At 60.2% G+C, this 48150-nt stretch carries 45 protein-coding genes and 1 riboswitch (1 of these 46 cut by a window edge); of the genes, 16 read left to right on the top strand and 29 right to left on the bottom strand.

Annotated features, from left to right (window positions below; all coding sequences use genetic code 11):
• Positions 1–505, top strand: partial view of a methyltransferase domain-containing protein gene (locus HEP89_RS02855; RefSeq protein WP_168691298.1) — the 3' portion only. It extends 311 nt beyond the left edge of the window; 505 of the gene's 816 nt are visible here — the last part of the coding sequence; its start codon lies beyond the left edge, outside the window; the stop codon is at positions 503–505.
• Positions 506–569: 64 nt separating this feature from the next.
• On the opposite strand, the gene gcvPB is transcribed toward HEP89_RS02855, so the two are convergent.
• The 6 genes from gcvPB to HEP89_RS02885 form a co-directional block, all read right to left on the bottom strand.
• Positions 570–2162 carry an aminomethyl-transferring glycine dehydrogenase subunit GcvPB gene (gene gcvPB, locus HEP89_RS02860; protein WP_152504577.1) on the bottom strand — a complete coding sequence of 531 codons (1593 nt, stop codon included), beginning with the start codon at positions 2160–2162 and terminating at the stop codon, positions 570–572.
• Complete coding sequence (gene gcvPA / locus HEP89_RS02865; RefSeq protein ID WP_055657839.1) at positions 2159–3505, bottom strand: aminomethyl-transferring glycine dehydrogenase subunit GcvPA; 1347 nt, start codon at positions 3503–3505, stop codon at positions 2159–2161. Before gcvPA ends, gcvPB begins: the two co-directional genes overlap by 4 nt.
• Before the next feature lie 213 nt (positions 3506–3718).
• Positions 3719–4204, bottom strand: coding sequence for an OsmC family protein (locus HEP89_RS02870; RefSeq protein WP_023002002.1), 486 nt, complete (start codon positions 4202–4204; stop codon positions 3719–3721).
• Positions 4205–4207: 3 nt separating this feature from the next.
• The gene (gene gcvH, locus HEP89_RS02875; RefSeq protein ID WP_023002003.1) at positions 4208–4579 is read right to left on the bottom strand and encodes a glycine cleavage system protein GcvH; all 372 of its coding nucleotides are present in this window, start codon (positions 4577–4579) and stop codon (positions 4208–4210) included.
• 26 nt (positions 4580–4605) lie between these two features.
• Positions 4606–5757: a glycine cleavage system aminomethyltransferase GcvT gene (gene gcvT, locus HEP89_RS02880; protein WP_023002004.1), complete on the bottom strand. Its 1152-nt coding sequence runs from the start codon at positions 5755–5757 to the stop codon at positions 4606–4608.
• 182 nt (positions 5758–5939) lie between these two features.
• Positions 5940–6032: riboswitch (glycine riboswitch) on the bottom strand.
• A 224-nt stretch (positions 6033–6256) separates the two neighbouring features.
• Positions 6257–6841 carry a hypothetical protein gene (locus tag HEP89_RS02885; protein WP_031269728.1) on the bottom strand — a complete coding sequence of 195 codons (585 nt, stop codon included), beginning with the start codon at positions 6839–6841 and terminating at the stop codon, positions 6257–6259.
• Between the two features lie 189 nt (positions 6842–7030).
• Between HEP89_RS02885 and ispH the strand changes: the two genes are divergently transcribed.
• From ispH to HEP89_RS02905, 4 genes are read left to right on the top strand one after another with little or no spacing between them, the layout of a single operon-like run.
• Positions 7031–8032, top strand: coding sequence for a 4-hydroxy-3-methylbut-2-enyl diphosphate reductase (gene ispH, locus HEP89_RS02890; RefSeq protein ID WP_168691299.1), 1002 nt, complete (start codon positions 7031–7033; stop codon positions 8030–8032).
• Between the two features lie 4 nt (positions 8033–8036).
• Positions 8037–9002, top strand: a complete 966-nt coding sequence (gene thrB, locus HEP89_RS02895) for a homoserine kinase (RefSeq protein ID WP_168691300.1) — start codon at positions 8037–8039, stop codon at positions 9000–9002.
• Entirely contained in the window at positions 8999–9469 is a 471-nt protein-coding gene (gene rnhA / locus HEP89_RS02900) for a ribonuclease HI (RefSeq protein ID WP_023002008.1), read from the top strand. The genes thrB and rnhA overlap by 4 nt, the downstream gene beginning before the upstream one ends.
• 17 nt (positions 9470–9486) lie before the next feature.
• Positions 9487–10410 (top strand): diacylglycerol kinase family protein, encoded by a 924-nt coding sequence (locus tag HEP89_RS02905; protein ID WP_208984429.1) that lies wholly within the window; start codon positions 9487–9489, stop codon positions 10408–10410.
• A gap of 239 nt (positions 10411–10649) precedes the next feature.
• On the opposite strand, the gene HEP89_RS02910 is transcribed toward HEP89_RS02905, so the two are convergent.
• From HEP89_RS02910 to HEP89_RS02930, 5 genes are all read right to left on the bottom strand, one after another.
• Positions 10650–13559: an EAL domain-containing protein gene (locus HEP89_RS02910; RefSeq protein WP_023002010.1), complete on the bottom strand. Its 2910-nt coding sequence runs from the start codon at positions 13557–13559 to the stop codon at positions 10650–10652.
• A gap of 31 nt (positions 13560–13590) precedes the next feature.
• Positions 13591–14229, bottom strand: a complete 639-nt coding sequence (locus HEP89_RS02915) for a GNAT family protein (protein ID WP_023002011.1) — start codon at positions 14227–14229, stop codon at positions 13591–13593.
• A gap of 29 nt (positions 14230–14258) precedes the next feature.
• Positions 14259–15548, bottom strand: coding sequence for a pitrilysin family protein (locus HEP89_RS02920; RefSeq protein ID WP_031269731.1), 1290 nt, complete (start codon positions 15546–15548; stop codon positions 14259–14261).
• Between the two features lie 4 nt (positions 15549–15552).
• Entirely contained in the window at positions 15553–16959 is a 1407-nt protein-coding gene (gene thrC / locus HEP89_RS02925) for a threonine synthase (protein WP_077290726.1), read from the bottom strand.
• Between the two features lie 229 nt (positions 16960–17188).
• Positions 17189–17785 (bottom strand): YqgE/AlgH family protein, encoded by a 597-nt coding sequence (locus HEP89_RS02930; RefSeq protein ID WP_023002014.1) that lies wholly within the window; start codon positions 17783–17785, stop codon positions 17189–17191.
• A 184-nt stretch (positions 17786–17969) separates the two neighbouring features.
• Here HEP89_RS02930 and HEP89_RS02935 point away from each other — a divergent pair, with 184 nt between their 5' ends.
• On the top strand, positions 17970–18791 hold the full coding sequence (locus HEP89_RS02935) for a protein-disulfide reductase DsbD domain-containing protein (protein ID WP_062490253.1): 822 nt from the start codon (positions 17970–17972) through the stop codon (positions 18789–18791).
• A gap of 131 nt (positions 18792–18922) precedes the next feature.
• Positions 18923–19411 (top strand): peroxiredoxin, encoded by a 489-nt coding sequence (locus HEP89_RS02940; RefSeq protein WP_055657820.1) that lies wholly within the window; start codon positions 18923–18925, stop codon positions 19409–19411.
• A 261-nt stretch (positions 19412–19672) separates the two neighbouring features.
• On the opposite strand, the gene HEP89_RS02945 is transcribed toward HEP89_RS02940, so the two are convergent.
• The 8 genes from HEP89_RS02945 to coxB form a co-directional block, all read right to left on the bottom strand.
• Positions 19673–20434: an SURF1 family protein gene (locus HEP89_RS02945; RefSeq protein WP_077290727.1), complete on the bottom strand. Its 762-nt coding sequence runs from the start codon at positions 20432–20434 to the stop codon at positions 19673–19675.
• Positions 20435–20461: 27 nt separating this feature from the next.
• Positions 20462–20857: a DUF983 domain-containing protein gene (locus tag HEP89_RS02950; RefSeq protein ID WP_031269732.1), complete on the bottom strand. Its 396-nt coding sequence runs from the start codon at positions 20855–20857 to the stop codon at positions 20462–20464.
• Between the two features lie 80 nt (positions 20858–20937).
• Positions 20938–21810 (bottom strand): cytochrome c oxidase subunit 3, encoded by an 873-nt coding sequence (locus tag HEP89_RS02955; protein ID WP_062490256.1) that lies wholly within the window; start codon positions 21808–21810, stop codon positions 20938–20940.
• A 45-nt stretch (positions 21811–21855) separates the two neighbouring features.
• The gene (locus tag HEP89_RS02960; RefSeq protein WP_023002020.1) at positions 21856–22464 is read right to left on the bottom strand and encodes a cytochrome c oxidase assembly protein; all 609 of its coding nucleotides are present in this window, start codon (positions 22462–22464) and stop codon (positions 21856–21858) included.
• 10 nt (positions 22465–22474) lie between these two features.
• Positions 22475–22636 (bottom strand): hypothetical protein, encoded by a 162-nt coding sequence (locus HEP89_RS02965; protein ID WP_023002021.1) that lies wholly within the window; start codon positions 22634–22636, stop codon positions 22475–22477.
• Positions 22637–22640: 4 nt separating this feature from the next.
• Complete coding sequence (locus tag HEP89_RS02970) at positions 22641–23576, bottom strand: heme o synthase (protein ID WP_031269734.1); 936 nt, start codon at positions 23574–23576, stop codon at positions 22641–22643.
• 150 nt (positions 23577–23726) lie between these two features.
• Positions 23727–25322: a cytochrome c oxidase subunit I gene (gene ctaD, locus HEP89_RS02975; protein ID WP_062490261.1), complete on the bottom strand. Its 1596-nt coding sequence runs from the start codon at positions 25320–25322 to the stop codon at positions 23727–23729.
• 77 nt (positions 25323–25399) lie between these two features.
• Positions 25400–26302, bottom strand: coding sequence for a cytochrome c oxidase subunit II (gene coxB / locus HEP89_RS02980; protein WP_167579626.1), 903 nt, complete (start codon positions 26300–26302; stop codon positions 25400–25402).
• A 632-nt stretch (positions 26303–26934) separates the two neighbouring features.
• On the opposite strand from coxB, the gene HEP89_RS02985 reads away from it, so the two are divergent.
• Positions 26935–27408, top strand: coding sequence for an invasion associated locus B family protein (locus HEP89_RS02985; RefSeq protein ID WP_051990219.1), 474 nt, complete (start codon positions 26935–26937; stop codon positions 27406–27408).
• An 82-nt stretch (positions 27409–27490) separates the two neighbouring features.
• On the opposite strand, the gene HEP89_RS02990 is transcribed toward HEP89_RS02985, so the two are convergent.
• A complete protein-coding gene (locus HEP89_RS02990; protein ID WP_077290729.1) occupies positions 27491–29284 on the bottom strand; it encodes a monovalent cation:proton antiporter-2 (CPA2) family protein in 1794 nt (597 codons plus the stop codon).
• Positions 29285–29584: 300 nt separating this feature from the next.
• Between HEP89_RS02990 and HEP89_RS02995 the strand changes: the two genes are divergently transcribed.
• Positions 29585–30199, top strand: a complete 615-nt coding sequence (locus HEP89_RS02995; RefSeq protein ID WP_168691301.1) for an AraC family transcriptional regulator — start codon at positions 29585–29587, stop codon at positions 30197–30199.
• Between the two features lie 36 nt (positions 30200–30235).
• Here the strand turns inward: HEP89_RS02995 and HEP89_RS03000 are convergent, their stop codons facing one another.
• Together HEP89_RS03000 and tldD are read right to left on the bottom strand one after the other, a co-directional pair.
• Complete coding sequence (locus HEP89_RS03000; protein WP_077290730.1) at positions 30236–30850, bottom strand: HAD-IA family hydrolase; 615 nt, start codon at positions 30848–30850, stop codon at positions 30236–30238.
• A 21-nt stretch (positions 30851–30871) separates the two neighbouring features.
• Positions 30872–32296, bottom strand: a complete 1425-nt coding sequence (tldD, locus tag HEP89_RS03005; RefSeq protein WP_077290731.1) for a metalloprotease TldD — start codon at positions 32294–32296, stop codon at positions 30872–30874.
• Between the two features lie 312 nt (positions 32297–32608).
• On the opposite strand from tldD, the gene HEP89_RS03010 reads away from it, so the two are divergent.
• Positions 32609–32821 carry a DUF2093 domain-containing protein gene (locus HEP89_RS03010; RefSeq protein WP_023002031.1) on the top strand — a complete coding sequence of 71 codons (213 nt, stop codon included), beginning with the start codon at positions 32609–32611 and terminating at the stop codon, positions 32819–32821.
• A gap of 26 nt (positions 32822–32847) precedes the next feature.
• Here the strand turns inward: HEP89_RS03010 and lpxK are convergent, their stop codons facing one another.
• From lpxK to HEP89_RS03040, 6 genes are read right to left on the bottom strand one after another with little or no spacing between them, the layout of a single operon-like run.
• A complete protein-coding gene (gene lpxK, locus HEP89_RS03015) occupies positions 32848–33870 on the bottom strand; it encodes a tetraacyldisaccharide 4'-kinase (RefSeq protein ID WP_077290732.1) in 1023 nt (340 codons plus the stop codon).
• Positions 33867–35183: a 3-deoxy-D-manno-octulosonic acid transferase gene (locus HEP89_RS03020; protein ID WP_077290733.1), complete on the bottom strand. Its 1317-nt coding sequence runs from the start codon at positions 35181–35183 to the stop codon at positions 33867–33869. The genes lpxK and HEP89_RS03020 overlap by 4 nt, the downstream gene beginning before the upstream one ends.
• On the bottom strand, positions 35176–35874 hold the full coding sequence (locus HEP89_RS03025) for a lysophospholipid acyltransferase family protein (protein WP_055657809.1): 699 nt from the start codon (positions 35872–35874) through the stop codon (positions 35176–35178). The genes HEP89_RS03020 and HEP89_RS03025 overlap by 8 nt, the downstream gene beginning before the upstream one ends.
• A 32-nt stretch (positions 35875–35906) precedes the next feature.
• The gene (locus HEP89_RS03030; RefSeq protein WP_023002035.1) at positions 35907–36146 is read right to left on the bottom strand and encodes a DUF4170 domain-containing protein; all 240 of its coding nucleotides are present in this window, start codon (positions 36144–36146) and stop codon (positions 35907–35909) included.
• A gap of 34 nt (positions 36147–36180) precedes the next feature.
• The gene (locus tag HEP89_RS03035) at positions 36181–37029 is read right to left on the bottom strand and encodes a 3'(2'),5'-bisphosphate nucleotidase CysQ (protein ID WP_197923128.1); all 849 of its coding nucleotides are present in this window, start codon (positions 37027–37029) and stop codon (positions 36181–36183) included.
• Complete coding sequence (locus HEP89_RS03040) at positions 37016–38359, bottom strand: TldD/PmbA family protein (protein WP_077290734.1); 1344 nt, start codon at positions 38357–38359, stop codon at positions 37016–37018. The genes HEP89_RS03035 and HEP89_RS03040 overlap by 14 nt, the downstream gene beginning before the upstream one ends.
• 443 nt (positions 38360–38802) lie before the next feature.
• On the opposite strand from HEP89_RS03040, the gene HEP89_RS03045 reads away from it, so the two are divergent.
• Positions 38803–39393, top strand: coding sequence for a DUF6101 family protein (locus tag HEP89_RS03045; protein ID WP_208984425.1), 591 nt, complete (start codon positions 38803–38805; stop codon positions 39391–39393).
• A gap of 52 nt (positions 39394–39445) precedes the next feature.
• Here HEP89_RS03045 and ubiA read toward each other — a convergent pair whose 3' ends face one another.
• Entirely contained in the window at positions 39446–40402 is a 957-nt protein-coding gene (gene ubiA / locus HEP89_RS03050) for a 4-hydroxybenzoate octaprenyltransferase (RefSeq protein WP_055657806.1), read from the bottom strand.
• Between the two features lie 368 nt (positions 40403–40770).
• Between ubiA and purD the strand changes: the two genes are divergently transcribed.
• The 5 genes from purD (at position 40771) to HEP89_RS03075 (ending at position 48079) form a co-directional block, all read left to right on the top strand.
• Entirely contained in the window at positions 40771–42042 is a 1272-nt protein-coding gene (gene purD / locus HEP89_RS03055; protein ID WP_168691302.1) for a phosphoribosylamine--glycine ligase, read from the top strand.
• Between the two features lie 110 nt (positions 42043–42152).
• Positions 42153–43070, top strand: a complete 918-nt coding sequence (locus tag HEP89_RS03060; RefSeq protein WP_168691303.1) for an alpha/beta hydrolase — start codon at positions 42153–42155, stop codon at positions 43068–43070.
• Positions 43071–43497: 427 nt separating this feature from the next.
• Positions 43498–46647, top strand: a complete 3150-nt coding sequence (locus HEP89_RS03065; RefSeq protein WP_168691304.1) for an EAL domain-containing protein — start codon at positions 43498–43500, stop codon at positions 46645–46647.
• A gap of 123 nt (positions 46648–46770) precedes the next feature.
• The gene (locus HEP89_RS03070) at positions 46771–47619 is read left to right on the top strand and encodes a patatin-like phospholipase family protein (RefSeq protein ID WP_168691305.1); all 849 of its coding nucleotides are present in this window, start codon (positions 46771–46773) and stop codon (positions 47617–47619) included.
• A gap of 115 nt (positions 47620–47734) precedes the next feature.
• The gene (locus HEP89_RS03075) at positions 47735–48079 is read left to right on the top strand and encodes a hypothetical protein (RefSeq protein WP_023002044.1); all 345 of its coding nucleotides are present in this window, start codon (positions 47735–47737) and stop codon (positions 48077–48079) included.
• Positions 48080–48150: the final 71 nt, after the last annotated feature.

Raw genomic sequence — 48150 nt, forward strand, 5'->3', positions numbered from 1 at the left:
GTTCCCTGATGGCGGCTTTGACCTTGCTTACTGTCAGCAGGCTTTGCAGTTCTTCCCCGATAGTGTCGGAGCCCTGCGCGAACTTCACCGCGTTCTGGCACCCGGGGGCCGCGTCGCCTTCTGCGTTTCCCGCGGTCTGTCCGAAAATCCTCTGCTGATGGCGCAGGCAACCGCATTGGAAAAACACGTCGGCGCAGAGGCGGGGGCAGCCGTTCGTGCGATCTGCCAACTCTCCGACCCTGAAGAAATACGATCGAACTTTGAAGAAGCCGGGCTTCTGGATATCCAACTGGAGACAGTTTCACTGACGCTTCATCACCCGGATGGCCGTGTGTATGCCGCCGGAGCCATGGGCGGCATGCACACCGGAGACAAGCTCTCCCGGCTATCCGAAGAGGACAGGAACGCCTGCTTCAATGATTTCCTGAAAGAACTGGGCCCCTGTTTTGACGGCAAGGCAATCCGGTTTCCTCACGTCTCCAACGTGGTGACAGCGCACACCTGAGCGACAGGAAACTAAAAACCCCGGCCGAAGCCGGGGTTTTCATCCTTGAAAATTCGTCCACGTGCTACTCGGCAGCAGCCGGGGTCACTTCGGCCGGAGCCGGCTCGGTCCATTTCAGGACCGGCTTGCGAGCTGCACCCGTTTCGTCCAGACGGCGTCGCGGGGCAAGATACGGTGCACCGGAGAAGCGTTCCGTTTCGCCGCGCTTTGCGCTCATCACGAGATCGCGCATGGTGGCGACAAAAAGATCGAGCGCAGCCCGGCTTTCCGATTCCGTCGGCTCGATCAGCATCGCGCCATGGACAACCAGTGGGAAGTACATGGTCATCGGATGGTAGCCCTCGTCGATCATCGCCTTGGCGAAGTCGAGCGTGGTCACGCCGGTGTCCTTCAGGAAGCTGTCGTCGAACAGTACTTCGTGCATGCACGGGCGCTCGCCAAAGGGCAGGCTCATCAGGTCCTGCAGGCCGACGCGAATATAGTTCGCATTCAGCACCGCATCTTCAGACGCCTGCCGCAGACCGTCGGAGCCGTGGCTCATCATGTAGGACAGAGCCCGCACGTACATGCCCATCTGGCCGTGGAACGCGGTCATGCGGCCGAACGGCTGCTCGCCGTCCTTGGTGGCAGCTTCGGTTTCGACCAGTTCTACACCTTTTTCCGTCTTGCGGATGAACGGCAGCGGCGCGAATGGAGCCAGTCTCTGGGACAGGACGACCGGACCGGAACCCGGGCCACCGCCGCCGTGAGGCGTCGAGAAGGTCTTGTGCAGGTTGATATGCATGGCGTCGACACCAAGATCCCCCGGGCGGGCCTTGCCGACGATGGCGTTGAAGTTGGCGCCATCGCAGTAGAAATAGGCATCCGCCTTGTGAATCAGATCGGCGATCTGCTTCACTTCCCGTTCGAACAGCCCGCAGGTGTTCGGGTTGGTCAGCATGATGCCGGCGATGTTGCCTTCGTGTTCGGCAATGGTCTTCTTCAGTGCCTCCAGATCGACGGTCCCGTCGTCCTTGGCATCGATGTTGACGACCTTGTAACCCAAGAGCGCTGCCGTTGCCGGGTTGGTGCCATGAGCGCTTTCCGGCACCAGAACGATCTTCGGATCACGGCCGGCAGCGGTGTGGGCTGCCTTGATCGCCATCATGCCGCACAATTCGCCATGGGCACCGGCTTTCGGGCTCATTGCGACGGCGGAGGTGTTGGTGGACACCATCAGCCAGTGGGCAAGCGCATCGATCAGTTCCAGTGCGCCGGGCACCGAGGAGACCGGCTGAAGCGGATGGATGTCCGCGAAGCCCGGCAGACGGGCCATCTTCTCGTTGAGGCGCGGATTGTGCTTCATGGTGCACGAGCCGAGCGGATAGAGACCGCTGTCGATGGCATAGTTGTTCCGCGACAGGCGCACATAGTGGCGCATGGCTTCCGGTTCGGCGAGGCCAGGCAGACCGATCTCGGCCTTGCGCTTGAAGCTGCCAAGCTCGAACTCGGCGCTTTCGTTCTCGTCGAGATCGACTCCGGTTGTTTCCAGCGAGCCGAATTCGAAAATCAGCGGCTCTTCCATATCGAGACCACGGTTGCCGGTGAAAGTCTTCGGGCGGAAAGCATCCCCGGCATCACCTGCTGCGGTCGGGCGGCCTTGCGTGTTCATGCTCATGCCAGCACCTCCTTCAGCGCGTCCGCAAAGGCCGCGCGGTCTTCATCCGTATTGACTTCGGTCGACGCGACGACCAACAGGTTCGCGAGATCCTTGTTGCCCGGCTCCAGTCGAGAAACCGGCAGGCCTGCGAGAACGCCCCGTTCGGCCAGTTGCTCGACCACATCCTCGGCCACCTTCGGCAGCGCAATCGTGAACTCGTTGAAATAGGCCGAGTTCAGAACCTCGACACCGGGCACGCCGGCAAGAAGCTTCTTCAGCTTCACCGCGTTGCCGTGGTTGATGCGGGCGAGTTTGGTCAACCCGGCCTGCCCCAGAAGCGACATGTGAATGGTGAAGGCAAGGCAGCAGAGACCTGAGTTGGTGCAGATATTCGACGTTGCCTTGTCGCGGCGGATATGCTGTTCGCGGGTCGACAGCGTCAGCACGAAACCGCGCTTGCCTTCCGCGTCCACCGTCTCACCGCAGAGCCGGCCCGGCATCTGGCGGACATATTGCTGGCGGGTGGCGAAGAGACCGACATAAGGACCACCGAAATTGAGGCCGTTGCCGATGGACTGGCCTTCACCGACCACGATATCCGCACCTTGTGTTCCCGGCGGTTCGATCAGGCCGAGCGACACCACTTCGGTGAAGACCGCGATCAGCAGCGCCTTGTGCTGGTGCGCCTTTTCGGCAATCGGCTTCAGGTCGATCAGCTGGCCATAGAACGACGGCGACTGGACGACAACGCAAGACGTCTCGTCATCGATCTGTGACAGGATGTCTTCGGTGCCCGTCGGGTCTGCCGGGAGGCTGACGACCCGATCGCCGGCCATGTTGGACAGGCCTTCGACGACTTCCCGGTACTGCGGATGCAGCCCGCCGGAAAGCACGGCCTTGTTGCGCTTGGTCACCCGGTGCGCCATCAGCACGGCTTCACCGGTGCCGGTGGAGCCGTCATACATGGACGCGTTGGCGACATCCATTGCGGTAAGACGCGCTACCTGGGTCTGGAACTCGAACAGGTACTGAAGCGTACCTTGCGTGATTTCCGGCTGATAGGGCGTATAGGAGGTCAGGAACTCCGACCGCTGGATCAGGTGGTCGACCGTTGCCGGCACATGGTGCTTGTAGGCACCTGCGCCGACGAAGAACGGAACGGAGCCGGCCGCAGTATTCTTCGATGCCATGGCCGAGAGCTTGCGCTCCACTTCCATTTCGCTGGCTCGTTTGGGAAGGTCGAGCAGCCCCTTCATGCGAACGTCTTCAGGGATATCCGCAAAGAGTTCATCGACGGATTTGACGCCGACCCGCGCGAGCATGTCGCTGCGGTCGGTATCGTTCAAAGGCAGGTAGCGCATCAGGCAGCTCCCAAGGGTTTGATCAAAAATCGGACCGGTGAAAACCTTGCTCTCGCTTCATCAGCCCGGAACCGGAGAACTGACAAGCTTCCGGATACGGGCTCCCCGTTTCCTGCTCGGCGCGGTGGCGCCGTGCAGACGCACAGAGAAGAGAACTGGTCACCATCCAGAACAGGGAACCGGCTGCGACTTCGTGCGGCCGGCTCCGGAAAGTCACGGTGCGACGAGGCGGAGCGGTTCGGGCTCCACAACGATCTCGCACTTCACGGAGTTTGCGATGAAACAGACGTCATGCGCCTTTTCATGCAGATCGGTCAGCCAGGTCGGATCCGGGTCCTCGGCCGCAACCAGCGTGATAACCGGCCGCAGCACCACTTTCGTGATTGCCATCTTGCCCCGCGCCACCCGGCTCATTTCACCCTGGGCACGGTCGCTGTAACTGGCGACAACGAAATTCGCCCGCCGGGCAAGATCCAGGAAGGACATCATGTGGCAGGACGAGATAGCGGCGACGAAAGCCTCTTCCGGATCGACGGCGGCCTCAATGGAATATGGCAGGGGTACCACCGTGGGCGAAGCGCTTGCCGGGATCTCGAGACCACCGTCAAAACGCCAGATGTGCCCTCTGGAATAGGCGTTTGCGGCATAGTCGCCGTCGCATGCCCATTCCACCTGTGCCGTGTAGTAGTGCCCTGCCATGAATTACAACGTCTCCACGTACGCCTTGTAGGCTGCCGCGTCCATCAGGTCGGACAGCTGATCCGCATTGCCGACGGTCATCTTGATGAACCATGCAGCGCCTTCGGGATCTTCGTTCACCTTGGCCGGCTCGTCCACCAGCGCATCGTTGGCTTCAACGACTTCACCGTCGATCGGAGCGTAGACTTCACTGGCGGCCTTGACGGATTCAACGACAGCGGCTTCATCGCCCTGTGACAGCGCCTTGCCGGCTTCCGGCAGTTCGACGTAAACGACGTCGCCGAGCTGCTCCTGCGCGTAAGTCGTGATGCCGATAGTGGCTTTGTCGCCATCTACGGCGATCCACTCGTGGTCCTTGGAGTAATAGGTGGTCATATTGTGCGTCCGTTATCTGGAAAGATTTATGCTTTGGGTTTGCGGTAATACCGGTTCGGAACAAACGGCATGTCCGCGACGGTAGCGGGCAAGCGCTTGCCTCTGACGATCAATTCAAGTGGCGTGCCAGTTTCGGAGTGCTCCACCGGGACATAGCCCATTGCGATCGGGGCACCCACGGTCGGTGCGAAACCGCCGGATGTCACGGTGCCGATCACCGGCCCGTCGGGCAGTGCGATCTCGGCTCCTTCCCGCGCAGGTGCCTTGCCATCGAGGCGCAGGCCGACGCGGACACGGCCCGGTCCCTTTTCGAGTTCACCCTGAATGCGTTCGGCGCCCGGAAAGCCGCCTTCTTCTCGGCGGCGCTTCTGCATGCAGAAGGTGATGGCGCCTTCGACGGGAGACGTCATCTCGTCAATGTCGTGTCCGTAGAGGCACAGCCCTGCCTCAAGACGCAGGCTGTCGCGGGCCCCGAGCCCAATCGGTTCGACCCTGTCGTCGGCGAGCAGTGCACGGGCAATCGCTTCAGCAGCACCGGCAGGCACGGACATCTCCACGCCGTCCTCGCCGGTATAGCCGGCACGGGCAACGTGGCAGTCGATCCCGTCAAACTCCATCGGTGCGGCGGCCATGAAGCCAAGTTCGGCTGCCTTTGGCGCATGTGCTGCGACCGCAGCCACGGCTTCCGGCCCCTGAACCGCGATCAGCGCACGATCGTCGATCACTTCAAGGGTCACGTTTTCAGGCAGTCTGTCGCGGAAATGGGCGTAGTCGACATCCTTGCGGGAGGCATTGACCACCAGCATCAGCTTGCCGTCTTCTGCTTCTGACAGCGGCCGGGTGACCATCAGATCGTCGATGATGCCGCCTTCGTCGTTGAGCAGCACCGTGTAGCGCTGACGGCCGTGGCCAAGTTCGACGAAATTGGATGGGGTCAGCGCTTCCAGAGCCCGGGCCGTCGTTTCGTGATCGGGACCGATCAACAGGGCCTGGCCCATGTGGGAGACGTCGAATAGGCCGGCCTTCGTGCGGGTCTGCTGGTGCTCGGCCATGATGCCGGCCTTGTACTGCACGGGCATGGAATAGCCGGCAAACGGCACCATGCGTGCACCCAGTTCCACATGAAGGTCGTGAAGAGGCGTTTGTTTCAGATCTTCGTCTGCAACGGTTTCCGCCATGAACGGTCCTCGTATTCGGGGTTGCGCAGTCCCGAACCGGCCCGCATGGGTCCTGATCCGTCTGCACCCCCTCTGTCCGAGTACCTGAGAGATTTCCCGACCGGCGCCGATGACGCCTTTCGGTTACTCCTTCGGTGAGCAGTCCGCAAACCCACTTGCGGAGCACTGCTTTCCAGAGCGTTGCAGTTCATGCGGTCCTTCTGCCTGAGAGTTTCCGGGGCGGTTGCTCCTTCGGCGCCAGGATCCTTTCACCCGGCCTCTCCCGCATAAACATTGACGTGTTTCCACGCCAACCGGGGGACGACCCCGATTGGGGCCGGATTGTGCGAGGCAGACATAGTCTTGTCAATATGCGACATGCAGCCCCCGCAATTTTGCCGGTGCACAATTTTAGGCATCGTCTTGCAGAGTGTGCACGATCAACGGCCGGCCGGCTTCCATCTTCCCGGCCAGGCCTCAAATTCAGTCAACACTGATGTGCTGCGTGCGTGGCCGGGCCTTAGCGGCGACGGCCTTCGTCAAAGCCGAAGACAACCTTGGCGTCCGCACCTGCCGGGATCGTGAATTTCTCTTCGATCAGCGTCCAGGTTTCGCTTGGCGAGTTCGCTCCGAGCGTGACCGGAATTTTCACGATCTCGGAGCTGAGCGGCTTGGCACCGCTGCCGCCGGGCACAATGGCGACGCGCATCGGCAGAACCACTTCGCCGCCCTTCCAGGCAGGACCGGAGGTGACATCGCCGGACAGGCCCAGCTTCATGCGGCGGCTGCCGTCCGGCTGCTGCGTGCAGGTGTTGGCCCAATCCTTGACGGTGGCCTGGTAAAGCAGACCCTGCGGGTCATCGTCCTTGCCGCGCACATACTTGCGGATCAGGAATGTGTTGGACTGAAGCTGCAGCGCAGGACAGGGAACCGGCGGGGCGAAGGTTTCGGGAGAAATCTCGATCGGCTGCTGGCCACCGGAAATAACCTTGCCCGCAACACCGTCAGCGGCACTCATACACCCCGCAAGAGCCGCGGCGGAAAGGCCCACGGCCATAATTGTCTTCAGGGTCTTGCCGGAGACGGCGGGAATCGCACTGATCATCTTCATTCCATAAAAATGCAACAATTGTCGGCGGAGCTTCATAGCAGGTGAAGAATTGCTTGGCGAGGCTTGTCAAACGCAAACCTTCAAGCAGCTCATTGTGGCTGAATTGGTTCAGCTTGCCGCACATCCCTTGACACGGCGTGGCTGCGAGCCCTTATTGCGCGCAGAAACGTTCCTCGAAAGAGCATGATGACCGAGAGCAATCAGGAAAAAACACCGCTTGCCATTCACCTTTGCGCACCCCGAGGGTTCTGCGCCGGTGTCGATCGCGCGATCCAGATCGTGGAACTCGCCCTGGAAAAATACGGCAGTCCGGTCTACGTCCGTCACGAGATCGTGCACAACAAGTTCGTGGTGGACGGGCTGAAGGCCAAGGGCGCTGTGTTCGTGGAAGAGCTGGAAGAAATACCGGCCGGGCACACCGACAGACCGGTGATCTTCTCTGCGCACGGCGTACCGAAATCCGTGCCGGAAGACGCCCAGAGCCGCAAGATGTTCTATCTCGACGCCACCTGTCCTCTGGTCTCGAAGGTCCACAAGGAAGCGGAAATCCATTTCCGCCGGGACCGCGAGATTCTGCTGATCGGTCATGCGGGGCATCCTGAAGTGATCGGTACCATGGGCCAATTGCCCGAGGGCACCGTCAGCCTGATCGAGACTGAAGACGACGCGCGTGCCTTCACGCCGAAGACCGACCGCCCCCTCGCCTATATTACCCAGACCACCTTGTCCGTGGACGACACGGCCGGGATCGTGGCTGTGCTGCAGGACCGGTTCCCGCAGATTGTCGCTCCGCACAAGGAGGACATCTGCTACGCAACCACCAACCGTCAGGAAGCGGTCAAGCATGTGGCGCCAAAGGTCGACGCAATGATCGTTGTCGGCGCGCCGAACTCCTCCAACTCGCAACGCCTGCGTGAAGTTGCGGAACGAGCCGGGTGCAGGACTGCAGTGCTGATCCAGCGCGCAAGCGACATCGACTGGCACGATTTCGAAGGTATCACGTCGTTGGGTCTGACAGCAGGTGCATCGGCCCCCGAGACCCTGGTAGAGGAAATCATCGCGGCATTTGCCGATCGGTTCGACGTCAACGTCGAGACGGTGCGTACTGCCGAAGAAACGATTTCCTTCAACCTGCCGCGGGAGCTGCGCGAGATGATCGCCTCCTCCCAGGCCGCTGCCGGATAACCCCATGGCTGTTTATACCGAAGTAACCGATGAGGAACTGAACGACTTCATCGGCAGCTACGATGTCGGACGTCTGTTGTCATTCAAGGGCATTGCCGAAGGCGTGGAGAACAGCAACTTCCTGGTCCACACGGACAAGGCGTCCTACATCCTGACGCTGTACGAAAAGCGCGTGAACCCGGACGATCTGCCTTATTTTCTGAACCTACTGCAGCATCTGGCCGCAAAGGGCCTGTCCTGTCCGACGCCGGTCCCTTCGAGGGACGGCGAACTTCTGGGCACACTCGCCGGCCGACCGGCCGCGCTGGTCACCTTTCTGGACGGCATGTGGGTCAAGCGGCCCAAAGTGGATCATTGCGCCGAGCTGGGCCGGGCCATGGCAGAGTTGCACCTGGACGGCGCCGATTACGACGGGTTCCGCAAGAACGCGCTCGACGTCAGCGGCTGGCGACCCCTGTTCGATCAATGCGGGGAGCGCAGCGATACGGTTCATCCCGGTCTCGGTGCAGAGATCGCCAACGAGCTGGATCACGTGGAAAAGGTCTGGCCCAGGGATCTTCCGGGCGGGGTGATCCATGCGGATCTGTTTCCCGACAACGTGTTCTTTCTGGGCAGCGAGCTTTCCGGGCTTATCGATTTCTATTTCGCCTGCAACGATGCCTTTGCCTATGACATTGCCATCTGTCTCAACGCATGGTGCTTCGAGCAGGACATGTCTTTCAACGTGACCAAGGCAAAGGCCCTGCTCAAGGGCTATGCCGCCGTGCGACCGTTGAGCGAGGCTGAATACGATGCCTTGCCGACCCTTTGCCGGGGTGCGGCCCTGCGTTTCCTGCTGACACGGCTCTATGACTGGCTAAGCGTGCCGGAAGGTGCGCTGGTTACGCCGAAGGATCCGTTGGAATATCTGAAGAAGCTCCGCTTCCACCAGAGCATTTCCTCCACGCAGGCCTACGGGTTGGAGCGATGACGGAGAGCAACAACCGGGTCACGATCTATACGGACGGCGCTTGTTCCGGCAATCCTGGCCCGGGCGGCTGGGGTGTCATCCTGCGGTTCGGGGAGCATGAGAAAGAGCTTTCCGGGGGCGAGTCGGAAACCACCAACAACCGTATGGAGCTGATGGCCGCCATTGAGGCGCTGAATGCCCTCAAGCGCCCTTGTGCGGTCGACCTTTATACCGACAGCACATACGTGCGCAGCGGCATCAAGGAATGGATGTACGGCTGGAAGCGCAAGAATTGGCGCACGGCCGCCAACAAGCCGGTAAAGAATGCCGATCTTTGGCAAGCTCTTGACGCCGCAAGGGAACGTCATGACGTTACCTGGCACTGGGTCAAGGGACATGCCGGCCATCCGGACAATGAACGCGCAGATGAACTGGCGCGCGGCGGAATGGCCCCGTATAAGAGCGGCGAAAAAACGAATCCTGTCTGATGAGCAGAGGATTTTGAGTGAGACTTTTCTGGTGGTCCGGCGCAGCAGCAGTGCGCACAATGGTTCCGGATATGGCCGGAAAGGTTCTGATCGTGGCCAACCCGACCTCGGGTGGCTATAGCGCCGAATTTCTGGATGACGTGCGCAATCGCCTGGAAGATCTCGGATGCAAGACCGAGATCCGGTTGACGAGACGCGCAGGCGAGATCGGCGACATCTGCGCGGATCCCTCACTGCCTGTGCAGACGCTGGTGGTCGCCGGCGGAGACGGCTCCGTCAACGAGGCCCTGACCGGATTTCAGAACCACCCTGCCCCGCCGCAACTGGGCATCATTCCCTTCGGCACCGCCAATGTGCTTGCCCTTGAACTTGGCCTCCCGCGCAATGCAAAGGCAATTGCCGAGCTGATCCGACGCGGCAAGACCAGGCAGTTGCACTATGGCCTTGCCAACGGCAGGCCTTTTGTACTGATGGCCTCTGCCGGGTTCGATGCCGAAGTCGTTCACGCCGTGCCGCTTTCCCTGAAACGGCGCCTTGGCAAGCTCGCCTATGTCATCACAGCGCTGCGGACCGGTTTCAAACGCAAGAGCGCCTCGCTGAAGGTGATCCTGGATGGCGAAGAGCTGACCGGAAAACTCGCCGTAGCCAGCAACGCCCGCCACTATGGCGGCCCCTTTGTCATCTGTCCCGGCGGGGCGACCGATCCCGGCCTGCATATGCTGGTTCTGGAAAGGGACGACCCCTGGTCGTCCTTCTGCTATGGCGTCGCGCTCTTGATGGGCCGCATCCACAAGGCCAAGGGCGCGTTGGTGCGCCCGTTCAAAACGGCTTCCATTCTGGCAACAGGTGCCGTGGCTGCACAGGTGGACGGCGATCCCTTCGGTGCAACGCCGCTGGAAATCCGGCAAACGGACAAAACCGTGCCCATCCTGGCACCTTGACGCGGAAACGGCGCGGCATCGCCTCCTCGCCTTCCAACCCCAACTACATCAACTCCCTCTGTCATTGCAGGGCTTGCCCCTGCAATCCAATTCGTGACCTCGACGACCCCGAAGCCCTTGCGGCTGGATGGCGCACGGCATGGATGCCATGGTCGAGCCATGGCATGACGGAGAGTGTGGGAAACTGCTGTCAGAGCCCCTGACGCAAGATCAGCCGGCACGATAGGTGCCGGCCAATATCAGGCCGTTTCGGCTTCCGCCGGCATCTTGCGCAGGATCTTGGTGGCTTCCGCTGCCGTGACGGCCTCGCCGAAGTAGAAGCCTTGAGCGTATTCGCAGCCGAGCTGGTAGAGCTCCAGCGCATCGTTCTCGCTCTCCGCTCCTTCGGCAACGACCGACATGCCAAGGTCATGCCCCATGGCGACGATTGTCCTGAGCAGGACCGGCCGGGCGGAAGACCCGTTGGGTTTGACGAAGGACTGGTCGATCTTGATCGTGTCGAACGGAAACCGCTGAAGATAGGACAACGAGGAATGACCGGTGCCGAAGTCGTCGAGGGACAGGCCTGCCCCCAGCCCGCGAAGGCGCTCGAGCACCTTGGCGGAATATTCCGGGTTGGACATGACGAGTGATTCCGTCAGTTCCAGCTTCAGGGTTCCTGGTGCCAGCGATGTTCTCGACAGAACGGCCTTCACATCGTTGATCAGGTCCTGTTTCAACAGCTGACGCGACGAGAGATTCACCGAAGCGAACAGAGGCTGCTGCATCGGGAACTCGCGTTGCCAGAACGCCAGCTGCTGTGCGCCCTTGTCGAGCATATAGATGCCCAGTTCGTTGATGAGACCGGACTGCTCTGCGACGGGAATGAATTCCGAAGGTGAAATCTTGCCGCGCTTGGCGTGGTTCCAGCGTGCCAGCACTTCGAAGCCGGCAACCGCCTGGTCTTCCAACCGGATGATCGGCTGGAAGTAGACACCCAGCGTTTCTTTCTTGATCGCTTCGCGCAGGTCGGCTTCCAGGTCGACGATGTTCTTGTCAAGCGGACGCAAGATCGGACGGAACACTTCCTGGCGATCGCCACCCAGGCGCTTGGCGTGATTGAGGGCGATCTCCGCATTGGTGACCATGTCCTCGACCGCCTGTTTGCCACCTTCGAAGAAGGCAATGCCGACGGAGCAGGTCAGAAAGATCTCCCGGTCGCCGAAGGTGATCGGTGCGCGGACCGCCTTGCGCAGCGAATCCGCCAGCGCAACAATCCGGTCCGGCTCCTGCTCGGACAGGAGAACAAGGCCGTACTGGTCGCCGGAAAGACGTCCCAGCGTATCCTGCTGGCCGATCAGTCGGCCGAGACGACGCGCCACCGTCAAGAGAATGCTGTCGCCAGCAGACAGACCAATGCTGTCGTTGACCTGCTTGAAGCGATCAAGATTGAGCACGAGCAAGGTCGGCTTGGAGGTTTCTTCCGCACGCGACCGGATGACGCTGGTGCGCAAGCGGTCGACGAAGAGTTCGCGGTTCGGCAGGCCGGTCAGATTGTCGTGGACGGCATCGTGCAGAAGGCGTTCTTCCGCCGTGCGCTCCTCGGTCACGTCCAGGAGCGTGCCCACGCATCGGATCACCTCGCCGTCCGATCCGATGATTGGCCGGGCCCGCAGGCGGAACCAGCGGAAGTGACCGTCTTCTGAGCGCAGACGGAAGGTTTGGGTTACCTTGCCGCGACGCTGATCGATGACCGCGTCGAGCGTCGCCCGGAACCGGTCACGGTCCTGGGGATGCAGGATGTCCAGCCAGTCACGCGCAGGCCCTTCCAGGGTGCCACGCTTCAGGTTGAGCAGGTCTTCAACCTCGTTGCCCGTGTAGATGCGGTCGCGGTCGATGTCCCAGTCCCAGATGATGTCGCCGGCACCGGTCAGGGCCAGTGCCTTGCGTTCGACATCGGAGATAAGCCCCTGTGCAATCGCACCGCCCGCAAAGGCGTGCTGCATCACCGTGAAGCCTATCAGCAGCACGATGAGAACAAGACCACCGCCGAGCGCGGGCTGGACGATGTCGTTGGACAGATATCCGGTTACGGTCATCGCCGCCCCAACCAGCCAGGCCATCAGCAGGCACCAGGTCGGGATCAGCAGGATGGCGCGGTCATAGTGCTGGAAGGCCAGCACCGCGATGGTGACGAACCCGAGCAAGCCGATGATGGCCAGCGCAAGACGGGCGATGCCGGCTGCAATCGAAGGATCCCAAACGGCAACGCCAAGCAGACCCAGGATCAGGATCAGCGTCGTCAGCGCCAGATGGGAATAATGAATGTTCCAGCGATTGAGGTTCAGGTAGGCGTACAGGAAGATGATCAAGCTGGCCGCGAGCATGACCTCGGCGCAGGCGCGCGCAAGCTGGCTGCCGCCACCCTCCAGATTGAACACCATGCCCCAGAAGCCGAAATCGATGCACAGATAGGCCAGCACCGACCAGGCAAGTGCCGCGGTGGCCGGAAACATGACCGTGCCCTTGACCACGAACAAGATGGTGAGGAACAGGGCCAGCAGGCCGGAGATGCCCAGAATGATGCCACGGTAGAGCGTGTAGGCGTTGACGGTTTCCTCGTAGACGTCCGGTTCCCAGATCCGGATTTCCGGCAGGTTCGGCGTCGTCATTTCAGCGACGAAGGTGACGATCGACCCCGGGTCGAGCGTGACCAGGAAGACGTCTGCCTCAAGGCTTTTCTGACGTTCGGGAGCGATGCCCTGGCTCGGTGTGATCGCCAGAATGCGCGAGGAACCGAGATCCGGCCAGAACAGGTCGGAGCCGACCAGCTTGTAATTTGGCGCAACGATCAGCCGGTCGATCTGTTCATCGCTGGTGTTGGCCAGCGCAAACACCGCCCAGTTGGTGTTGGTACCATCGCGGGAGGGAACCTCGATACGGCGCACGATGCCGTCCGCACCCGGTGCGGTCGACACCTGCAGCCGGGTCCCGGCTTCGCGATGCAGGTCGACGGAATTGGTGATGTCCAGTGCTTCGACGTCGATCGGAACAGGGATCGGCTCCAGCGCCCGCGCAGGCAGGGTGGCAAGCAACGTTGCAAACAACGTCAGAGCAATGACAAGGTTTCTGATCACGCTTGTTTTCGGATCCGGTATCACAATCGACATGGGGCGAAGAAGTACCGGGTTGTGGCGCATGTCACAAGAATTCTTTCAAGATTCCCTCGACGCTCGGTGCCACCTTTTCAGGTCGCGACGCATGGTCTTCCGCCAAACAGGCAAACAGAAGATGATCCTGCCAGGTCCCGTTAATTAACAGATAGTTGCGTGCGTAGCCTTCCCGGTGGAACCCGGCATTTTCGAGCAGACGGATGGACGGCATGTTCGTTGGCAGACATGCCGCTTCAATACGATGAAGGTTCAACACGTCGAAACAAAACGGCAAGATCATGGCGACAGCCGAGGACATATGTCCTTTTCCGGCGTGCCGCTCGCCCATCCAGTAGCCAAGTGTCGCAGTCTGGCTGACACCCCTGCGGATATTACTGAGTGTCAGTCCGCCGAGGATCTCGTTGCTGCGCGCGCGAAACAGCAGGAACGACAGGCTGCGCCCTTCCTTGCGGTCCTTCGAATAGCGGCGCAAGCGGCGGCGAAAGCCGGTTCGGGTGAGATCATCGGACGGCCAGAGCGGTTCCCAGGGCTTCAGGAAGGCCCGGCTTTCGCCGCGAAGTTCCGCCCAGGGCTTGAAGTCGTACATGATCGGCGGGCGAAGATAATAACCACCGGCCTCGATCAGGAGTTCGGCGTCAGGTGTTGCTCCCGGCCGTAACAGCGCCATGCCCCACTCTCCGCCTTGTTCTGTCCGACTTACATGGATGCGGCCCGCAGGACCGGGCTTTGCTGAAGCCGTCCTGCGAGTTCGTCCGCAGTCATGATACCGTCAACCGGCCCGATCGCAGTCAGGGTCGGCACCGTGCCCACGAAAGTCTCGTGCGCGACCCTGCGGATATCAGCAGCTGTCACCGCTTCGATCTTCGAGGAGATCTCGTCCGGATCGAGCACGCGGTTGTGCACGAGGATCTGACGGGCAATCTGTCCGGCGCGTGCTGCCGGGCTTTCCAGCGCCATCATCAGTCCCGCGCGGATCTGCGCCCTGGAGCGGGCGACTTCCTCGTCGGTGATCGTCTGGGTGGCGGCGATCAGTTCGTCCACGATCATCGGCATCAGCGCAGCCAGGTCTTCCTGGCTGGTGGCCGCATGCAGGCCGAACAGTCCGGTATCGGAAAACGCCCAGTGGAAGCTGTAGATGGCGTAGCAAAGGCCGTGCTTCTCCCGGATTTCCTGGAACAGGCGCGAGGACATGCCACCGCCCAGGACCGATGCCAGGATCTGGATGGCGTAATAGTCCTTGGACTTGTAGGGCCGACCTTCGAAACCGATCAGAACCTGTGCTTCCATCAGTTCTTTCGGCCGAAGGGTTTCGCCGCCGCGGTAGCGTGCTTCGGATTCGGGAGCTGCAGGCTCGGAGTTGAAACCGCCGAACTTCTCGCGGGCAAGAGCGACAAGCTCTTCATGATCAACCGCGCCGGCAGCGGCCAGCACCATGTCGGGTGCCCGGTAGCGATCGGCGAGATAGGCGTTGAGTGCGTCGCGGTTGAACCCCTGCACCGTTTCCGGCGTTCCGAGGATCGGCCGTCCGATGGCCTGGTCCGGCCAGGCGGTTTCCTGGAACAGATCGAAAGCCTGATCGTCGGGGGAGTCGTTTGCCGCGCCTATTTCCTGAAGGATCACATGTTGTTCGCGCGTCAGCTCCTGGGCATCGAATGTGGAATTCTGCAGGATGTCAGCGAGAATATCGACCGCAAGCGGCGTGTCCTCAGCCAGGATACGCGCGTAGTAATTGGTGTGTTCGATGCTTGTGGAAGCGTTCAGCTCACCACCGACGGCCTCGATCTCTTCTGCGATGCCACGCGCCGTGCGGGTCTTGGTGCCCTTGAAGGCCATATGCTCCAGAAGATGGGTTATCCCGTTCTGATGCACATTCTCCGCGCGGGATCCGGTTCGCACCCACACGCCAAGAGCCGCCGTTTTCAGATGAGGCATCTGGTCGGTGACGACCGTCATCCCGTTATCGAGGATTGTTGTTTGTACTTTCATATGCTCACACCCCAGCAGTAACGGCCCGGGCGTGATCTTCGATGTATCGCTCCACCACGCCCTGATCCGCCGCCAGAACCTGCTGGCGCTCCTCCGCAGTCATCATATCCTTCAGGTTTTCCGGCAGCTCCGGCCGGTTTCCTGAAGCCCTTTCCACCGCATCCGGGAATTTGGCCGGATGCGCCGTGCCCAACACCACCATCGGTGTCTCGCCGTTATCGTGGTCTTTCGCCACATGGACACCGATTGCCGTGTGCGGGTCCAGCAAATAGCCTGCCTCGTTCCACAGTTCGGCAATGGTCGATGCCGTTTCGTCCTCGTTGCAGCGGCCTGCGCCGAAAACCGCGCGCATGGCGCGGAGTGGGCCTTCCTCGATCTCGAAACTGCCGGACTGGCTCAACTGGTTCATCATGCGCCGGACTGCCGCGCCATCGCGTCCGCAGACCTCCGCCAGAAGCCGCTCGAAATTGGAGGACACCTGGATGTCCATGGACGGAGAAATGGTCGGCGTCACGCCGCGCTTTTCATAACGCCCGGTCTTGAGTGTCCGCGCCAGGATGTCGTTGACATTGGTCGCCACCACCAGCTTCTCGACGGGAAGCCCCATCTGCATGGCGGCATAGCCGGCAAAAATATCACCGAAGTTGCCGGTCGGCACCGTGAAGGAGATCTTGCGATGCGGCGCGCCAAGGGCAGCGCCTGCGACGAAATAATAGACGATCTGCGCCAGGATCCGCGCCCAGTTGATCGAATTGACGCCGGAAAGGGCAACCCTGTCGCGGAAGGAGAAATGGTTGAACATGCCTTTGACGATGGCCTGGCAATCATCAAAGTCGCCGTTTAGTGCCAGGGCATGAACGTTCTTTTCCGCCGGGGTCGTCATCTGGCGGCGCTGCACGCTGGAAACGCGTCCGTCGGGAAACAGGATGAAGATATCGGTACGCTCGCGCCCGCGGAAGGCCTCGATGGCGGCGCCGCCGGTGTCTCCGGAAGTTGCGCCGACAATGGTCGCGCGCAAGCCGCGCTCGGTCAGGACATAGTCCATCATCCGGCCAAGCAACTGCATCGCGACGTCCTTGAACGCCAGCGTCGGGCCGTGGAAGAGTTCAAGGATGAAAGTGTTCGGTCCGGTCTGGACAAGCGGCGTCACGGCCGGGTGGCGGAAGCCGTCATAGGCTTCTGCAATCATGGACTTCAGATCGTCTTCGGGAATGGCGCCAGCCACGAAGGGTGAAATAACCTCGAAGGCAACATCCTGATAGGGTTTACCGGCGAAAGACGCGATGGTGTCGGCATCAAATTGCGGCCAGGTTTCGGGTAAATAAAGTCCGCCGTCGCGTGCGAGCCCCTGTAGCAGGACATCGGAAAATTCCAGAACTGGTGCTTCACCACGCGTACTGATGTATTTCACCGCGCAACGTTCCTCTTGCTTTGTTTGTCGCGGGACGCCCGCGTCCCCTGCCTGTTTGCCAGACCTCTGATGCGAGAAGGATCAGCCTACTTGAATTCCGGCAGATTTGAAACAAACCATGCCATTGATGCGACTTACGCGCCATAACATTCAAGCGCAAGTCGCTTTTGGCTAAAATGATGACCGTGGAGAGACAAGTTTTGCGAAACCGGCCGTGACGTCAGCGCCGTCAGGCGTGCCCTGCATCGGCATAGAGCATGGCGGGGTCGATACCCATGCTGGCGAGCGCGCGATGCCATTTCTTGTCGGAGGCCTGATCGAACAGGATGTCCGGATCGGCCGGAGCCGTCAGCCACCCATTGGCCTGGATTTCGTTTTCAAGCTGCCCCGGAGCCCAGCCCGCATAACCGAGGGCCAGCATGGCCTGGGTGGGGCCGGTCCCTTGCGCAAGCGCCCGCAGGATCTCCAATGTTGCCGTCAGGCAGATGCCGTTATCAATGGCAAGGGTCGACTGGTTCAGCATGAAATCGTCGCTATGCAACACGAAGCCGCGTTCGACCTCTACCGGGCCACCCTTGTGAACGCTCATGTCGCGGACTTTCGACGGCAGGCGAATGGCACCATCGTCGTTGACGATATCGAGTTGAATCAGAAGCTCTTCCAGTGACAGATGGCGGGCCACCTGGTTCACCACGAGACCCATTGCGCCCTGGTCCGAATGAGAGCACAGATAAATCACAGAATGTTCGAACCGGCTGTCTGACATGCCCGGCATCGCAATCAGAAACTGACCTTCAAGGGAATCTGTTGCTGCGGATCCGGCCATGCGTACCTCGTTTTCTGTTGACGCTCTCTGCCCAAGGGAAAGCATAGCCCCTTTGCCGGGCTTTGTTAATGTCTGTTTGTGCTCGCCGAATGGCAACCGGCTCACTTCAGCGTCACAAGGATATGACCTGGATTGCCCAGTCTGGCCGATGACGCTTGCCTGAAACTCGTGTAGCAAAGAAGGCATGAAACGCTCTGTCCTTGCCCTTGCGCTCACTATTTTTGTTTTTGCTCCACCCGCCCATGCCGCCATGACCGGCTGGACGGAAGTTCAGGGAGGCGCCGTCAGGCTGATCGCCTCGGGCCCCATGAAGGACGGCCATTATGAAGCCGGTTTGGAGTTCCTTCTGGAACCGGGCTGGCACACCTATTGGCGCTATCCTGGCGAAGCCGGAATTCCGCCCCAGATCGATACGACCGGAAGCGCAAACATCAAGACCACCGAGGTGCTCTATCCTGCGCCGGAGCGCTATGACGACGGCTTTTCTGAATCGATCGTCTATCACAATGGCATTGTTCTGCCTCTGCGGGTCGAACCTGAAAATCCCGGTCAAACCGTGACGCTTTCCCTGGACGTTTTCTTTGGTATCTGCAACGAGATCTGCGTTCCCGGAGAGGCCTCCCTGACGCTTGATCTGACCCCGGATGACCAGACCGACAGCCTTGCCCAGACACTGATCCTACGAGACCTCGAGGCCGTGCCTGCCAAGCAGCCGTCCGCGGATCTGAAGATAAGTGCGATAGCCCTGTCGGCATCGGGCGATGCAGTGGAGATCGAGGTCCAGGCGCCTGACGACACCACGCCGGATCTTTTTGCAGCAGCTCCCGAAGGCTCCTATATCGGCCTGCCTAAACCTGCCGGCCAAGGTGGTGAAAAGACACTCTGGCGCTTGCCACTCAAAGGCATGAAAACAACTGAGACCGACGACGATCTGCGCCTTGTGCTGACTGCGGGCGGTCGGGCGGTCGAGCAGCTGTTTCCCATTGATCCGGCCTGGGTGAAATAGAAACTGCCTCCTGCCGGTCTGTCTATCGAACCGCTTTTGCCTCAACTTCCCTCGACGGACGGCCAACAAAGCCCTATCTGTGTCGCGGGGCTGCCGTTTCGCCGCAGCCGGTCAATCAAGGGATATTCACTATGACACTTTCTGTTGGGGATCGTCTTCCTGAGGCAACATTCAACACCATGACCGCGGACGGCCCCGGCGAAATATCGACCGGCGAGCTGACATCCGGCAAGACCGTTGTGCTGTTCGGCGTGCCGGGTGCCTTCACCCCGACCTGCCACATGAACCACCTGCCGGGCTTCATCGAGCATGCGGAAACGCTGAAGAACAAGGGTGTCGACACCATTGCTGTCCTGTCCGTGAACGATGTCTTCGTCATGGACGCCTGGAAGAAAGCCTCCAGCGCCGGCGACAGCATCACGTTCCTGTCAGACACGGCTGCCGGCTTTGTCGAAGCCGCAGGCCTCGGCCTCGGGCCGGCACCGATCTTCGGTCACCTGCGCTCACAGCGTTTCGCGCTGATTGCCAAGGATGGCGTGATCACCTTCCTGGCTATTGAAGACGCTCCGGGCGAAGCCGTAAAGTCCGGTGCCGCCGCAATCCTGGAAGCACTCGGCTAAGCTGTTTGCAAGCTTGCAGGAGAAATGATGAAGGGCCCTGCGGGGCCCTTTTTTGATCGCCCCCTCTCAGCAGATCATCCCGGACGCGGAGATCGGTGACCGGAGAGCCGAGGGCTTTTCAACCTGCCTGCCGACAAAAGTGAAGCAGTGGATCCCCGATCCCGGCTCGCGCTTCGCTTGGCCGCGACGACGACCGAGAGCCTAGGTTCTCCTGCCCCTCCGGGGCCACGTTCCTTCGTGTCACGAGGCCACCAGCACCACCTACTTGGTCGACGTTTCGCCCGCCTGCCGTTTGCGCGGCCAAAGGATACTTGCAGCGTAAGTGAGGTAGACACCGATCAGCGTTGCCGCCAGACCGAACCAGGTCAGCGCATAGCCGAGGTGGTCGTTCTTGAAATGAACGATGGTCTCCCCCGCCTGCGGCAGACCGGACGGCGGCGTGAAGGAAGCGTCGAGATCTATGCTGAAGGGAGCCAGCCTGGCGGGATCGAGGCCCAGTTCTGCTGCCATGGCATCCGTATCACGTGCGAACCAGATACGATCATCCCGACCGGGTTCCGGCGTTGTCCAGTTCGGTTTTTCACTCAGCCGCAAAAGTCCGGTCAGCTCCCAGGCACCATCAGGCGGCGTGATTGCCTTTTCGCGCGAATCCTTGTCGAGCCCTTGTGGCAGGAAGCCGCGGTTGACCAGAACGATCCACTGCTGATCCGTTTCGAAAGGTGCATAAACCATCACCCCGGGCCCGCTTACTGGCCCGACCGGATCAGTCAGCGCGGTGTAATAGAAAACCGCCCCTTCCAGGAAACGTCCGGTGAGCCTGACATGGCTATAGTCGTCAGAGGGGGCAAGGTCGCCCCAGGCCCCAGGTTCGGGTGCTGTTTCCGGCGGGGTCGAAACACCGGCTTCCACCTGTTCGATGAGGTTTTCTTTCCAGGCCAGGCGGTCGAGCTGCCAGAAACCGAGATTGAGCAGAACCACCAGAGCCACGATGGCAGCGAGTGTCGGGATAACGAGTTTACGCATGAGATTGTCTTCCCGGGACCTGCCCGGTCAATTGTCGTCCTTGCCGGTGTCCAGTTGACCTTCGGCAGCCTTGTGCCGGAACTGAAGCGCAATCATGAGGCCTTTCAGCGGTCGAAGCACTCCGCCGGCCAGCAGGATCGTCAGCGGTAGCCAGAGGACCAGGTGTACCCAGATCGGCGGCTGGTAGGAGAGTTCGACGAAGAGCACCAGACCGACCACGATAAACCCGACGATCATGATGACGAAAACCGCCGGGCCGTCACCACTGTCGGCGAAAGAGTAGTCGAGCCCGCAGGCCATGCAGGATTTCTTGACGCTCAGGAAACCGTCGAAGAGCTTCCCCTGGCCGCAGCGCGGACACTTGCCCGACAGGCCTGCGGAAACCGGATTGACCGGTGGAAAATGCGCCTTGTCTTCCATGATGTGCCTCAAGCCTCAGCTGAAATGAAAACGCCCGATCCGGTGGCCGGATCGGGCGTTGCTCGTGCCGGTTTGGCGCGATCCTAGTGAGCGGCCGGTGTGCCTGCGCCCCAAATGTAGATAGAGACGAACAGGAACAGCCAGACGACGTCAACGAAGTGCCAGTACCATGCGGCAGCTTCGAAACCGAAGTGCTTCTCGACGGTGAACTGACCAGCCAGTGCCCGGAACAGGCAGACGGCCAGGAAGATGGTGCCGACGATAACGTGGAAACCGTGGAAACCGGTCGCCATGAAGAAGGTCGCGCCGTAGATGTTGCCGCCGAAATCGAACGCAGCGTGCATGTATTCGTAGACCTGGCAGACGGTGAAGAGAACACCCAGCAGAACCGTAAGGGTCAGGCCCCACTTCAGGCCATCGCGGTCATTATGCAGCAGCGCATGGTGTGCCCAGGTGACCGTGGTGCCGGAGCACAGCAGGATCAGGGTGTTGAGCAGCGGCAGGTGCCAGGGATCGAATGTTTCGATGCCGGCAGGCGGCCAGTGACCGCCAGTTGCCTCGACACGGGCATACTGGATGGCTTCGCTGGTGAAGAGCGATGCATCGAAGTAGGCCCAGAACCATGCAACGAAGAACATCACTTCAGAAGCGATGAACAGCAGCATGCCGTAGCGAAGATGCAGCGAGACCACCCGGGTGTGGTGACCCTGAGCGGATTCGCGAACGGTGTCGCGCCACCAGCCGAACATCACATAAAGGACGATCAGCAGCCCGATAGCGAACAGGCCCCAGCCGGTGAGATCCAGGCCAAGCAGCACGAACTCCGTGCCCTGTGCATATTTCATGAAGCCGATGGCACCCAGTGCCATGACGAATGCACCGACGGATGCGATGAACGGCCACGGACTCGGATCGACCAAGTGGTAATCGTGGTTTTTGGTATGTGCCTCAGCCATCGGCAAGCTCCCCAAAGACAGTCATTTCAAGCGCGGATGCGCCAATCACTCGAATTTTGTTTCAGCTGCGGCCTTCTCGGCCTTTGCTGCAACAGGACGTTCCGGTTCTTCTACCGGGAAGAAGGTGTAGGACAAAGTGATTTCCTTCACGTGTTTCAGCTCAGGATCCTTGTCCATTTCCGGGTCGACGAAGAAAACGACCGGCATCTGAACAGTCTCGCCGCTTTCCAGCGCCTGCTCGGTAAAGCAGAAGCATTGCAGCTTGTTGAAATAGGCTCCGGCCGTCGGCGGCGACACGTTGAAAGTCGACGTGCCGACGGTCCTGCCGGAACCCGTGTTGGTTGCCACATATTCCAGTTGAGCGGTTTCGCCCATCTGGAGCGTGACCGAACGCTGCACCGGTTTGAATTTCCAGGGCAGCTCGTGATTGACGTTGCCGTCGAAGCGCACGGTGATCTTGCGGTCGATGATCACGTCGCTTTCAGCCGTGGCAACCTGCGTGGTGCCACCAAACCCGGTGACACGGCAGAAAAGATTGTAGAGCGGCACGGCGGCATAGGCCGCCCCGACCATGAACATGAACACGCCAGCGCAAACCACCGCGACCTTGCGGTTGCTGCGTGACAGGTTTGAAGTGTCTTGTCCGTTGCTCACACGATCTCCCTCAAAGCGCCCGGTCCAGGATACCGGGGCCCAGTTTGACGATGGTCACGACATAGAACAGCACGACGAGGCCGCCGAGCACGCAGGCGATTGCAATCGACCGCGACCGGCGCTTCTTCTTCTGCTCTTCGGTGAGCGCAATGCCCTGCTCTTCCTTGGCCATCACGTCACACTCCTGCAATCAGGCTCTCGCCCAGAAGCAGGGCAAACAGCATGAACAGGTAAAAGATTGAAAACTTGAACAGACGCCAGCACGCGGCCTTCGCCGGATCGCCCTCGCGCTTGCGCCAGACGTCAAAGGAAAGGCCGACGAAGATGGCACTCAGAAGAGCGGATGCAATGCCGTAGACGGGGCTTGCAAAGCCAAGCAGGTAAGGCGCGACACCGATGGGTGCGAGCAGGATGGCATAAGCCAGAATATGATGCCGTGTCACGGTCTCGCCGGCAACAACTGGCAGCATCGGGATCTTGGCGGCCTGATAGTCGCCGTTCTTGACCAGTGCCAGCGCCCAGAAGTGCGGCGGTGTCCACATGAAGATGATCAGGAAGAGCACGAAGCTTTCCAGGCTTACGCTTCCGGTAACGGCAGCCCAGCCGATCATCGGAGGAAACGCCCCGGCTGCGCCGCCGATAACAATGTTCTGCGGCGTCGAACGCTTCAGCCACATCGTATAGACGATCACGTAAAAGAAGATGGTGAAGGCCAGGAATGCACCGGCAAACCAGTTGACCAGAAGGCCGAGCAGCACAACCGAACCGATGGACAGCGTCACACCGAAGGCAAGCGCTTCCTCACGCGTGACCTTGCCGGCCGGGATCGGCCGCTTGCGGGTGCGCGTCATGACTTCGTCGATGTCGGCGTCGTACCACATGTTGAGCGCGCCGGAAGCGCCCGCTCCGATGGCAATGCACAGGATCGCGACAACGCCCAGCACTGGATGCACGGAGCCTGGTGCCAGCATCAGGCCGACAAAAGCGGTGAAGATGACCAGAGACATCACACGCGGCTTCAGGAGCGCCACATAGTCGCTCACCGATCCCATGCCGCCGTCCCAGACAGCGGTTTCCTGGCTCATCATATCCTGGCGCTCAACGAGCGACATAGGCGCGTCCTTTGAATTCTTGTTTTCTTCCGCGATCCAGGGATCGCGCATCCGGGTGCACATGGCCCGGCAGATTTCTTTAAAGGGAGCACCGCGCCGGCAACCGGCGCGGTGCTGATCTTGACCGGGAGGCGAACCTCCCGCCGCGAATTACTTGATGCGCGGCAGGGTCTCGAACTGGTGGAACGGCGGAGGAGAAGACAGGGTCCACTCCAGGGTCGTTGCACCTTCGCCCCACGGGTTGTTGCCGACAACGCGCTTCTTGGAGAACGCTTCGACGATGCCGAAGAGGAACACCAGAACCGCAAAGGCCGAGATGTAGGAGCCGATGGAGGAAACGAAGTTCCAGCCGGCAAACGCATCCGGGTAGTCGACATAGCGGCGCGGCATGCCGTTCAGGCCCAGGAAGTGCTGCGGGAAGAACACCAGGTTCACGCCCACGAAGGTGATCCAGAAATGGGCCTTGCCGATCGTCTCGTTGTACATGTAGCCGAACATTTTCGGGAACCAGTAGTACCAGGCCGCGAAGATGGCGAACACGGCGCCGAGAGACAGCACGTAGTGGAAGTGAGCAACCACGAAGTAAGTGTCGTGGAACGCACGGTCGAGACCGGCGTTGGCGAGCTGCACACCTGTCACACCGCCGACGGTGAACAGGAAGATGAAGCCGATTGCCCAGACCATAGGTGTGCGGAACTCGATGGAACCACCCCACATGGTCGCGATCCACGAGAAGATCTTCACGCCGGTCGGAACCGCGATCACCATGGTGGCGGCCACGAAGTAGGCCTGCGTCTCGGAGGACATGCCGACGGTGTACATGTGGTGCGCCCACACGATGAAGCCGACGACGCCAATGGCGACCATGGCGTAGGCCATGCCGAGGTAACCGAAGATCGGCTTGCGCGAGAAGGTGGAAATGATGTGGCTGATGATGCCGAAGCCCGGCAGGATCAGGATGTACACTTCCGGATGACCGAAGAACCAGAACAGGTGCTGGAACAGGATCGGGTCACCGCCACCGGCAGGCGCAAAGAACGTGGTGCCGAAGTTACGGTCGGTCAAAAGCATGGTGATGGCACCAGCCAGAACCGGCAGGGACAGCAGCAGCAGGAACGCGGTGATCAGCACGGACCAGGCAAACAGCGGCATCTTGTGCAGGGTCATGCCCGGCGCACGCATGTTGAAGATGGTCGTGATGAAGTTGATGGCACCGAGGATCGAGGAAGCACCAGCAATGTGCAGGGCCAGGATCGCCAGATCCATCGCCGGTCCGGGCTGACCGGACGTGGACAGCGGCGGATAGATGGTCCAGCCGCCACCGACACCGTTGGAGCCCGGAGGACCTTCAACGAAGAGGGAGAGAAGCAGGAGCAGGAAGGCCGGCGGAAGCAGCCAGAAGGAGATGTTGTTCATCCGCGGGAACGCCATGTCCGGCGCACCGATCATGATCGGCACGAAGTAGTTGGCGTAGCCGCCGATCATGGCCGGCATGACCATGAAGAAGATCATGATCAGACCATGTGCGGTGGTGAACACGTTGAACAGGTGCGGATCACCGAAGATCTGCATCCCCGGTTCCTGAAGTTCCATCCGCATGCCGACGCTGAGCGCGCCGCCAACGATACCTGCCATGATAGCGAACATCAGGTACATGATACCGATGTCCTTGTGGTTGGTCGAATAGACCCAGCGGCGCCATCCGGTCGGATGGCCATGTGCCGCATGTGCTTCGGTCGCAGCCATTTTGGGCTCCCTCTTTCAGACTTTCTCAGCGGCGCTGCATGTCATCGCGCGCATCGCCAAACAGGATCGCCGCCACATTATTTCGCGGCGACAGAGATCTCTTCCAGCTTGCCTGCGGCAGCCACTTTCTTCGCATCGGCGATCGATGCCAGGAGCTGCTGGTTGGCAGTGTCCAGATCGTCCTGGGCGGCAGTTGACCAGGTCTGGAACTGATCCTTGGAAACCACCCGGATTGCGATCGGCATGAAGGCATGGTCCTTGCCGCAAAGCTCGGAACACTGACCGTAGTAGACGCCTTCCTCGCGAGCGTGGAACCAGGTTTCGTTCAAACGGCCCGGGATGGCGTCGATCTTAACGCCGAAGGACGGCATCGCGAAGGCGTGGATAACATCTTCGGAGGTCACCTGGACGCGAACAGTGGTGTCGACCGGAATGACGAGATCGTAGTCAACGGACAGAAGGCGCGGAACTTCGTTCAGCGTCACGCCGCGAGCGTCTGCAACAGCCTGGCGCTCGTCGTCCTTGACCATGATGGAGTCGAAGGAGAGCTCACCCATGTTCTCATCGGTGTACTCATAGCCCCAGTACCACTGGTACCCGGTCGCCTTGATGGTCATCTCGTATTCGGGAATGTCCAGCTGCTTGTAAAGCAGGCGGAAAGACGGGATCGCGATCACGACCAGAATCAGGATCGGAGCAACCGTCCAGACCACTTCGATCATGGTGTTGTGCGATGTCCTGGACGGAACCGGGTTCTTTTTCGCGCTGAAGCGGGTCATGCAGACGATCAGCAGCGCAAGCACGAACAGCGTGATTACGGTGATGATCACCAGGGTGAACCCGTTGAACCAGGTAATGTCGTCCATTACATCGGTGACAGAGGCCTGAAAGCCCAACTGCCATTCCTTGATGCCGGATTCCGCTGCCAGGGCCGCTGTCGACACTCCAGCAAAAGTTGCCGCCGCACCGGCCATAGTCATGAGACGCTTGAAGACTGCCTTCACGTCCGCGCTCCCTTCCCTCATCCGCCTGAAATGGCGGAAAATGCTAAATTTCCGGACTCAGATCCGGTCCAATCCGGTGCGGCAGTAGCGGGCTTGGCGGCGCTGCGCAAGCCAAATCTGCTGCGTCCTGGAGTTGGACAAGGTCATGAGTTTGACCGGACTATAACCACAAACTCATATAAAGGGCGATGGCTACCATCGGGCATAGCGGCGATGTGCCGCATCATTCCACCGACACCTTTGAGCCGCACAAAAACCACAAGAAACGCCGGGCTGCAACGGAATTTCCAACTTTTCACAGCCACCTGAAGCTCTCTGCCATTTGACACGGGTCAAGGACATGCGAATTTTCGACAAGAATTGCGGCTAATCCTTAGGTTCCTGAACCGCCGGACTGGAAACGTGCGCCGTCATGCGGCAATGTCTGGCCTAGAATTACACCTTGATTCGCCAAGCAGGCCGCATCTTTTTATGCCGGGCCGACCAAAAGCGAACCGGACAACGATTGACTGGAGGATTTCTTGTCAACCCAATTGCCGCAGTCACTGGCTGCCCGCCCTAATGGACGTTCCAGACTGTCTTTTTCCAAACTCGCGGCCGTTGCCGGGATCGTCTTCAGTTCGTTGACTTACGGAAATCTGCCCGCCGCGGCACAAGGCGAGGTCCGCTCGACTCACGGCGACTGGCAAATGCGCTGCGACACGCCTCCCGGTTCCACCGGTGACCAGTGCGCGCTGATCCAGAACGTCACTGCGGCCGACCGGGAAAACGTCGGGCTTTCCGTGATCATTCTGAAAACCGCCGACAAGCAGGCCCGCATTCTCAGGGTTCTCGCACCGCTCGGCGTGTTGCTGCCGTCTGGTCTTGGCCTCAGGGTCGACAACGCCGATATCGGCCGGGCCGGTTTCGTCCGCTGTCTTCCGAACGGCTGCATTGCCGAGGTCATTCTCGAAGAAGATCTGCTGAGCAAATTGCAGGCCGGCTCTCAGGCGACCTTCATCATCTTCCAGACCCCGGAAGAAGGGATCGGCATCCCGATTTCTCTGAATGGGTTCTCTGCAGGCTTCGACGCCCTGCCCTGACGCGGAAACGCAAGCAACCAAACGAAAGGCGCCCATTCGGCGCCTTTTTTGTTTCCGAAATCCTGGTGATGAGCCTTGCCGCCTATTCCGCGGCTGGCGCGTCAGGAGCGTTCGCCTCCATCGACCGGCGCGGCGTTACCTTGTGCAGCTTGTCGGCGCCGGCAAACATGCCCTCACGCAGTTGCTGGGCAAGCCGCTCCTCGTCCCGGTCGCGAACGTCTTCCTCGATCTGGTCGATTCGGTCGAGGGGAGTTCCCAGTGCCTCGAGTGCCGCCCGGCCGAAGACGACGCTTGATTCGAAGGTTTCACGAATCTGGAAATCGACGCCCCGTTTGGTGAGATCCAGCATATGCGCGCGGTCCGTCGCCCGGCAGAAGATCAGCGCCTCGGGGAAGCCTTCTCGAACGAGGTCGATGGCCTTGCCCATCACCTTGTCGTTCTCGATACACATGGCAACCAATGTTGCCTTGCCCGCCCCAGCCGCCGCCAAAACGTCTGCCCGCGTCGCATCGCCGTAATAGACCTTGTAGCCCTGCTTGCGGGCGTAAGCGATACGGTCCGGCCGGTTGTCGATGGCGGTGATCTCAAGACCTTCGGATGTCAGGAACTGGGCCACCACCATGCCGAAGCGGCCGAAGCCGATCACCAGCACGGTCGGAGTTGCCTCCTCGAATGTCTCGATCGACGGGTTTTCAACACCCCGTGCCTTGACCCTGGCCGCCAGCCGGTCCAGCCCAAGGCAGGCAACCGGCGTCAGCAACATGGTCAAGACCACAATCGCGTTCAGCTGGTTGACGGCCTGATAGCTCAACAGGCGTTCGCCGACAGCGGCGGTGAACAGGACAAAGGCAAATTCACCACCTTGAGGCAGCGTGACGGCAATGCGCAATGCATCGGAATTCGGCGAGCCGGTGCCCCGTGACAGAGCCCAAAGGAATATGCCCTTCACACCCATCACACAGATGACGCCGATTGCGAGGATTTCCCAGTGGGTCATCACCAGGTAGACATCAAGCGACATGCCGACGGCGACAAAGAACAGGCCCATGAGCAAAGACCGGAAGGGCTCGATGTCGGCTTCAAGCGTATGGCGAAAACTCGATTCGGCCAGCAGAACACCTGCCAGGAACGCCCCGAGCGCCATCGACAGGCCGACCGCATGCATGATGCCGGCACTGCCAAGAGCGACGAGGAGAGCGGCTGTCAGCATGACCTCGCGCGCGCGGCTTGCCGCCAGCAGCAGGAAAATCGGCGACACCAGATATCGGCCAGTCAGGACTACGGCAGCCACCGCCGCCAGAACGATCAGGATCTCGCTCGCGATCTGCGTATAGGTGGACGGCCCTTCCCCGGGCGCCAGGATGGCGACCATCGCAAGCAGTGGCACGATGGCGATATCCTGAAGCAACAGGATGCCGAACGCCCGCTGGCCGTAGGCTGAGGAAAGTTGTCCGCGTTCCTGCAGGATCTGCAGCGCGAACGCGGTGGAAGAAAGCGCCAGGCCGAAGCCAGCAACCAGAGAGGTGGTGAAGGAATATCCAAACAGCCGCCCTATGGCGTAGAAGGTCACACCGGTCAGAAGCACCTGGGCCGTTCCAAGGCCGAAGATGTCACGCTTCATCCGCCAGAGTTTTCGCGGGTCCAGCTCCAGACCGATGACAAACAGCAGCAGGACGACGCCAAGTTCGGCGACATGAAGCACGTCCTCGCCCGAGCCGAGAAGCTTTAGGCCGTGCGGGCCTATAACGGCTCCGGCAGCGAGATAACCGACCACCGATCCAAGCCCCAGCCTTTTGGCGATCGGAACGGCGACGACCGTCGCGGCCAGAAACACGATCGATTCGGCAAAAAACGGAGGGGCTCCTTCTGCTGCCATTCCTTCTCCTTAACCGCATGGTCCCGACACGTCGCCTTCTTGTTTCATGCGACTTCGGCTCACTTCAACGATATCAGAGAATACGCCCTATCCTTTAATCAAATCCAGCGACTGCAGCAAAAAAGTGCTTTATTTTCAATCAAAGGACAGCCCCACGCGCCGAGAACCGCACAAGCTGATTGCACGTTGGATATTTGCTGCGTAGCGTTGCAGATGTCCGGTGAAAAAGTCTGGCAGGCAACGTCCAGTCCAAAGGCTGGCTATCTATCCCTGTACTCCAAGACGGAGCTCTTGCACCGCATGTCCGATCTGTTTGCCTCAATCGATGCCGCAGGCCTTGCCTGCGGGTTTCTGCCGCTGTCTCAGATGATGGAAATCCTGGACGGAAATCATGTTCTGGATCCCTTTTCCACGCTGGTTTCCGCAGGCGTATCGGCGGGCAGGAACAACATCTTTTATCCGGGCGTCACGCTGAAGGCCTCATCCGGAGCGGAGATCCGGCTGGGCGACGACAACATTGTGCACTCCGGCAGCCATTTCGAAGCGTCGAACGGCAATATTCTGATCGGTAGCAAGAACCAGTTCGGCGAAGGCGGATTTACCGCCAAGGCCAACAGGCCCGGCGCGGAAATCCGGATCGGCAGCCATGGCCGGTTCCTCAACAACCCGGCCCTGTTCGGCAGATGCATGCTGGGAGACGGCAGTCAGATCCTCGGCAATATCACGGTCGACAGTTGTACGCTGTCGGACGGAGGTTCCTTTCAGGAAGATGATCCGGACATGAGAGGCGGTCTGCTGAAAGGAAGCGGCGTTGCCAGGAACCTGAGCGTGGCACGCGGCATGGTGATAGCCGGAAACGGGACTTTCAGTTCGGAAGACCTGCTGCCTCAAAGGCACTTTCACCCAAAGCCCTGACTGAAACACACTGATCGCGCAAACCTGCGTTCCGGATCAGATCAGCCGGCAAGTCCTCAGGAACGTTCCAAGGCCATCCGCAGTCACATAGTGATGGCCCTTCAACCCGGCGTTCTGCGCCCCTACTATGTTTTCCGCTCGGTCATCGACAAACGCACTTTCCTCGGGACCATAGCCGTAGCGGCCGCAGATGCGCTCAAAGACCAGCGGATCAGGCTTGCGGGCTCCAAACTCAGCCGAGACATGGGCTTTCTCACCGAAAATTTCGACCGTTTCCGGCGCGCAGATGGGCAAGGCATCCTTCAAGAGCATGCCGTTGTTGGTCAGCAGCGCAATGTCTGCGGTCGCCTTCAGGCGGCGGACAAGCGACAAGACATCCCGGCGCGGGCGCATCATCTGCCGGCGCACATCCGCCCAGGTTTCGAAGTCGATCGGAAACTCGAGCAGTCTTGCAAATTGCTCCAGATAGGCATCGGCCGTTGCAGGATCTCCCGCCTCGGCTGCATTCTCGTGAGGACCGCCCCAGACCGAGCAATCAATATCGGCCGCAGGCCTTCCTGTCAGCTCTTCAAGCAACTTCAAGCGGATCTGGTGGTCGTAGTCGTAGAGCACCAGATCCATATCGAAGATGACGAATTTTATGTCCGGCATAGGTCCTTCCAGGCGGCCTTGTCAGACCGCCGTCCCGCCTATGGTCATGGCATTGATGCGCATGGACGGTTGGCCGACACCAACCGGCACGCCCTGCCCCTGCTTGCCGCAGGTGCCCATGCCGGGATCGAGCTTCATGTCGTTCCCGATCATGGAAACGCGGGTCAGCGCGTCCGGTCCGTTACCGATCAGCATTGCGCCTTTCAGCGGCGCGCCAACCTTGCCGTTCTCCACGCGGTAGGCTTCGGTGCAGGAGAACACGAATTTGCCGGAGGTGATGTCGACCTGGCCACCACCGAAAGACACGGCGTAAATGCCGTCCTTGACCGATGCCAGGATCTCGTCCGGATCCTTGTCACCGGCCATCATTACCGTATTGGTCATGCGCGGCATCGGGATGTGGGCGTAGGACTGCCGGCGGCCATTACCGGTCGGCTCCATGCCCATCAGGCGCGCGTTCTGGCGGTCCTGCATGTAGCCCTTCAGGATACCGTCCTCAATCAGTACCGTTCGGCTGGAAGGCGTGCCTTCGTCGTCCACAGTCAGCGAGCCCCGACGATCGGCAATCGTTCCGTCGTCAACGATGGTCACGCCAGGCGAAGCAACGCGCTGGCCCAAGAGACCGGCGAACGCGGACGTTTTCTTGCGGTTGAAGTCGCCTTCCAGTCCGTGGCCGACGGCTTCGTGCAGAAGAATGCCCGGCCAGCCCGGCCCCAGCACGACATCGAAAGTGCCGGCAGGTGCAGGAACCGCTTCCAGATTGACCAGAGCCTGACGCAGTGCCTCGTCGACACCGCCCTGCCAGTTTTCCGTGGTGATGAAACGCTCGAAGCCTTCCCGGCCACCGCAACCGAATGAGCCGCTTTCCTGGCGTTCGTCATTGCCGGCGACGACGGAAATGCTGAGCCGCACCATCGGACGCACATCGCGCACCAGATGACCGTCCGCACGCAGGATCTCGACCACCTGCCAGGAACCCGCCAGAGACGCGGACACCTGCCGCACGCGTGGATCCTTTGCCCGCGCGTAGGCGTCGATTTCCTGCAGCAGCTTGACCTTGTCCTCGAAGCTCGGCCCGCCAAGCGGGTTTGCATCGGTATAAAGCGTCTGGTTGGTGCGCGCAGGCGCTGCCGCGTAGCTACCCGAATACCCCTTCTTGACGGCGCTGACCGCATCGGCCGCCCGTTTCAATGCACCTTCGGAGATATCTCCGGCATGAGCGTAACCGGCAGCTTCACCGGCAACGGCTCTCAGGCCGAAACCTTGTGCGGTGTCGTAGTTGGCCCCTTTCAGGCGCCCGTTGTCGAAGACCAGGCCTTCGCTTTGCCGGTATTCGACAAAAAGCTCGCCATCATCCGCTCCATCAAGTGCGTCCTGAGTGATCCGCCTTGCCGTTTCGAGGCCCAGGCCTGAAGATTCGATAAGATCGGTGGTGGAAAGGGTCATCTGTCTGTCCTGATTTCGCCCGGAGTGTCTGCCGATGCAGGTTGCATTGCCAGACCGGGCAATTTGGTTGTTTCTCTCAACATAGGCGTTTTGGCGCGCAAATCATCCCATAAGCGGAGAATTCCACTTGCCAGTCATGCGGTACCGCGCGCCGGAATGCAGTCGGGGCCGGGTTACCCTGAGCGATTTTGAAACCGATTGTCCCGCAACGGGGAAATGGGCCCCCGGCAAAGCTTTGACTTGCCCTCTCCTGCCAGTCTGCCATAAATGCTATCGAGACTTCCCGATAGACCGACAGCCAAACTGCAGATCATGAACCGCTACGAAAATCCGCGCATCCCCAATGAAGCCCGCGTCCGCTACCTGGATGGCGACTATCAGGTGGAAACACCGGGGACATTCGTGCGCTGTGCGGTGACCGGAACGGCGATCCCGCTGGACGAGCTGAAATACTGGTCTGTCGAACGGCAGGAAGCCTATGTCGATGCCAATGCGTCCATGAAGCGGTATCTGGAAACGCGCTGAGCCGCGTCAGGCGAAGTCAAGCAGCCTCATTTTCCGAACTGACGCCGACGTAGCCGCTCCTTGATGAGTGACGCCAGCCTGTCTTCGTCGTCGATCTCCATTCGCACTTCCAGAACGGCCGCACTGGATGCGATCCAGTGGAACAGCTCTCCCGTCGACGTTTCCAGCCTGGCCATGTCCTTGGACGTCGTCACCAGCTTGAACCCGGCTTCCTCGGCTTCGGTCAGCAGCGCACGCACGTCGGCTTGCGTGTATTGATGGTGATCGGGGAATTCCCGCGTTTTCCTCACGTCGTAGCCAAGCGATTTCAGCGTATCGAAGAATTTCTGCGGTCTGCCGATGCCCGCAAATGCAAAAAGCCTGCTTCCCGCCAGTTCATCGTTCGGCTGTGGCCGCACATGCGCGTGAAGGATCGGCAGCCCCTTGCGTCCAGCCAGATGCACAGCTTCCTCTGCCGCATCCCCCTCGCCTACCAGGACCAGGCAATCGGCCTTCACGATCTGCTTGGCCGCAGGTGCCCGCAAGGGACCGGCAGGCAGACACTTGCCATTGCCGAACCCCACGCTGCAATCGACCAGCACCAGGCTGAGATCCTTGGCCAGCGCCGGGTTCTGAAATCCGTCATCCATCAGAAGGACATCAATGGGCTGCTGTTCGGCAAGCCGTGCCCCCGACGGCCTGTCGGCCGCAATCACGGTTGGACCGTACCGGGCCAGCAACAAGGCCTCGTCACCGACAACATCGGCGTCGTGCATGCTGGCATCGACAAGGAGCGGCCCTTTGGCCTTGCCGCCGTAACCGCGCAGCAGGAAACCGGGCCGCAAGCCTTCTTCCTGCAATCTGTAGGACAGTTCGATGGCAAAGGGCGTCTTTCCGGTTCCGCCGACGACGAAATTGCCGACGCAGATTACAGGCAACCGGCTTTTCGCTTTCGGCTTCTTCAACATGCGGCGGCCTGAGACCAGTCCGTAAATCCAGCCTGCCGGCGACAGCAGCCAACTTGCCAGTGTCTGTCCCGGCTTCCACCAGAAGTCGGGCGCCGACTTCATGCGCGGCCCCGCGGCAGCGGATCGCCAGTCGCCGGACCTGCTTTTCCCAACATGGGTTGCAACACTTTCAGGGTTTCGGCCAAGGCACCGCGCCCGGCCTCGACCAGGGCTCTTGCTCTTTCCGCCTGCGCCCGGGCAGCGTCAGCATCGCGCAAAAGACTGCCAACACAATCTGCCAGGTTCTCCGGCAACTCCGCTTTCAGCGAAGCCCGCCGGCTCCAGAAGTCCTTGTAGACGGCTCGGGCGTTCGCAACACGCGGGCCAGTGACCAACGCGGAGCCCGACAATGCAGCTTCCACCGGGTTATGACCGCCCGCATCGTTGAATGAACCACCCAAAAACGTCACCGGTGCCAATCTGTAAAAAAGTCCCATCTCGCCCAGTGTATCACCGAGATAGACATCTGTGTCCGTTTCAATTGCCTGATCCAGACTTCGACGCGCCGCACGCAGGCCACGGCTATCGATCATGGCCGCAATATCATCTGTCCGAACGGGATGTCGCGGCACCAGGACCAGCAGGAGACCGGGAAATTCCTCGGTGAGACGGCCAAAGGCCTCGAGTACAATTTCGTCTTCGCCCGGATGCGTCAGGGCGGCCAGCCAGACCGGACGCGCTCCTGTCTGCGCCAACAGGGCGGTTGCCTGGCCTTCGTCCACGGCCGGGTCCGGTGCATCGAATTTCAGATTGCCGGGCGTTGAAACATTGCGGCAGCCCAACAGACGGAACCGCTCGCCATCGGCGGCGCTTTGCGCCAGAACCATATCCAGACACCGAAACAGATATCCGGAAATACGCGGAAAGCGCGCCCAGCTTCGATACGACCGGTCCGACAGGCGGCCGTTGAGAAGTACGAAGGGCGTTTGCCGTGAACGCATTTCATCGAAAAGGCACGGCCAGATTTCGGACTCGACCACCATCGCCAGGTCCGGGGACCAGTGGTCGAGAAATCGGCAGATCGGCCCGGGCGCATCGAATGGCATGAACTGGTGGATCGCCCCTTCCGGCAAGCGGCCCTGTGCCAGCTGTGCCGCCGTCACGGTGACAGTGGTCAGGAGCACCTTGTTGCCGGACCCCGTCAGTTCATCAACCAGCGGCAGCACGGATACGGTTTCACCGACACTGGCCGCGTGGATCCAGACAAGCTTGCCTGCTGGCCGGCTTGTTGCGCTCCGTCCGAAACGTTCCCCCTTGCGGGCCGGCAATTCCTTGCCGGAGTGGCTGCGCAGCCAGAAAAGCAGATTGAACAGAGGCGTCAGGGCCCGTGCAAGGCCCCTGTAGAGACTGAAGACAAGGGGTCGCCGGTCAGCCATCCGCCCTTCCGACCAGCTCGTAAGCACGTTTCGTTGCGGCGTTGAGCCCCTCTTCCACCTTGAGGCGATATTCCTCAAGCGTGTCGTCGTCCGCATCGGCGGGAACCCAGATGAGATCACTCACCGCGATGCTGCCCCGGCCGAACGGCAGGTTGACGCTGGCCTTGTCCCAACTGTTCAGCTCGATGCTGCGGCTGGTTGCCACCGCCACAGGCAGGACGGGACGGCCCGAATGCTTGGCAAGCTGAACGATGCCAACGCCAGACTTGCGGGCCGGACCTTTGGGCACATCCGCCGTCATGGCGATGGAATAGCCTTCCTTGAGCGCACGAAGCGCCTCGATGAAACCTCGCATGCCGCCGCGCTTTTTTATCTGGCGTGCGTTCTTGCCGCCGGAGGCACGGATCAGGCCGAGGCCGAGCTTGCGGGCCGCGATCGCGTTTACCTCGCCATCGGCAGACCGGGAAATCATCACCTTGGCGGGCCAGTGAGCCGGCTTGGCGAAGGGCACCATGAAGTGCTGGCCGTGCCACATGGCCACGATAACCGGGAGATCCTGTTCGGAACGTTCGTGCACGCCCTCCGGATCGATCACGAACCGGTTGGTACGGTAGACCAGTTTCAGGTAAACGGCCATCAAAGTGCCGATGCTGGCCAGAACCCAGGGCTGACGGCCGAGGCGTTTTATCATTTGGTGTTGTCGCCTGAGAGAGCTGCGCTGCCTTAAGAAGCCGTTTCCGGATCGAGCAAGCGGTGCATGTGGACGATGAAGTAACGCATATGAGCGTTGTCTACCGTCGCCTGTGCCTTGGATTTCCAGGCTTTGTAGGCTTCGGCATAATTCGGGTAGATTCCGACGATATCCAGTTCGTCCAGATCGCGGAACGTCAGCCCTTCCGGTGATTCCAGCTCGCCGCCGAACACAAGATGAAGGAGCTGCTTCGGAGTATCGGTATTACTCATCAATATCCTCGCTTTCGTCGCTGCAACCGGTCTGTTACCTGATCAGGTCGTCGAGCGCGTCGCGCACAGGCCCGATCAGCGCAACAGGAGCTGCGATCAGGGCCGGGTGGCCGGTCTTGGCGCGGTTGTAGATCAGGTTCCGACCCGACAGGTCGGTCAATACACCGCCCGCTTCCTGCACCAAAAGATCCGCCGCCGCAAGATCCCAATCGCTCGGCCCGCCCCGTGCGGCCCCGACATCGACCCTTCCTGCTGCAACGATCGCCAGCCGATAAGCCAGGGAGCGCAGGATTTCCGTACCGACAAAACCTGCAGCGACAACGTCCTGATTGGCAACAATGGAATGCGGTCCGGTCAAGGTTGCACCGGAAAGGCCGGTGCGATCTGACACCGCCAGTCGTGCCCCATTGAGCCAGGCTCCGCCGCCTGTACGGGCCAGGAACATCTCGTCCCGGCGCGGGCAAAAGACCGAAGCTGCAACGGGCCGACCGGCCTCGACCACGGCAATCGCCACCGTCCATTCGTCCCCACCCGCCAGAAAAGCCCGCGTGCCGTCAATCGGATCGACAATGAAGACACGCTCGTGGTTGAGACGGCTGCGGTCGTCGGCGGTTTCCTCCGAAAGCCAGCCGTAGTCCGGCCGCGCAGACCGCAGGTAGTCCGCGAGAAAACGGTCTACCGCGAGATCTGCCTCGGAAACCGGCGACATGCCCGCCTTGCCCTTGTACCAGGTCTCCGGATCCTGACCGAAGAAACCCAGTGCAATATCGCCCGCCTGGCGCGCAGCCAACTCCAGCAGGCGCAGGTCCGCGTCCCTTCCGGCTTCATCCAGCCCGATTTCGCTTCGTCCGGTGTCGTTCAGGCCCTTGTCAGCTTCCGGCAAGGGCCATTCCTTCAATCATGACCGAGGGAGTGGCTGCCGAATAACGGTTGTCGAGGTCGCTGCCGGGCACGAGCCGTGCAAACATGTCCTTCAGATTGCTTGCAATGGTGATTTCACTGACGGCTTCTACGATCTGGCCGTTTTCGAACCAGAACCCGGCTGCCCCGCGCGAATAGTCACCGGTGAGGCCGTTTACGCCGTGACCGATCAGGTCGGTCACCAGCAGGCCCTGCCCGGCTTCCGCCATCAATTCTTCCAGCGATTTTTCGCCAGGCATCAATGTGACGTTCGTTGCGCCAGGCGACGTGCCGCTGCCACTGCGGTGCGCCCGGCCATTGGGCGTCAAACCCAGTTCGCGTGCGGAAGCACCGTCCAGAAACCAGTGTCGCAGGACACCGTCTTCGATGACATCGAGACGTTCCGCCCGGGTCCCTTCCCCGTCGAAGGGACGTGTTGCGGCACCCCGGCGTTTGAACGGGTCGTCAACCACCTGGATGCCAGGTGCGAACACGGCCTCGCCCATCCGGTCTTTCAGGAAGCTGGTCTTGCGCGCAATTGCGGCCCCGTTGATTGCCCCGACAAGGTGCCCCAGAATGCTGCGGGCAGCGCGTGATTCATAAATGACGTTCGCGGTGCGGGTCGAAAGCTTGTTCGGGTTGAGACGGCGCACAGCTCTTTCACCGGCCCTGCGTCCGATCTCCGCCGGTGCTTCCAGGTCTTCATAATAGGTACGGCTGTCGAAATCGTAATCCCGCTCCATGCCGGTCCCTTCCCCTGCGACGGCTGTCATGGACATGCCATAGCGGGACGACATATAGGACCCCTGGAACCCATGGCTGGTCGCCAGAACGACACCGGCAAGACGCCAGGAGGCTCCCGCACCGCCGGATTTGGTGACGCCTTCGACTTCCAGACCGGCAGCTTCCGCTTCCAGCGCAATCTGCGTCAGGTCCTCGGCAGTCATTTCCTTTGTGTCCAGAAGCTCGAGTTCCGGAAACTCCTTCACGAGAAGATCCTGATCGGCAAGACCGGCATAGGGATCTTCCGGCGCGACCTTGGCCATGGCGACGGCACGTTCAGCCAGGCTTGCCGGATCATCGAGACGGTTGGCTGAGACAGCAGCAGTGCGCTTGCCGACAAACACCCTCAAGGTGACGTCGTCGCCTTCGGCGCGCTCTGTTTCTTCCACCTTGCCTTCGCGAACATCGACCGAAAGCGAGACACCGGTAACCGCAATCGCGTCGCAGGCGTCAGCTCCGGCCTTGCGGGCTGCTTCCACCAGACGGGCTGCCCGGGATTGCAATTCGCTTTGATCAATCAGTTCCGACATCGTGTCCGCTCTTTCGTCTTCTGGTTCGGCAGTTGTTTACGCCCCGCACGGCTGCGCTGCAACTGTCGGGGCCTTTTGCGGGCAATCCGGTCGTGCCGGCTGCCTTCCAGAGCCATGGTTTTCCCCTGATAGGTGGGAAATGGGATTTTGAGCCGGTTCCGGCAAGAGGTTGCAATGCCGCAGCGCCTCATCCGATTTTCGTAATGATGACCGCAAGATAGGCGGGATCGGGACAGGGCGGAAAATTCATTCAAGGGTTGTATCAAGTCGAATCTGCCACATGACTGAACAAGGTGTTACCTGTCTGATTACATTCCAGTAACCCTCTTATAAATCAGACTTTTTTAACTCTGTATCTTAAGTGGTTCACGACTTTTCTTCAGTAGATTGAATGCATCGAGAGACCAAAAATGGTCCGACCTAAAGGTCCGGTGGAGAGTCATTTGAGACGTCAAACAGAAATACAGGAAATGGTAGCAACCGGGGTCGGCGCCCAAACGATGCCGCATCCCGGTTGCCTGCCGGCCCACTTCGAGCAACGCCTTGAAAACCGGCCGGGTACCCCTTCCCTGCCAGCCGAAATTTTCCTGGATCGCGACAGGGCGGTCATCAAGCGGCGGGTTGCCGGTGTTCCGGTGACGGTGGTGGTGCCCGCTCAAGGTTTCGATGGTGTCATGGTCCGGATCGTTCCGGGCGCGGTGCCGGGCGAAATCGTGGCGGCGCTGATCCTGAAACATCCCGATAGCGCGCTGTCGATCACCCTGGCCGAAACCGAGAAATCCGACGACCTTGCGGTCCTGTGGAGCCGGTGGGCCCAGGTGTTCAACCTGCCTATGCTGGTGTGTGACCTCGGCGGCAAGGTAAAGCCGATCGAAGCCTACAGCGCCGTTCCGGCTTCAAAACCTGCGCCCCGGCGCAAGCTGCGCCTATTGACCGGCCGCCGTCCGCGCTTCCTGAACCGCCGTCTTCCCGGCCGGCAGGAACCTTCGGCAACCGTTCATGCCAATGAGCGTGAGATCATCGCCCGCACCTGAGCGTGCACACGACAGTCTTCAAAAAAAACCCCGCTGAGCGGGGCTTTTTTCGTTAGAGCGCACCGATAAGGGCATCGGCGAAGAAACCGAAGAACAGGATCCAGCCATAGGTCCCGTTGGATCGGAACAGTTGCAAGCACTGATCGCCGTCATCGATATCCAGTACGACGATCTGCCACCCCAGGTGAATGACGCCAGCCAGGATACCGATAAAAGCGGCCGGACCGGCATCGGCAAAGATCGCAGCCAGAAAGAACAGCGCGGTTGCGCAGCTGTAGAGCAGGATGAGAGCCGGCTTGGTGTGCTCATCGAAGAGGCGGGCCGTCGACTTCACACCGACAAGCGCATCGTCCTCCTTGTCCTGATGGGCGTAGATCGTGTCGTAGCCGATCGTCCAGCAGATGCCGCCGATATAGAGAAACACCGGTGACCAGGACAGGGACCCAAAGGCGGCCGCCCAGCCCATGAGCGCCCCCCAGGAAAAGGCGAACCCCAGAAACAGCTGCGGCCAGTTGGTGATGCGCTTCATGAACGGGTAGACCGCTACCGGCAGCAGCGAGGCGATGCCCAGCCAGATCGTGTAGGTGTTGAACTGCAGCAGCACCGCAAGGCCGATGAGGGCTTGGACCACCAGAAAGATCTTTGCCTGAAGTCTGGACACCTGCCCCGCCGGGATGGGCCGGGAGCGGGTCCGCTCGACCTTGGAATCGATGTCGACGTCGACGAGGTCGTTGTAGGTGCAGCCTGCACCGCGCATGGCAACCGCACCGATGAAAAACAGAACCATGTGCCAGGGGTCCGGCCAAGCCTTGCCACCGGCGACCGCCGCCAATGCCGCCGACCAGAAACAGGGCCACAGCAACAGCCACCAACCGATCGGACGTTCCCAGCGGGCAAGGCGCGCGTAGGGGCGCAGGCCAGCCGGCAGCCGCGTGTCCACCCAGTGCTGCTTGACCGCATCTGCAACCGGCCCCGTGTCGTTCGTGGAAAACACTTTCGATCCGTCCATTTCTCGATTATCCGGCGGAAACGCTCCTGCTTTCCGCCCTTCTCAGGTTCTTTTAGCGATTTTCAGCAGGAAATTCATCCCGCAAGAGGTCACAGGGGCGCTATCGTGAAACTCAGAGTTGGGCAAGGTGCCATGGTCTGACGACCCAACCCCGGTCAGCCCTCGGTTTCCTCTTCGCGCTTGCCACACCTGGCTGACAAGCGTTCCGGCCTTTTCCTGGGCGCGGAAACCACCTCTCCCGCCGCGTCACAAGTTGGGCTGTGACCGGCAGAAATGCGCCGTTGCACGCGCCGCCAATTGCGGTATGCCGCCCTCCGTGTTAGGGGACGGCCCTCTTGCTTCAACCTTCACGAAGAGACTGCCCGTTTATGAAACTTCTCCTGATCGGATCCGGCGGCCGCGAACACGCGCTCGCCTGGGCGCTGGCAAAATCTCCCAAGCTGACCAAGCTCTATGCGGCGCCCGGCAATGCCGGGATTGCCGAGGTGGCCGAGCTTTGCAATCTGGACACCGCGGATCATCAGGCAGTCATCGGTTTCTGTCGCGAACATGCCATCGATCTTGTGGTCGTCGGCCCCGAGGCACCGCTTGTGGCTGGCCTTGTCGATGATCTGGAAGCGGCCGGGATCAAGGCTTTCGGTCCGTCCAGGGCAGCAGCACAACTGGAGGGCTCCAAGGCCTTCACCAAGGGCGTGTGCGACGAAGCAGATATTCCGACCGCCGGATACGGCCGCTTTGATACGGCAGATGCCGCGCTCGCCTATGTCCGGGAAAAAGGTGCACCGATTGTCGTGAAGGCGGACGGGCTTGCAGCCGGCAAGGGTGTCGTGGTCGCCATGACCCTGAAAGACGCCGAAGAGGCGGTAACGGCCTGTTTCGAAGGCTCGTTCGGGGCTGCAGGTGCGGAAGTCGTCATCGAGGAATTCCTGGAAGGCGAGGAAGCGAGCTTCTTCGTGTTGTCCGACGGCACCAACGCACTGCCGCTTGCCACCGCCCAGGACCACAAACGCGCCTATGATGGTGACGAAGGCCCGAATACCGGCGGCATGGGCGCTTACTCGCCCGCTCCCGTCCTGACAGATGCACTGATTGCCGAGGTGATGCGTACCATCATCGAGCCGACCATCGCGACACTGGCCAAACGTGGCACCCCTTTCAAGGGCGTTCTCTATGCGGGTCTGATGATCGGCAAGAACGGCCCGAAGCTGATCGAATACAATACCCGCTTCGGTGATCCGGAATGCCAGGTCCTGATGATGCGCCTCAAGAGCGACCTGCTGGAGCTGCTGCTTGCAAGCGTCGAAGGCCGGCTGGACCAGACAACGGCAGACTGGCGCGACGAAGCCGCACTGACGGTCGTCATGGCCGCCAAGGGTTACCCGGGCAGCTACGACAAGGGCGCGGAAATCCGTGGTCTCGATACACCAGCAACGGATGACGTTGCCGTCTTTCACGCAGGCACCAAACGCGATGGCACGCAGATCCTGGCAAATGGCGGACGCGTTTTGAACGTGACGGCGGTCGGCACCACCGTTCGCGAGGCACAGCAACGGGCCTACGAGCGGATCCGCGACATCGACTGGCCGGAAGGCTTCTGCCGAACCGACATCGGCTGGCGAGCCATCGCCCGGGAAAGCTGAGGCCGAGCCAAGCGAAAAACCGGCAATCGTGGCATTTCCGGTTTCCGGGACTTGGCAGGCGCTTGAAAGCAAAGGTAATCTTCTCCCCGGTGCGGGCTGGGGAGACAGACGTGAAAAACGACCTGCCGGATCTGTTTCCGGGGTTTGACAGCATCACTGTAGAAGCCAACGATGTGCGGCTGTTCTGCCGGATCGGCGGGTCCGGCCCACCGTTGCTTTTGCTGCACGGCTACCCGCAATCTCATGTCTGCTGGCACAAGGTGGCCCCGCAGCTTGCCGAACACTTCACGCTCGTCCTGCCCGACCTGCCAGGGTATGGCCGTTCGTCCGTGCCGCCGCTATCACACGATCACGCGGCCTATTCCAAACGAAGCATGGCCTCGGCCATGGTCGAGCTCATGAAGGTGCTCGGCCACTCGACGTTCTTTCTGGCTGGCCATGACCGTGGCGGCCGGGTGGCTTACCGCCTTGCCCTCGATCACCCGCAAGCCCTTCTGAAGGTCGCCGTTCTCGACATCCTTCCGACATGTGACTATTGGGACCGGATGGACAGGCTGTTCGGCCTCAAGATCTATCACTGGATGTTTCTGGCCCAGGCTGCGCCTTTCCCGGAAAAAACTATTTCTGCCGCACCGATACGATTTCTCGATCACACGCTGGCCAGCTGGACTGCAGCCAAGACCCTGTCGTGCTTTTCCAAGGAAGCCATGGCGCATAACCGTGACTGGTTTTGCGAACCAGACCGGGTATCGGCAACCTGCGAGGACTACCGCGCAGGTGCAACGATCGACTACGACCACGACCGGGCGGATCTGGATGAGGAAAGAAAGATCCTTGTTCCCCTTCTTGCACTTTGGGGAAGCAAAGGTATCGCCACCAGCGTGGACGATCCGCTTGAAGTCTGGCGTGGCTGGTCAAGGACCGCTGTCGGCGCCGCGCTTCCCGGTGGGCACTTCCTGCCCGAAGAAGCCCCGGAAGAGACGGTCACTGCCCTCCTCGAGTTCTTCGCAAGCACGTCAGGCAGTTGATGGCACCGCGCCATACGACTTGCTTGCCAAGTTGAGGCTGGCTCGCGTCAATCGGCTGGGTCGAACGGAGACGCTTGGGCGGCGACATCACCTCAACTGGTGACGCTCAAAGGTGATCGTCTGATTTAGATCAAACTATTTTGCTGCATCGCCAATCATCAGGCTCAGCGCAAATACATTTGATCTTGAGACTGGAAGATTTCCTCTCGGATGAATTCTATTCTTAATAAGCCTTAAGGAACACATTCAATACAATTTAACCAATACAGCCTATTGAGAAAATTGGCAGTGATGGTTTGCATAACTTCGCCGTGCCCGGTGACAATAACAAACAGCGGACTGTCCTTGCCGATCAAAGAGGAGCTACGGCTGCTCGGGGGAACGGGTGCAACGCGTGGGCAAGCAAGAGTTTTGGCAAGACAAGGACTTGCGCGACGAGAAATCGCGCACATTTGCGCGCGCGCGAAGTCCGAGTGCCATTCTTGACCAGATCCTGGCGCGGTGGTGCAAGGACGAAACCCGTTTCGAAAAACCCCTTCGCGTCGTTTTTCTGTCGTTTCTTTGCCTGACAGTTGCCGTCCTGACGCTCCAGAACGTGGTGACGGAATATCGTACGCTGAGCGAGCCGCAGGACCTGATCGTCCGGACGACTGAACGTCTTTTGATGCATCAAAGGGCGTTGGGCGAACAAACGCTCGATCAGGCAGTCAGTGTCGTCAGCGCCGACACGGATCTGCAGACAGCCATCCGCAAGAAAGACACTGCCAACATCAAGGCCGTTGCCGACAGGGTCTTTGCCGGAAAAGCTGCCGATCTGAATATTGCGGAATTGACCATCTATTCCGCCGACCAGCAGATCGTCTATCGCGCGCAAAGCAATGCCACTCCGGCGCAGGATGCCGCCAGCTTCGAGACCGAACTGAATTCCAACCGTTTTCGCGAAGTCGATGCTATCGAACTCGGCCGCAACAACGAGTTCATCGTCAGCGTGCTGAAACCCTGGCTCGTTGAGGGAACCCGGATCGGGTATCTGAAACTCGCGATCAATATCGAACAATCGCTCGCGCTAGCCAGTTCCGCGGTCAATGCCCAGATCGTCAAGGCCTGCGAAGTCGCTGAAGCAGATGATTCCAGCACGGTTCACTACAAGGTGCTGGGCAATCTGACGCCGACCGGCTTCGACTTCAGCAAGATCGCCTCCAACGGCCACTTCGCCGGCTTCAACAGCTTCTTCCTCCAGAACAGCAAGGTGTTCATGGTTCGCGATCTGCCAATTATGGTCGTAACTCCGAACAACGACGTGAAGCTTCTGCTGGTAAAGGACATCACGGACAACATCTGGGACTTTGCCAAGGGGACGTTGCTTTCTCTGATGGCAGGCATCGGTCTGGCGCTGCTCGCCTGGACGGTGGTCTTCCGTCTACTGTCCCGTCTTCAGTCCTCCGTGCAGCTGACGCGTTCGCGCCTTGAGGCAGAAGTTCTGGACAATACCCTGAAGCTGGAAAGCAGCACGCTTCAACTTATCGAAGCCCAGCGGATTGCGCATGTGGGCAGCTGGGAACGCGATATCGCTTCAAACGAAATCCTGGGCTCGGAAGAATACTACCGGGTCATGAAGATCCCGCCGAACCTTCCGGCAAACGAGATCCAAGCCTATCTCTTTGATCGTATTCCCGGTGACGACCGGAAGAAAACCCTGGACGCAGTCAACGCAGCAGTGAAATCCTGCGGTGAATTCGACACCGAACACCCGCTGGTGCATGACGACGGCACAATCCAGTACCTGCACGTTCGCGGGTATGTGCTTGCCGGTCGGGACGGCAAGGCATCCAAGGTGATCGGAACCGTTCACGACATCACCGACCGATGCCTGGCAGAACGCAGGAACCATCTGCTGGCCAATATTCTGGAATCCTCGCTCAACGAGATCTACATCCTCGACGCGGAAACCTTCCAGATCGAATATGCCAACCGCTGCGCCCTGGCCAATCTCGGCTACACGATCGAAGAGCTGAAATCCCAGAAAATCGGCGATATCGATCCCGTTTACGACCCGAACACGGTCCGGCGCCACGTCGCGCCCCTCCTGAAAGGACATCGGGACAACCTGTCGGTCGAAAGCGTTCACCGGCGCAAGGACGGCACGGAATATCCGGTCGATCTCAGGGTACAGCTTCTCCGCGATCAGGACCGCGACCTGTTCGTGGCCATTGCCAATGATGTTTCCGAACGGGTGCAGCGGGAAAACGAAACCCGCGAAGCCAAGGTCCGGGCGGAGCGCCTGGCCTATTTCGACCCCCTGACCAAACTGTCCAACCGCGCCGGCTGCCAGCGCGATGCCAAGGAGCGTTTCGCCCGGAGCGAGAAGCCGGCGTTCCTGGTTCACGTCGACATGGACGGTTTCAAGCGGGTCAACGATACGCTCGGCCATCTTGCTGGCGATCATTGCCTGGAAGAGACGGGCCGCCGGCTGCGCGAAGTCTGCCGTGGGCTGGGCACGGCCTATCGCTGGGGCGGCGACGAGTTCGTCATTCTGGCGGAAAGCGGAACGTCGGATCCCAACGAGTTGTGCGAACGGGCGCGCCGGATCATGCGGATGCCGATGGAGTTCAACGGCAACAGGTTCTGGCCGACCGTCAGCATGGGACTGGCACTGTGCCCGGAGGACAGTGACAACTTCGACACGCTTCTGGTCAATGCCGATCTCGCGCTTTACCAGTCCAAGGAAAACGGCAAGGACCGGTATACTTTCTTCCGTCCGGATATGCGCACAGACAGCGAAACGGAAGCACAGATCGAGCTTGAACTGAAGGACGCGGTCAAGAACGACCAGTTCTTCCTCGTGTTCCAGCCGCAGGTCAACCTGCGCACTCAGGCCGTCACCGGCATCGAAGCGCTGGTACGCTGGCGACACCCCGAACGCGGCACGGTTTCGCCCGGAGACTTTCTGCCGGTCGTGGAAAAATCCGGTCTGGCGCCGATCCTGGGTGAGATTGTCATCGACAAGGCTTTTGCCGCTGCCCGGCACTGGATCGACCAGGGCCTCGATTTTGGCCGCATCTCCGTGAACATCTCGCCATCACACCTGTCGTCCGGGCTGCTGCTCGAGCACTTCAAGGCCGCGATGGAAAAGCACAATGTCGGACCGGAGCGGATCACCGCCGAAGTTCTGGAATCGGTGTTCCTGAACGACAACCGGTCAGGTCACCTGGCTGCGCTGCGGCAACTCTTCGAGCTCGGCGTTCATATCGAGCTGGATGATTTCGGCACTGGCTATGCGTCCCTCTCCCATGTCTCGGACTTACCGATAAACGGGCTGAAGATCGACCGCTCCTTCACGCGCCAGATGCTTCAGGACCCGAAAAAGGAAGTGATCGTCAACCAGCTCATCCATCTGGCCCGATCGCTCAACATCGGCATCGTCTGCGAAGGCGTTGAAACCGAAGAGCAATACGACCGGCTTCGGATGATGGGCGATTTCTCGATCCAGGGTTACCTGATTGCCCGGCCGATGCCGTTTGATCATGCAACGGACTGGATGTCGGAAGCCGCGGACGATCTATACTTCGTGATCTGAGTTTTTCCGGCACTGAGAGGGTTTTCCTGTTCGCAACTGCCGTTGCAGGCAGTTGCAAGGTTGGCAAGGCGCGCGTCAGCCCCCATGTGCTGGGAGTAACGCTTTCAATGCCGGACCCGCGCCATGCCCTCTACCTCCTCCCCCAGAATCGGTCTCGCCCTTGGCGGCGGTGGTGCGCGCGGCCTCGCCCACATCCCCGTTCTGGAAGCGCTGGATGACCTTGGCATAAAACCTGTCCGGATCAACGGCACGTCCATCGGTGCCCTGATGGGGGCGGCCTATGCCAGTGGTCGCAGTGGCCAGGAAATCCGCGACATTGCGCTGGAGATTTTTGCTGATCGCAACAGTGTGTTGTCGCGCCTGTGGCAGTTGAGACCACGCAAGTTTGCAGATGTGTTCCGTGGCGGCCCGGTGCAGTTCGACCCGCTTCGCGTGCTGGAAGTGTTTGTCTCGGACTATCTGTCCGAAACGTTCGAAGACCTGGACATCCCGCTGCGTATGCTGGCGACGGACTTCTATCGCTGCGAGGAAGTGGATTTTGAAAGTGGCCCCTTGCTGCCTGCCCTGGCCGCCTCGATAGCGATTCCCGCGGTTTTCAGACCCGTGCGCTATGGCGACCGGTTTCTGATCGACGGCGGCGTCGTCAATCCACTGCCTTTCGACGGGCTCAGGGCGAGTTGCGATATCGTCATTGCTGTTGATGTCGTTGGCGCGCCGGTGCCGCGAGACAACAAGGATGACATCAGCATGCTGGATTCCCTGTTCGGCTCTTCCCAGATCCTGATGCAGACCATCACAAAGCAAAAACTGAAATCAGATCAACCGGATATCCTGGTCAGCCCGCCCCATGACTCCATCCGGGTTCTGGACTTCATGAAAGCCGAGAGCATACTGAATAAGGCGGAATCCTTGCGTACAGTTACCAGGGCAAAACTGGAGGAGCTGATAAAAGAAACAATGGAAGTTACTTGATGGCAACATCAGCAGATTTATCCGTATAATTCCTTTTTATTGGACCCGACTTTGCGTTTAACAAATCATTAATCTTACTCCTAAATACTTTTCTCAATCTATTAGGAGAAGGTCAATGCGGCCATCGGGATCAACAGATTTGGAAGCCTGTCCGGTATCGGACGATTTGCTGAAACGGTTGCTGGATGCAACGTTGAACGCGGTTACTGATGTCGGATGCCAGCTGCCGGAACAGCAGCGCGCGGCACTTGCCGTCTACTGCTATCGCCGTGCGCATTTCCGCCGTCTGGGCCTGTCGCTGGCCTCGCTTTGCAGCCAGCAGGCGCTGGTCATGGAGGCCGGGCACGCGGGCGATCTTATCTACCGCCAGGCAAGCAGCGCCGGGTTCATGAGCGAAGGCGACGCGGCCAACCGGACGGCAAAGTCCGGGAAACCGCCGGTCAGTCTTTACGTGGTCTGAAAGTCAATTCCGGGGCTGGTTCTTCCTCCCACCCGCCCCCACCTCAGGCACTGTCTCTTATACACCTCTGA

The sequence above is a fragment of the Labrenzia sp. 5N genome, assembly GCF_012395805.1.
Lineage (GTDB): Bacteria > Pseudomonadota > Alphaproteobacteria > Rhizobiales > Stappiaceae > Roseibium > Roseibium algicola.

Bases quoted from the DNA above. Each gene is read 5' to 3' on its own strand.
- gcvPB (WP_152504577.1), bottom strand. From the start codon at position 2,162: ATGAGCATGAACACGCAAGGCCGCCCGACCGCAGCAGGTGATGCCGGG.
- gcvPA (WP_055657839.1), bottom strand. From the start codon at position 3,505: ATGCGCTACCTGCCTTTGAACGATACCGACCGCAGCGACATGCTCGCG.
- HEP89_RS02870 (WP_023002002.1), bottom strand. From the start codon at position 4,204: ATGGCAGGGCACTACTACACGGCACAGGTGGAATGGGCATGCGACGGC.
- gcvH (WP_023002003.1), bottom strand. From the start codon at position 4,579: ATGACCACCTATTACTCCAAGGACCACGAGTGGATCGCCGTAGATGGC.
- gcvT (WP_023002004.1), bottom strand. From the start codon at position 5,757: ATGGCGGAAACCGTTGCAGACGAAGATCTGAAACAAACGCCTCTTCAC.
- HEP89_RS02885 (WP_031269728.1), bottom strand. From the start codon at position 6,841: ATGATCAGTGCGATTCCCGCCGTCTCCGGCAAGACCCTGAAGACAATT.
- ispH (WP_168691299.1), top strand. From the start codon at position 7,031: ATGATGACCGAGAGCAATCAGGAAAAAACACCGCTTGCCATTCACCTT.
- thrB (WP_168691300.1), top strand. From the start codon at position 8,037: ATGGCTGTTTATACCGAAGTAACCGATGAGGAACTGAACGACTTCATC.
- rnhA (WP_023002008.1), top strand. From the start codon at position 8,999: ATGACGGAGAGCAACAACCGGGTCACGATCTATACGGACGGCGCTTGT.
- HEP89_RS02910 (WP_023002010.1), bottom strand. From the start codon at position 13,559: ATGTCGATTGTGATACCGGATCCGAAAACAAGCGTGATCAGAAACCTT.
- HEP89_RS02915 (WP_023002011.1), bottom strand. From the start codon at position 14,229: ATGGCGCTGTTACGGCCGGGAGCAACACCTGACGCCGAACTCCTGATC.
- HEP89_RS02920 (WP_031269731.1), bottom strand. From the start codon at position 15,548: ATGAAAGTACAAACAACAATCCTCGATAACGGGATGACGGTCGTCACC.
- HEP89_RS02930 (WP_023002014.1), bottom strand. From the start codon at position 17,785: ATGGCCGGATCCGCAGCAACAGATTCCCTTGAAGGTCAGTTTCTGATT.
- HEP89_RS02935 (WP_062490253.1), top strand. From the start codon at position 17,970: ATGAAACGCTCTGTCCTTGCCCTTGCGCTCACTATTTTTGTTTTTGCT.
- HEP89_RS02940 (WP_055657820.1), top strand. From the start codon at position 18,923: ATGACACTTTCTGTTGGGGATCGTCTTCCTGAGGCAACATTCAACACC.
- HEP89_RS02945 (WP_077290727.1), bottom strand. From the start codon at position 20,434: ATGCGTAAACTCGTTATCCCGACACTCGCTGCCATCGTGGCTCTGGTG.
- HEP89_RS02955 (WP_062490256.1), bottom strand. From the start codon at position 21,810: ATGGCTGAGGCACATACCAAAAACCACGATTACCACTTGGTCGATCCG.
- HEP89_RS02965 (WP_023002021.1), bottom strand. From the start codon at position 22,636: ATGGCCAAGGAAGAGCAGGGCATTGCGCTCACCGAAGAGCAGAAGAAG.
- HEP89_RS02970 (WP_031269734.1), bottom strand. From the start codon at position 23,576: ATGTCGCTCGTTGAGCGCCAGGATATGATGAGCCAGGAAACCGCTGTC.
- ctaD (WP_062490261.1), bottom strand. From the start codon at position 25,322: ATGGCTGCGACCGAAGCACATGCGGCACATGGCCATCCGACCGGATGG.
- coxB (WP_167579626.1), bottom strand. From the start codon at position 26,302: ATGACTATGGCCGGTGCGGCGGCAACTTTTGCTGGAGTGTCGACAGCG.
- HEP89_RS02990 (WP_077290729.1), bottom strand. From the start codon at position 29,284: ATGGCAGCAGAAGGAGCCCCTCCGTTTTTTGCCGAATCGATCGTGTTT.
- HEP89_RS02995 (WP_168691301.1), top strand. From the start codon at position 29,585: ATGTCCGATCTGTTTGCCTCAATCGATGCCGCAGGCCTTGCCTGCGGG.
- HEP89_RS03000 (WP_077290730.1), bottom strand. From the start codon at position 30,850: ATGCCGGACATAAAATTCGTCATCTTCGATATGGATCTGGTGCTCTAC.
- tldD (WP_077290731.1), bottom strand. From the start codon at position 32,296: ATGACCCTTTCCACCACCGATCTTATCGAATCTTCAGGCCTGGGCCTC.
- HEP89_RS03010 (WP_023002031.1), top strand. From the start codon at position 32,609: ATGAACCGCTACGAAAATCCGCGCATCCCCAATGAAGCCCGCGTCCGC.
- lpxK (WP_077290732.1), bottom strand. From the start codon at position 33,870: ATGAAGTCGGCGCCCGACTTCTGGTGGAAGCCGGGACAGACACTGGCA.
- HEP89_RS03020 (WP_077290733.1), bottom strand. From the start codon at position 35,183: ATGGCTGACCGGCGACCCCTTGTCTTCAGTCTCTACAGGGGCCTTGCA.
- HEP89_RS03025 (WP_055657809.1), bottom strand. From the start codon at position 35,874: ATGATAAAACGCCTCGGCCGTCAGCCCTGGGTTCTGGCCAGCATCGGC.
- HEP89_RS03030 (WP_023002035.1), bottom strand. From the start codon at position 36,146: ATGAGTAATACCGATACTCCGAAGCAGCTCCTTCATCTTGTGTTCGGC.
- HEP89_RS03040 (WP_077290734.1), bottom strand. From the start codon at position 38,359: ATGTCGGAACTGATTGATCAAAGCGAATTGCAATCCCGGGCAGCCCGT.
- ubiA (WP_055657806.1), bottom strand. From the start codon at position 40,402: ATGGACGGATCGAAAGTGTTTTCCACGAACGACACGGGGCCGGTTGCA.
- purD (WP_168691302.1), top strand. From the start codon at position 40,771: ATGAAACTTCTCCTGATCGGATCCGGCGGCCGCGAACACGCGCTCGCC.
- HEP89_RS03070 (WP_168691305.1), top strand. From the start codon at position 46,771: ATGCCCTCTACCTCCTCCCCCAGAATCGGTCTCGCCCTTGGCGGCGGT.
- HEP89_RS03075 (WP_023002044.1), top strand. From the start codon at position 47,735: ATGCGGCCATCGGGATCAACAGATTTGGAAGCCTGTCCGGTATCGGAC.